This window comes from Vibrio sp. 1-2 (7-a), assembly GCF_013048515.1.
Lineage (GTDB): Bacteria > Pseudomonadota > Gammaproteobacteria > Enterobacterales > Vibrionaceae > Vibrio > Vibrio diabolicus.
In genome coordinates this window covers 1-56,714 of sequence record NZ_VHSQ01000013.1, presented here as the reverse complement: position 1 = coordinate 56,714, position 56,714 = coordinate 1, and the positions used below count along the sequence as shown (strand labels likewise).

Genomic DNA, 56,714 nt, shown 5'->3' with positions numbered 1-56,714 from the left:
AGTATTCCTGTAGTAAACGAGTAATATTGTTCAGATACTTATCACGCACCCAGTCCAACACAAAGCGGTTTGGCGCGAATAGAGTGAGAGTATTGTCATTGAGCTCCGCTTGTAGCGGACGAACCCACATGCTGAATTCTGTAGCTGGTAGCTCTTCTTGAAGCTGCTGCAAACATTGCAGCCAAAGCGAAGATGACACGGTGCCCCCACTGAGTAATTGAATTATCGGAAAAGACTGGCAATTTTACCTGTTGATAACCAAGATCGCCAGCGATTGATCGACGATCCAGTGAATAAGATCCAAGTTATTCACAATTATTTCTGCAAACTTGATGAGATCAACACACCTTGCCCCAAATTTGCCCACACAACGATCCACAATTGGGCAAAATTCACAAGATCGAGTGATTGGTGATAAGTCTGTGTATTATTTTATTCCCAATGCTGATTTTGTCGATCATTTCCCCTGGTTCAGTTCGCATTTTCGTCACATTTAACATTCTTCTTCTATTATCTAATAACTCACAGGTCTAGGTTATTGCTCTTGGTTATTTATTTAATTGAGCTAACTAACAGTAGTATTTCCAACCATAAAATTATGGAGATGTATTATGAAAAACTGGATTAAGGTTGCCGTTGCAGCCATTGCACTGTCGGCAGCAACCGTACAAGCCGCTACTGAAGTCAAAGTTGGTATGTCAGGTCGCTACTTCCCGTTTACTTTTGTAAAGCAAGATAAGCTACAAGGCTTTGAAGTCGACATGTGGGATGAAATCAGCAAACGCAACGATTACAAAATCGAATACGTAACAGCCAACTTCTCTGGTTTATTTGGTCTGCTAGAAACCGGTCGCATCGATACGATCTCCAACCAAATCACCATGACTGATGAGCGTAAAGCCAAATACCTATTCGCAGACCCTTACGTTGTAGATGGCGCACAAATTACCGTGCGTAAAGGCAACGACAGCATCAAAGGTGTTGACGATCTCGCGGGTAAAACCGTTGCTGTGAACCTAGGATCTAACTTCGAGCAACTGCTTCGTCAGTACGACAAAGATGGCAAGATCAACATCAAAACGTACGACACTGGTATCGAACATGATGTGGCACTCGGTCGTGCAGATGCATTTGTAATGGATCGTCTTTCTGCATTAGAGCTGATTAAGAAAACCGGTCTTCCTCTGGAATTGGCGGGCGAACCGTTTGAGACCATTCAAAACGCATGGCCTTTCGTGGACAACGAGAAAGGTCGTAAGCTGCAAGAAGAAGTAAACAAAGCACTGGCTGAGATGCGCGCAGATGGTACAGTAGAGAAAATTTCCGTGAAGTGGTTTGGCGCTGACATCACGAAATAAGAACTCTTTGTACTTTAGGCCGCAAAGTGGTATCACTCTCGGACTAAAATAAACTTACGTAAAGGTGGAACTTGTTTTCCACCTTTTCTTTTCTCTAGCCTTTAGGTAAGCCGTATGGGATTTGACTTTAATTACATGTTGGAACTGCTGCCGATATTGCTGAAATATCTTGGCACTACCATGGAAATGGCGACGTGGGGATTGGTGTTTTCACTGATTTTATCCGTCATTTTAGCCAATATTCGCGTATTTAAACTGCCAGTTCTGGATCAATTAAGCCAACTGTACATCAGCTTCTTCCGTGGCACCCCACTCTTAGTTCAGCTTTTCCTGCTTTATTATGGCTTACCACAAATTTTCCCATTAATGGTGGGTATTGATGCCTTCTCAGCAGCGGTGATCGGTTTAACGCTGCACTTTGCCGCTTATATGGCGGAAAGTATTCGTGCCGCCATTATTGGTATTGATCGCAGCCAAATGGAAGCGAGCTTGTCGGTGGGTATGACAACATCTCAGGCGATGCGCCGCGTCATTTTACCTCAAGCAACGCGTGTCGCACTGCCTTCATTGATGAACTATTTCATCGATATGATCAAGTCAACGTCTCTCGCTTTCACGCTTGGTGTGGCCGAAATCATGGCGAAAGCACAGATGGAAGCCTCATCAAGTTTCCGTTTCTTTGAAGCTTTCCTTGCGGTTGCTCTTATTTACTGGGGTGTGGTGGTGATTTTGACTCGCGTACAAATCTGGGCAGAAGCAAAACTGAATAAGGCGTACGTACGATGATTAAATTAGAAAATATTCACAAACGTTTTGGTGAGACTGAAGTGCTGAAAGGCATTGATCTCGATATTCAGCAAGGTGAGATCATTGTGATTATCGGTTCAAGTGGCACGGGTAAATCAACCTTGCTGCGTACAGTGAACTTTCTAGAACAGGCAGATGAAGGTCGTATCACGATAGATGACGTCTCTGTTGATACTCAAAAACACACAAAAGCCGAAGTATTAGCGCTGCGTCGTCGAACTGGCTTTGTGTTCCAAAACTATGCCCTGTTTGCCCATATGAATGCGCGCCAGAATATTGCCGAAGGTCTAGTGACCGTTCGAGGATGGAAAAAAGCCGATGCTCTCAAACGAGCGCAACAAATTCTGGATGACATAGGCCTTGGGGATAAAGGCGATAGTTATCCAGCGGCATTGTCTGGCGGCCAACAACAACGTGTGGGTATCGGCCGAGCGATGGCGCTGCAACCAGAACTGCTGTTATTTGACGAACCAACTTCTGCGTTGGATCCGGAATGGGTTGGAGAAGTTCTCTCATTAATGAAGAAGTTAGCTAATCAGCATCAAACCATGCTGGTGGTGACGCACGAGATGCAATTCGCGAAAGAAGTCGCTGATAGAGTGATCTTCATGGCGGAAGGCAATATCGTAGAGCAAGGTTCTCCACAGGATATCTTCGATAATCCACAAGATCCTCGTTTGAAAAAATTCCTTAACCAAGTAGGAATAGAGTAACGATCAAGCATCAGGATCGATTGATCCTTGAGATTTTACTCACACTACGTATAATCGCCCGGCCGGAATTTCGTACTCATTGAGTCATTGACACATTATGTGAGTGTGATTACAATTCCGCCTCTTTGTTGAGAGGCGTCGGTTGTCCTTCTCTATATAAAGAGCTTCTTTATATAAGAAAGCAAATACCCACGCCGGGTTTAACAAGAACCTAAAACTACTGATCAGTAAAGGTAATTATCATGAAACGCACTTTTCAACCTACAGTTCTAAAGCGCAAGCGTACTCACGGCTTCCGTGCTCGCATGGCAACTAAGAACGGTCGTAAAGTTATCAACGCACGTCGTGCAAAAGGCCGTGCGCGCCTATCAAAATAATCGCTAGTTTATTTTGAACACGTACGCGTTTAATCGGGAGTTACGTTTGTTAACTCCCGAGCATTATCAAAACGTCTTCCAGCAAGCTCATCGAGCTGGCTCGCCTCATTTCACCATCATTGCTCGCAAGAACAAACTTTCTCACCCACGATTAGGTTTAGCGGTTCCAAAAAAGCAAATCAAAACGGCTGTCGGTCGTAACCGATTTAAGCGTTTGGCTCGTGAAAGCTTTCGTAACAATCAACATCAGCTTCCAAACAAAGATTTTGTTGTGATTGCGAAGAAAAGCGCGCAAGATTTAAGCAATGAGGAAATTTTTAAGTTGTTTGATAAGCTATGGCAACGCCTGTCTCGCCCTTCACGTGGATAGCCATTGGGCTCGTTTATCTGTATCGCTGGTTTATCAGCCCTTTGATTGGTCCTCGTTGCCGGTTCACACCAACCTGTTCCACTTACGCGCTAGAAGCTTTGAGAGCTCACGGTTTTGTAAAAGGATGTTGGTTATCAGGCAAACGTCTATTAAAATGCCACCCTTTGAATGAAGGGGGGTATGACCCCGTTCCACCAGTCCAAAAACAAGACAGAGATAACTAACGATGGATTCTCAACGTAATATCCTGCTCATCGGTTTGGCCCTGGTTTCTTTTTTGCTGTTTCAACAATGGCAAGTTGCAAAGAATCCAGAACCTCAAGCAGTTGAACAGGCTCAATCAAGCAGCACTCTACCTGCACCATCTTTTGCTGATGAACTTGACCCAGTTCCTGGTCAACAGCAAGCTTCTGCAAAAACTATCACAGTAACGACTGATGTTTTAACTCTGTCGATCGACACCGTTGGTGGCGATGTGGTACATGCCAACCTTAACGAATACTCTGCTGAGTTAGATTCATCAGATTCCTTTGTTCTGCTTAAAGACGCTCAAGGTCACCAATTTATCGCTCAAAGCGGTCTAGTGGGTCCTCAAGGTATCGACTTGAGCAGCACAAATCGCCCTCACTACAACGTAAGTGCAGACAGCTTCACTCTAGCTGACGGTCAAGATGAACTTCGCGTTCCGATGACATTCACTGCAAACGGCATCGAATACACCAAAACTTACATCTTTAAACGCGGCAGCTACGCGCTTAATGTTGAATACGATGTAGTGAACAACTCAGGCAATAACGCAACATTTGGTATGTACGCTCACCTACGTCAAAACCTAATGGACGATGGTGGTAGCATCACAATGCCTACTTACCGTGGTGGCGCATACTCAACAGAAGATACGCGTTACAAGAAGTACAGCTTTGATGATATGCAGGATCGCAACCTGTCTCTAAACCTAGCCGATGGCCAAGGTTGGGCAGCAATGATTCAGCACTACTTTGCCGCAGCTTGGATCCCACGTAACGAACCAGGTACTAACCTATACACTCGTGTAATTGGCAACCTAGGCGACATCGGCGTTCGTATGCCGAACAAAACTATCGCAACAGGCGATCAGGCTAAGTTTGAAGCAACACTTTGGGTTGGTCCAAAACTGCAAGATGAAATGGCAGAAGTGGCACCTAACCTAGACCTAGTAGTGGACTACGGCTGGTTATGGTTCATTGCGAAGCCTCTTCATATGTTGCTTTCATTCATCCAGAGCTTTGTTGGTAACTGGGGTGTGGCAATCATCTGTCTGACCTTCATCGTTCGTGGTGCAATGTACCCACTAACAAAAGCACAATACACGTCTATGGCGAAAATGCGTATGCTACAGCCTAAGCTGCAAGCAATGCGTGAGCGCATCGGTGATGACCGTCAGCGTATGAGCCAAGAAATGATGGAACTGTACAAGAAAGAGAAAGTAAACCCACTCGGTGGCTGTCTACCTCTTATCCTACAGATGCCTATTTTCATCGCACTATACTGGGCGCTAATGGAATCGGTAGAGCTTCGTCACTCACCATTCTTTGGTTGGATTCACGACTTGTCAGCGCAGGACCCTTACTACATCCTGCCGCTATTGATGGGTGCGTCTATGTTCCTAATCCAGAAGATGAGCCCGACAACAGTAACGGATCCAATGCAGCAGAAGATCATGACCTTTATGCCGGTTATGTTTACCTTCTTCTTCTTGTTCTTCCCATCAGGCCTAGTTCTGTACTGGTTGGTGTCGAACATCGTAACGCTTATCCAGCAAACTCTGATCTACAAAGGGTTAGAGAAAAAAGGCTTACACAGCAAGTAACCTTTTAGGAAATGATTGAGAAAGGCGGCCAAAAGGTCGCCTTTTTGTTTTTGGCTGATTACAATTCAGCTAACTAAAGTTATGGCTCAATTTGAGCCCAGCTCAAAAAGGCAAAATTATGACTACAGATACGATTGTCGCTCAAGCGACCGCGCCTGGTCGTGGCGGTGTCGGTATTATTCGAGTATCAGGCCCTAAAGCCAACCAAGTGGCGTTAGAAGTCACGGGTAAGACACTAAAGCCCCGCTATGCAGAGTACCTGCCGTTTAAGTCAGAAGATGGCACTGTGCTTGATCAGGGCATCGCTCTGTACTTCCCTAACCCGCACTCATTTACAGGTGAAGACGTACTTGAGCTGCAAGGCCATGGCGGCCCCGTCGTGATGGATATGCTGATAAAACGCATTCTAGGTATTAATGGTATTCGAGCTGCTCGCCCTGGTGAGTTCTCTGAACGTGCGTTCCTGAACGATAAACTCGACCTCGCTCAAGCAGAGGCAATTGCAGACCTCATTGATGCAAGTTCTGAAGAAGCAGCAAAATCGGCGCTGCAATCCTTACAGGGCGCCTTTTCAGGGCGCATTAATACCTTAGTTGAGTCGCTGATTCATTTGCGTATCTATGTTGAGGCAGCCATCGACTTCCCAGAAGAAGAGATCGACTTTCTGGCCGACGGCAAAGTGGCTGGTGACCTACAAGCCATCATCGACAACCTAGATGCGGTGCGCAAAGAAGCCAACCAAGGCGCTATTATGCGTGAAGGGATGAAAGTCGTGATTGCTGGTCGTCCAAATGCGGGCAAATCAAGCCTACTGAACGCGCTATCAGGCAAAGAGTCTGCAATCGTAACCGACATCGCAGGTACCACGCGTGACGTCCTGCGTGAGCATATCCACATTGATGGAATGCCACTGCACATCATTGATACAGCAGGTCTGCGTGATGCCTCCGACGAAGTCGAGAAAATCGGTATCGAGCGCGCGTGGGATGAAATAGCTCAAGCAGACCGCGTCTTGTTCATGGTGGATGGCACCACAACCGATGCCACCGATCCGAAAGATATCTGGCCAGACTTTGTAGATCGCCTACCTGACAATATCGGCATAACCGTGATCCGAAACAAAGCGGATCAAACGGGTGAAGAAATGGGGATCTGCCACGTCAATAACCCTACCCTCATCCGCTTGTCAGCGAAAACTGGTGCAGGAGTTGAAGCTCTGCGTGAACACCTCAAAGAATGCATGGGCTTCTCAGGCAACAGTGAGGGTGGCTTTATGGCTCGTCGCCGTCACCTCGATGCGTTGGAGCGCGCCGCACAGCACCTTCAAATAGGCCAGGAACAGCTTGAAGGCTATATGGCTGGCGAGATACTGGCAGAAGAGCTGCGCATCACCCAGCAGCATCTCAACGAGATTACCGGCGAGTTCAGTTCTGACGACTTACTGGGCCGAATCTTCTCTTCATTCTGTATCGGGAAGTAAATAATCGAACGCGCGGTGCTGAGCTTAACTCACACCGCGTTTCTTTTTGTACGGCAAGCCATCCATGAGCTTTAGCCGTCGCATTCAATAAGGAAGAAGTATGATCCACATTATTACAGGCAGCACGCTAGGTGGCGCAGAATACGTAGGGGATCACCTGAGTGATCTACTCAACGAGAATGGATTTGAAACAACGATCCACAACCAGCCGTCCCTCGATGAGATCGAAAATCAAGGAACGTGGTTGGTGATCACCTCAACCCATGGGGCTGGTGAGTACCCTGATAATATTCAACCTTTTATCGCGGCATTACAAAATACCCCGCCGAAAATGACCGACGTAAAGTTCGCAGTGATTGCGATTGGTGATTCAAGCTATGATACGTTCTGCGCCGCTGGTCAACACGCTTATGATTTACTAGAGGACATTGGTGCCACACCGCTCGCTGATTGTCTTAAGATTGATGTACTGAGCCATGCTGTACCCGAAGACGCCGCAGAGGCATGGTTAAAAGAGAATATCGAACGCTTTTAAGCTCCCCGCTTTCCCTTCAACAGAGTCGAAATTCGGCTCTGTTTTCCCCAATGTGAATAACTCCCGTCAAATTATTTTGTTTAACTGCTCAAAAACCAACCAAACGAGCTGTGGATAACTACGATAAGATCCAGTGATTTTCCTTTAGTTATCCCAATAACAACTTTGATCAATTTTACCCCCTGTGTATAACTACCACTTTTGATCCCAGGTAATCCTCGATCTGATCCAATCATGATCACAAGATATGATCCAAAGAAGATCCATGATCTTGTTGATCATTTTTAGGTTATCCACAGAAACGGTCGATCCTAATAGTAGATCTAATAAAAGATCATATATATAGATCTTATATATATTTATCTTGAAGCTTAAAACGGATAAAACGAGAAAACGTTTTTCTCTGTGGCATAAAGCAGGTAAAATACGGCTCCTTTATCTGTCCATTAAATCCCTTTGAATACCTGAGGTCAGTTCATGCTTTATCACGAAAACTTTGACGTCATTGTTGTCGGTGGCGGACACGCAGGAACGGAAGCCGCGCTCGCATCTGCACGCACAGGACAAAAAACGCTTCTCCTTACCCATAACATCGATACATTAGGCCAGATGTCTTGTAACCCGGCGATTGGTGGTATTGGTAAAGGTCACTTAGTAAAAGAAGTGGATGCTATGGGCGGTTTGATGGCTGAAGCCATCGACCATGCAGGTATTCAATTCCGTACACTAAATGCCTCCAAAGGTCCTGCAGTTCGAGCGACTCGAGCTCAAGCGGATCGAGCTCTGTACAAAGCGTACGTCCGTAACGCATTAGAAAATGCCCCCAACTTAACGCTGTTCCAGCAGTCAGTGGATGATCTGATTGTTGAGCAAGACCGCGCGGTTGGCGTGGTGACTCAAATGGGACTTCGCTTCCATGCGAAAGCCGTCGTACTCACGGTAGGTACGTTCCTTGGTGGTAAGATCCACATTGGCATGGAGAGCTCTTCAGGCGGACGTGCAGGGGATCCTCCGTCGATCGCATTAGCGGATCGATTACGTGAACTGCCATTCCGTGTGGATCGTTTAAAAACGGGCACCCCACCGCGCATTGATGCTCGCACTGTTGATTTTTCAGTGCTTGAAGCTCAGCACGGTGATAACCCTACCCCTGTATTTTCATTCATGGGTAAACGCGAACAACACCCGCGTCAGATCCCATGTTTTATTACGCACACCAATGAGCAAACGCACGACGTGATCCGTAGCAACTTGGATCGCAGTCCGATGTACGCGGGTGTGATTGAAGGCATTGGTCCGCGTTACTGCCCGTCGATTGAAGACAAAGTGATGCGTTTTGCGGATAAAAATAGCCACCAAATCTTCATTGAGCCAGAAGGTTTAACGACGCACGAGCTATACCCTAACGGTATCTCGACTAGCTTACCATTTGATGTGCAAGTACAAATCGTTCGCTCAATGAAAGGTTTTGAAAATGCGCATATCGTTCGTCCTGGTTATGCGATTGAATACGATTTCTTCGATCCACGTGATTTGAAGCAAACGTACGAAACCAAGTTTATTCATGGTCTGTTCTTTGCTGGTCAGATTAATGGTACGACTGGCTACGAAGAAGCCGCAGCGCAAGGCTTGATGGCCGGTCTAAACGCAAGCTTGTACAGCCAAGACAAAGAAGGCTGGAGCCCACGTCGTGACCAAGCTTACATGGGCGTATTGATTGATGATTTATCGACCATGGGTACCAAAGAACCGTACCGCATGTTCACTTCTCGTGCGGAATACCGCTTGTTGCTACGTGAAGATAACGCCGATTTACGTTTAACGGAAAAAGCACGCGAGTTAGGCTTGATTGACGATGTTCGTTGGGCTCGCTTTAACGAGAAACTCAATAACATGGAAACGGAACGTCAGCGTTTGAAATCAACGTGGATGAATCCGAAATCAGAAGGCGTGGATGAGCTGAACAAGCTGCTGAAAACCCCAATGGCACGTGAAGCGAGTGGTGAGGATCTTCTGCGTCGTCCAGAGATCACTTATTCGCAACTGACGCAACTTGAAGCGTTTGCTCCTGCACTTGAAGATCAGCAAGCGGCGGAGCAAGTTGAAATTCAAGTAAAATACGATGGTTACATCAAGCGTCAGCAGGAAGAGATCGAAAAATCATTGCGTCACGAAAATACCAAGCTACCTGCTGATTTGGATTACCGTGATGTAAAAGGTTTATCAAACGAAGTCGTTGCTAAACTGAGTGAAGCCAAACCAGAGAGCATCGGTATTGCATCGCGCATTTCTGGTATTACGCCTGCTGCAATTTCTATTCTACTTGTTCACTTGAAAAAGCATGGTTTGCTGAAGAAAGGTGAGGAAGAATAATGAGCGCATTGCGAACAAAGCTGGATTCACTGATCGCGAAAACCGATTTAGAAGTGTCAGAGCAACAAAGAGAGCAATTGGTCGGTTACGTCGAACTGCTCGACAAGTGGAACAAAGCGTACAACTTAACGTCGGTGCGCGATCCGCTTGATATGTTAGTGAAACATATTCTTGATAGCATCGTGGTGAGCACACACCTGCCCGGTGAGCGTTTCATTGATGTTGGTACTGGTCCGGGCTTACCGGGCATACCTTTGGCAATCATGAACCCTGAGAAGACCTTCTTCTTGCTCGACAGTCTTGGCAAACGCATCCGTTTTATCAAGCAAGTCGTGCACACATTAGGGCTGAAAAACGTGACACCAATTCAAAGTCGCGTCGAAGAATTCCAACCTGAAGAAAAATTTGATGGCGTTTTGAGTCGAGCTTTTGCTTCAATGACAGACATGGTGGAATGGTGCCACCATTTGCCGAAACAAGAGCATGGGGTGTTTCTAGCGCTGAAAGGACAGCACCCTAAAGATGAAATGGATCAGCTTCCTGAATGGTGCAGTGTGACAGAGATCATATCTTTAGCTGTTCCTGAGTTGGAAGGTGATCGTCATCTAGTAATCTTATCGCGCAAGGAAAATTAGCGAGGTAATCGTGGGTAAAATTGTAGCAATCGCCAACCAGAAAGGTGGGGTCGGCAAAACAACAACGTGCATTAACTTAGCGGCTTCGATGGCGGCAACAAAGCGCAAGGTTTTGGTGATCGATCTCGACCCGCAAGGCAATGCTACGATGGCCAGTGGCGTGGATAAATATATGGTCGATGCCACCGCATACGATCTTTTGGTCGAAGATACACCGTTCGATCAAGTCGTTTGTACCCAAACCACAGGGAAGTATGATTTGATCGCGGCGAACGGAGACGTAACCGCGGCAGAGATCAAATTGATGGAAGTGTTCGCTCGCGAAGTGCGTTTAAAAAATGCATTGTCGTCAGTTCGCGATAACTATGATTTCATCTTTATTGATTGTCCTCCTTCTCTAAACCTTCTTACAATCAATGCGATGGCGGCAGCTGATTCTGTGCTGGTGCCGATGCAATGTGAATACTTTGCGTTAGAAGGTTTAACTGCTCTTATGGACACAATCAGCAAGTTAGCGGCTGTGGTTAATGAAAACCTCAAAATTGAAGGTTTACTGCGTACTATGTACGACCCGCGCAACCGCCTATCGAATGAAGTGTCCGATCAACTTAAAAAACACTTTGGCAATAAAGTTTACCGTACCGTCATTCCGCGTAATGTGCGTTTGGCCGAAGCGCCAAGTCACGGTAAACCAGCGATGTACTACGATAAGTACTCTGCAGGGGCCAAAGCGTATCTTGCTCTAGCGGGCGAAATGCTCCGCCGCGAAGAAATCCCAGTTTAACTCTAACCTAAGGAATTCAATCCCATGTCTAAGCGTGGTCTCGGAAAAGGACTGGATGCGTTATTGTCGACCAGTTCGTTTGCTCGTGAAAAACAGCATATTGCATCGCATAGCCAAGAATTATCGGCAGACGGTGAGTTAACCGACTTAGCGATTGGTCAATTGCAACCGGGCGTATACCAACCGCGTAAAGATATGGCGCCTGAAGCGCTAGAAGAATTAGCGGCTTCGATTCAGTCACAAGGCATTATTCAGCCAATCGTGGTTCGCCAGGTTGAAAGCGGCCAGTTTGAGATCATCGCTGGTGAGCGCCGCTGGCGTGCGGCAAGGCAAGCTGGTTTAAAACGTGTGCCGTGTTTGGTGAAGAAAGTCGAAGATCGCGCGGCGATTGCCATGGCGTTGATTGAGAACATTCAACGTGAAGACTTGAATGTGATTGAAGAAGCACAAGCGCTTGAGCGCTTACAAGACGAATTTACGCTTACGCATCAACAAGTCGCAGAAGTGATTGGTAAGTCGAGAACGACGGTCAGTAACTTGTTACGTTTAAATCAGCTTGAGTCCAATGTGAAAAGCTTGGTTGCGGATAAATTGCTAGAAATGGGTCATGCGCGAGCGCTATTGGCCTTGCAGGGTGAGCAGCAGGTTGAGGTTGCTCAACAAGTCGCGAAAAAGCAAATGACTGTTCGTCAAACCGAACAGTTAGTAAAAAAGTGCTTAGCCCCACAAAATGAGCAAAAAGGGCAACAAGAAGATACCGAAGCTGAGCAAATGTCGCATAAATTGAGTCAGCTGCTTGATGCAAAAGTTTCTCTGACCCGTTCTGCAAACGGAAAAGCGAAATTGACGATAAGTCTTGATGAGCCTCACAAATTGGACCAACTAATTGCCAAGCTTGAGGCCTAGATGAGATAATTGATTTAGGTCAATTAATCTAATTAATCGAATTTTGTGCGAAAGTTGTCGTTTTGTAAACAAAACTGTAAGTTTTTGATGCAATCGAATTGCTTTACGTTGAACTGAACGTATAATTTTCGCCAATTTCCCAGCACAGAGAGTTTAGTGCGAAGTGGATATTACTAGAGGTACGAATACATGGTAGCTGCGTTAGCTAGACCAGGACGAGAGCTCGCAAGGCAATTGTTAATGATCCAGTCTGGCGCGGTTATTTTTGTGGCAGCAGGAATGGCGGTAGCCATAAATCCTGACTGGGGATTTTCAGCGCTGATTGGCGGAGGCATTTTTGTTGTTGCCAATGCAGTATTCGCGCTGTGTGCTTTCATGTTTAGTGGGGCTCGCGCTGCCAAGCGCATTGCGGCTTCCTTCTATGCGGGTGAAGTACTGAAAATTCTCATCACGGTTGCACTGTTCTATGTTGCCTACATGTATATGCAGGTGGAACTTGTTCCCCTCAAACTAACCTATTTGCTGGTACTAGGTATTAATATCTGTGCACCAGTGCTATTCATTAACAACAAAAAATAGGATGAGTTATGGCTGCGCCAGGTGAAGCGCTAACATCGTCCGGTTACATTGCCCACCACCTTTCTAACCTATCGCTGTATAAGTTGGGTTTAGTAGGGTCGGAGACAAGTTTCTGGAACGTACATATCGATAGCCTGTTTTTTTCTTGGTTTACTGGTTTAATCTTCCTCGGAATTTTTTACAAAGTAGCGAAGAGAACAACAGCGGGTGTACCGGGTAAGCTTCAGTGTGCTGTAGAAATGATCGTTGAATTTGTCGCCGATAACGTCAAAGACACGTTCCATGGACGCAACCCACTGATCGCGCCTTTAGCACTGACTATCTTTTGTTGGGTATTTTTGATGAACGTGATGGACTTAGTTCCTATCGACTTCTTACCGTACCCAGCAGAACATTGGCTAGGTATCCCTTACCTTAAGGTTGTACCGTCTGCTGATGTGAATATCACCATGGCTATGGCTCTAGGCGTTTTTGCATTGATGATTTACTACAGCATCAAAGTGAAAGGTCTAGGTGGATTCGCAAAAGAACTTGCACTACATCCATTCAATCACCCACTTATGATTCCGTTTAACCTACTGATTGAAGTGGTATCGCTACTGGCGAAACCTCTATCACTTGGTATGCGTTTATTCGGTAACATGTTCGCGGGTGAGGTTGTATTCATTCTTTGTGCGGCAATGCTACCATGGTACTTACAATGGATGGGTTCACTACCGTGGGCAATCTTCCATATCTTGGTTATTACGATTCAAGCCTTCGTATTCATGATGTTGACAATTGTTTACCTGTCAATGGCACACGAAGATCCTGATCATTAATTTTTTTAAAGCTTTTTATTTGGGCACTAAGCCAACAACTATAAATTGGAGATAGTAATGGAAACTTTACTGAGCTTTTCTGCAATCGCCGTAGGTATTATCGTCGGTCTTGCTTCTCTTGGTACAGCGATTGGTTTCGCACTGCTAGGTGGTAAATTCCTAGAAGGTGCTGCACGTCAACCAGAAATGGCTCCTATGCTACAAGTTAAGATGTTCATCATCGCGGGTCTACTTGATGCGGTTCCAATGATCGGTATCGTAATCGCGCTACTATTCACTTTCGCAAACCCATTCGTTGGTCAACTAGGTTAATCACCTTTAACTCGGGACGAGCGATTAGCGCTTGTCACTGATTAACACTAAGTCCAAATAGAGGGGTAGCTGTTGTGAACATAAACGCAACTCTGCTAGGTCAAGCAATCTCGTTTGCACTATTTGTGTGGTTCTGCATGAAGTATGTATGGCCACCATTGATGAAAGCGATCGAAGAGCGTCAGAAGAAAATTGCTGATGGCCTTCAAGCAGCAGAACGTGCTGCGAAAGACTTGGATCTAGCACAAGCCAACGCTTCTGATCAATTGAAAGAAGCGAAGCGCACAGCAACTGAGATCATCGAACAAGCGAACAAGCGCAAGTCTCAAATTCTTGATGAAGCTCGCGAGGAAGCTCAGGCAGAACGCCAGAAAATCCTAGCGCAAGCAGAAGCAGAACTTGAAGCTGAACGCAATCGTGCGCGCGATGACCTGCGCAAACAAGTTGCTACTCTGGCTGTAGCTGGTGCTGAGAAAATCCTTGAGCGTTCTATCGATAAAGATGCGCAAAAAGATATTCTCGACAACATTACTGCAAAACTTTAAGTCTGGGGGCGCATATGTCTGATTTGACTACTATCGCACGCCCCTATGCTAAAGCAGCCTTCGACTTTGCTTTAGAGAAAGACCAGTTGGACCAATGGGGCCAAATGTTATCTTTTGCTGCTGAAGTGGCCAAAAACGAACAAATGAACGAACTTCTAACCGGTTCGGTTTCTGCTGATAAAATGGCAGAGATTTTTGTTGCAGTTTGCGGCGAACAAGTTGATACGCACGGTCAAAACCTTTTGAAGGTGATGGCTGAGAATGGTCGTTTAGCGGCCCTTCCTGATGTTTGCACAGAGTTTTACACTCTGAAGAAAGAGCATGAGAAAGAAATCGATGTTGAAGTCATTTCAGCAACAGAACTTTCTGATGAGCAACTTGCAAACATTGGCAGCAAACTTGAAAAGCGTCTTGAACGCAAAGTGAAGCTGAATTGCAGTGTAGATGAGACCCTACTTGGTGGGGTTATTATTCGAGCCGGAGACCTAGTCATCGATGACTCAGCGCGTGGTCGTTTGAACCGCCTGAGCGATGCATTGCAGTCTTAATGGGGATTGGAGCATGCAACTTAATTCCACGGAAATTAGCGATCTAATCAAACAACGTATCGAATCTTTCGAAGTTGTTAGTGAAGCTCGCAACGAGGGTACTATCGTATCGGTAAGCGATGGTATCATCCGCATCCACGGCCTAGCGGACGTGATGCAAGGTGAAATGATTGAATTACCGGGTGGCCGTTATGCACTGGCACTTAACCTTGAGCGTGACTCGGTTGGTGCGGTTGTAATGGGCCCATATGCTGACCTTAAGGAAGGCATGAAAGTTACAGGTACTGGCCGCATTCTTGAAGTGCCAGTTGGTCCAGAACTACTAGGCCGCGTAGTAAACACGCTAGGTGAGCCTATCGATGGTAAAGGTCCAATCGAAGCGAAAATGACTTCGCCTGTAGAAGTGATCGCACCAGGTGTAATCGACCGTAAATCGGTAGACCAACCTGTGCAAACTGGTTATAAGTCAGTTGACTCAATGATCCCTATCGGTCGTGGTCAGCGTGAGCTTATCATCGGTGACCGTCAGATTGGTAAAACAGCACTGGCGATCGACGCGATCATCAACCAGAAAGACTCTGGTATTTTCTCTATCTACGTAGCAATTGGTCAGAAAGCATCGACTATCGCTAACGTAGTTCGCAAACTAGAAGAGCACGGCGCACTACAAAACACGATCGTTGTAGTTGCATCAGCTTCTGAATCTGCAGCGCTGCAATACCTAGCGCCATACGCAGGTTGTGCGATGGGTGAATACTTCCGCGATCGCGGTGAAGACGCACTGATTGTTTACGATGACCTATCTAAGCAAGCGGTAGCTTACCGTCAGATCTCTCTACTACTTAAACGTCCACCAGGCCGTGAGGCATTCCCAGGTGACGTATTCTACTTACACTCGCGTCTACTAGAGCGTGCAGCTCGTGTAAACGAAGAGTACGTAGAACGTTTCACTAACGGTGAAGTGAAAGGTAAGACTGGTTCATTGACTGCTCTTCCTATCATCGAAACTCAAGCAGGTGACGTTTCAGCATTCGTACCGACTAACGTAATCTCGATTACCGATGGTCAGATCTTCCTACAAACTGAGCTATTCAACGCCGGTGTTCGTCCAGCGGTTGACCCAGGTATCTCAGTATCTCGTGTAGGTGGTTCAGCTCAGACGAAAATCATCAAGAAACTATCAGGTGGTATCCGTACAGCACTAGCTGCATACCGCGAACTAGCAGCATTTGCTCAGTTCTCTTCTGACCTTGATGAAGCAACGAAGAAACAGCTAGACCATGGTCAAAAAGTAACAGAACTAATGAAGCAGAAGCAGTACGCTCCAATGTCTGTATTTGACCAAGCTCTAACTATCTTCGCGGCAGAGCGCGGTTACCTTGATGATGTAGAACTTAACAAAGTTCTAGATTTCGAGGCGGCTCTACTATCGTACGCTCGCGGTCAATACGCTGAACTAGCAGCTGAGATCGACAAGTCTGGCGCTTACAACGATGAAATCGAAGCTCAGTTGAAGAAACTGACTGACGACTTCAAAGCAACCCAAACTTGGTAATTAGGTCGGTGGCAGTTTCTGCCACCAACTAACGGAGAGTAACGATGGCCGGCGCAAAAGAGATACGTAATAAAATCGGTAGTGTTAAAAGCACGCAGAAAATTACGAAAGCGATGGAAATGGTAGCAGCTTCAAAAATGCGTCGTTCTCAAGATGCAATGGAAGCTTCTCGTCCATACGCTGAAACAATGCGTAAAGTGATCGGTCATGTGGCGAACGCAAACCTAGAGTACCGTCATCCGTACCTAGAAGAGCGTGAAGCTAAACGTGTTGGTTACATCATCGTTTCGACAGACCGTGGTCTGTGTGGTGGTTTGAACATTAACGTGTTCAAAAAAGCCGTTACAGACATACAAGCATGGAGAGAGAAAGGTGCTGAGATTGAGCTTGCCGTTGTTGGCTCAAAAGCAACAGCTTTCTTTAAACATGGTGGCGCAAAAGTTGCGGCACAGGTTTCTGGCCTGGGTGATAACCCAAGCTTAGAAGACCTAATCGGTTCTGTTGGCGTAATGCTGAAGAAATACGATGAAGGTGAACTGGACCGTCTATATGTAGTATTCAACAAGTTTGTGAATACTATGGTTCAGCAACCAACGATCGATCAATTGCTACCTTTGCCTAAATCGGACAGCGAAGAGATGCAGCGTGAGCACTCATGGGACTACATCTATGAGCCTGAGCCAAAACCTCTACTGGATACGCTACTAGTGCGTTACGTAGAGTCTCAGGTATACCAAGGTGTGGTTGAGAACCTTGCTTGTGAACAAGCGGCTCGAATGATTGCGATGAAGGCTGCAACGGATAACGCAACCAACTTGATTGACGATTTGGAACTTGTGTACAACAAAGCCCGTCAGGCTGCGATCACACAAGAACTATCGGAAATCGTTGGTGGTGCAGCTGCGGTTTAAGCTTAGGTAAAACGAAATAGTTTAGAGGATTAACGATGGCTACAGGTAAGATCGTACAGATCATCGGTGCGGTAGTCGACGTAGAGTTCCCACAGAGCAATGTACCTAGTGTATATGACGCTCTAAACGTAACGGACTCAAAAGAGCGTCTAGTTCTTGAAGTTCAACAACAGCTAGGCGGTGGCGTAGTTCGTTGTATCGTAATGGGTAGCTCTGATGGTTTACGTCGTGGAGTTGAAGTGGTTAACACTGGCGCTCCAATTTCAGTACCAGTCGGTACTAAAACTCTAGGTCGTATCATGAACGTCCTAGGTGACGCGATTGATGAGCGTGGTGAAGTGGGCGCGGAAGAGGTTTACTCTATCCACCGCAGCGCACCAAGCTACGAAGAACAATCAAACGAGATCGCACTTCTAGAAACGGGCGTTAAAGTAATCGACCTAATTTGTCCATTCGCTAAGGGTGGTAAAATCGGTCTATTCGGTGGTGCTGGTGTAGGTAAGACCGTTAACATGATGGAACTTATCAACAACATCGCACTACAGCACTCAGGTCTATCCGTATTTGCGGGTGTTGGTGAGCGTACTCGTGAAGGTAACGATTTCTACTACGAGATGCAGGAAGCGGGCGTTGTAAACGTTGAGAAGCCTGAAGAATCTAAAGTAGCAATGGTTTACGGTCAGATGAACGAGCCACCAGGTAACCGTCTACGTGTTGCACTGACTGGTCTAACAATGGCAGAACGTTTCCGTGACGAAGGTCGTGACGTACTACTGTTCATTGATAACATCTACCGTTACACACTTGCAGGTACAGAGGTATCGGCACTGCTAGGTCGTATGCCTTCTGCGGTAGGTTACCAGCCAACTCTTGCAGAAGAGATGGGTGTACTTCAGGAGCGTATCACGTCAACGAAATCAGGTTCTATCACGTCTGTACAGGCGGTATACGTACCTGCGGATGACTTGACTGACCCGTCTCCAGCAACAACGTTCGCGCACTTGGATGCAACGGTTGTACTTAACCGTAACATCGCTGCAATGGGTCTATACCCTGCGATCGACCCACTAGATTCAACATCTCGTATGCTTGATCCACTAGTAGTTGGTCAAGATCACTACGAAGTTGCTCGTGGCGTTCAGCAGACACTTCAGCGCTACAAAGAGCTGAAAGACATCATTGCTATCCTAGGTATGGACGAGCTATCTGAAGAAGATAAGCAAGTTGTATCTCGTGCACGTAAGATTGAGCGTTTCCTAACTCAGCCTTACCACGTAGCAGAAGTATTTACAGGTGACCCTGGTATTTACGTACCTCTAAAAGAGACTCTACGTGGCTTTAAAGGTCTACTAGCTGGTGAATACGACGACATTCCTGAGCAGGCATTCATGTACTGCGGTAGCATCGACGATGCTATTGAGAATGCGAAGAAGCTATAAGGCTAACTAGGAGGCGATATGGCAGCAATAACCTTTCACCTAGACGTAGTAAGCGCTGAGAAGAAAATCTTCTCTGGTCGTGTTGAAACGTTTCAGGTGACCGGTAGCGAAGGTGAACTTGGTATTTTCCATGGTCACACACCGCTGCTGACCGCTATCAAGCCTGGTATGGTGCGTATTGTGAAACAGCACGGCCACGAAGAAATCATTTATGTTTCTGGTGGTATGGTAGAGATTCAGCCTGGTACAGCGACTGTACTGGCTGATACCGCTATCCGTGGTGAAGAGCTAGACGCAGCTAAGGCAGAAGAAGCCAAGCGCCGCGCTGAGGAGCAAATCCAGAATCAGCATGGTGACATGGACTTCGCACAAGCGGCCAGTGAACTGGCTAAAGCCATTGCTCAGCTACGAGTTATCGAGCTGACAAAAAAGCGTCGCTAAGCTCAATTAGCAACGTTGCATGACAAAAGGCGGCCAAATGGTCGCCTTTTTGATTAATTTTAGTTGGAAATTTACCTTACTCCATTAACTATTTTAAAAGAGCTGTTTAAAATAACGGCCAATTAACATAAAACGTCAATAGGTTCTCAATGAAATTCAGTGCTGTGATTCTTGCTGCGGGTAAAGGTACCCGTATGCATTCGAACATGCCTAAAGTGCTACACACTTTGGCAGGGAAGCCAATGGCAAAACATGTGATTGATACATGTACTGGTCTTGGTGCACAAAATATTCACTTAGTATTTGGTCACGGTGGTGATCAAATGCAAACCACTCTTGCTGAAGAGCCAGTAAACTGGGTGCTGCAAGCGGATCAGTTGGGAACTGGCCATGCGGTTGACCAAGCATCTCCTCGCTTTGAAGACGATGAGAAAATCCTCGTGCTTTATGGTGATGTGCCATTAATCTCAGCCGAAACCATCGAGAGCTTGTTGGATGCTCAACCAACGGGTGGTATTGCACTGCTTACAGTGATGCTTGATAACCCAACAGGTTATGGTCGTATTATTCGTAAAAATGGTCCTGTTGTTGCGATTGTTGAGCAAAAAGACGCAACGGAAGAACAAAAGCAAATTAAAGAGATCAACACTGGCGTGATGGTTGCGACTGGTGGGGATCTTAAGCGTTGGTTGTCTGGCTTAAACAATAACAACGCGCAAGGCGAGTACTACCTAACTGACGTTATTGCAGCCGCACACGATGAAGGTCGCGCCGTCGAGGCAGTACACCCAGTAAACGCGATTGAAGTGGAAGGGGTCAACGACCGTGCTCAACTGGCTCGTCTAGAGCGTGCCTTCCAATCAATGCAAGCTCAGAAGCTACTAGAGCAAGGTGTGATGCTACGCGATCCAGCACGCTTTGATTTGCGTGGTGAGTTGCAGTGCGGTATGGACTGTGAAATTGACGTGAATGTTATCATTGAAGGTAAAGTATCACTCGGTGATAACGTGGTTATCGGTGCTGGCTGTGTACTGAAAGATTGCGAAATCGACGACAACACCATCGTTCGCCCTTACAGTGTGATTGAAGGTGCAACGGTTGGTGAAGAATGTACCGTTGGTCCATTTACTCGCCTTCGTCCTGGTGCTGAGATGCGTAACGATTCCCATGTGGGTAACTTCGTAGAAGTTAAAAATGCGCGTATCGGAGAAGGCTCAAAAGCGAACCACCTAACTTACCTTGGTGATGCTGAAATCGGTCAACGTACGAACATCGGTGCCGGTACGATTACTTGTAACTACGATGGTGCGAACAAGTTTAAAACCATCATCGGTAATGATGTATTTGTTGGTTCTGATAGTCAGCTGGTGGCGCCTGTCACTATCGCTGATGGCGCAACCATCGGTGCAGGCACGACGCTGACAAAAGATGTTGAAGAAGGCGAGTTAGTGATTACTCGCGTCAAAGAGCGCAAAATTAATGGCTGGCAACGCCCTGTAAAACAGAAATAAGCAGTACCTGCACTCTGTCGCTATATTGTCAAAGCCGCTCAACAAGAGCGGCTTTGTTGTTTCTAGCTAAAGGCTTCATCGTTAGTAACTGGGAATGGCGATGCGTTTTTCGAGCCAACGAACGGCTTGGGATACGAATAGAATGAGCAACAAGTACTCCAAAACGAGGAAGGTATAAATCTCTAGGGGTAAGTATTCATTCACCACCAGCTCATTGGCACGGCGAGTGAGATCGCTTAAACCAATAACACTGACTAAAGAGCTCATCTTGAGGATGTAGACAAATTGATTGCCCAGTGGCGGGAGAATTTGCCGAAACGCTTGAGGAAGAATTACCAAGCGCATCTTTTGCCAATAGCTTAAGCCCAAAGCTTCAGCCGCTTCATGCTGGCCACGACTGATGGCTTGGATTCCGCCGCGAAACACCTCCGCCATAAACGCACTCTCAGCAATGGTCAGTGCAATAACACCCGCCCAAAAGTGATTGAGTGAGACATCCAACAGCGTTGGCATGCCGTAATACACCCAAAGTAGTAAGACTAAAACAGGCACTGAACGGACTACCTCGACATAAATGCGGTTGATCCACTTCAAGTAGGGAGAGTTCGACAGAGCCGGTAGGGCGATGATTAAACCTAAGGTCATCGCAAATAACATACTGAGGAGTGATACTTGGATGGTGTCACTAAATCCGGCGATTAAAAACTTCAGATTGGTGAGTCCTTGCTCCGTGGAGGGATCGAGCACATACCAGCCCCATTGATAATCTGAGCAACCTGTGAGCAACAGCAGCGAAATCAGCCATAGAGTTCGAAAGGTCACATTTACTCCCTGAATTAACTAAAAAACTTCCATTGTTGCTGCTATGTTATCAATAGAGCTTTAATAAAGGTTAATCATTAAACCGTATAAGGTCATTATTTTTAAGGGAATAAAAATGAAAAAGATTTTACTAGCGCTAGGAATGTGTTTACTTGCTGCAACTCAAATTGCTCATGCTGAAAGCCGTCTTCAATCCATTTTAGACAGTGGTGTACTCCGTGTTGGAACGACGGGAGATTGGAATCCGATGACGATGAAAGACCCTGCAACCAACAGTTATCGTGGCTTTGATATCGACGTAACGACCGAGCTTGCTAAAGATCTCGGTGTAAAAGTAGAGTATGTAGCCACGGATTGGAAGACACTAGTCAATGGCATTACCGCCAACAAATACGATATTACTGGCAGCGCGTCCCTGAATATGTCGCGCGCGAAAGTCGCTGGATACAGCCAACCGTATTTCTACCTTGCCTTTGTACCCGTTGTGCAAAAGAAAGATCTCGCCAAATTCTCTGATTGGGCAGATTTTAATACGCCTGATGTGAAAGTCGCGGCGACACTAGGAACGGTGCAAGAAAAAATGGTGAAAGAGTTTTTCCCGCTGGCTCAACACATTGTGATTGAAGCGCCAGCGCGCGACTTCCAAGAATTACTAGCTCGCAGGGCCGATGTATCGGTGACGTCCAATGTGGAAGCAGCGACGTTGGTGGACAAGTTTAAACAACTGGCGATAGTACCAGTGACCGCTCCGCGTAAACCGACACCAATTGCGATGCTGTTGCCTCAAGACGATCAAGTATGGATTAATTACATCAACCATTGGGTTGAGCTGAAAAAGACCCAAGGCTTTTTCAAGCTGACTGCCAAGAAGTGGGGGTTGAAAAGCTTATAAACAAAAAGAGCCGCATTACGCAGCTCTTTTTTATTATCTGAACAATTAAAGTTCGTCTTCACTCACTACACGAGCATTGTCTGGAGTCGTGAAGTGCTGAGCCAATTCACGGTTAGATAATATGTAACCCATCCAAAGACCACCCATACAGATGATGATTGCAACGCCCGTTACCATTTGGGCTTGGCTTGCCATTGCAGCAACTAATGCGCTTGATAGACTGCTCACAGTAATTTGTAAGCTGTTTTGCAGGCCTGCAGCTGTTGCAGGGCTTTGCTTAGCACTTGCCAACGCGCGGTTTACTACGATTGGGTATAGCGCACCATTGGCTACCGCAATTAAACAGAAAGGCGCTAGAATTGGCCAGATAGAAGACAGTTCCCATTGTGAGGCAATGAATATCATTATTGCCGCGACACTAAATAGTCCAATCAATTGACGTAGAACTTTTTCATCACCAAATTTACGAACGCCGACTTTACCCAAGTAACCACCAGCCATAAACGCGATAGTTTGTGGGATAAAGCTCAAACCAATATCTTTTGCTTCATAGCCTAGTTGCGCCATGATTTCTGGCATACCAGTTAGGTAAGCAAAGAATGCAGCCGAAGCCGTCGCAAACATAAATACGTTGCCAAGGTATTTTTTAGAACTCAGCAGCGCTTTGATGTCGGCAGAAATACTGGTTTGTTTGATTTCTGCTTTCTCGTCTTTTTGGGCCATTGTCGCAAAGACCAAGAAGACACCAACTAGTGTTAGCGTAATAAAGATACTGTGCCAGCCGAAGTTATCTGCCAATACTACCCCTAATTGAGGTGCTAGCGCTGGTGATAGCGCGACTAACGGCATGATCGTTGCGAAAATTTGCTGACTGCTGCTTGAGTAGCGTTTAATGACCATGGCTTGCCAGATCACTGCTGGTGCACATACACCGATAGCTTGGATAAAGCGCAGTGTCAGTAGTTGCCATACTTGGTCACAGAAAGCCAAACCGAATGACGCGATAGTAAACAGCACTAACCCGGCCGCGAGTGTATTGCGGTGGCCAAATTTATCGGATGCCAATCCCCACATTAGCTGGCCAACCGCCATACCAACTAGGAATACCGTTAAAGAGAGCGCTATTTGCTCTGGGCCTGTTGCAAAGTCGATTTCCATCGCTTTGAATGCTGGAAGATACATATCGGTAGCAACGAAGCCAAGCATCGATAATGCTGCCAGATAAATGAGCTGTAGTTTTGATATTTTCATGATTCAACCAGTCAAATTATTTAATCATTTTTTAATCAACATCAGTTGGCGCCAACCCTGATTTATTTACCTTATTATTCTATTTTTCGATTTTAAGAAAATAAAACGCTAAAATTGTTGGTTATCAATCAAATTTTTTGAAAGGTTAAATCATGTTCTCTAAAGCGTCTCTGGAAATGCTGGATACGGTTGCCCGTTTAGGCAGTTTCACCGCTGCGGCTGAGGTGCTGCATAAAGTCCCTTCAGCCATCAGTTATGGAGTAAGGCAGGTCGAGCAAGATTTAGATGTGGTGCTGTTTCGACGCTTACCGAGGAAAGTGGAGTTAACTCCAGCAGGTGAACTTTTTATGGCTGAGGCTCGCTCTTTGCTGCGTCAAATGGAAGAGGTGAAAGCACAAACACGCCGAGCAGCTCAAGGATGGAAGAGCACGTTAAAGCTGACCTTAGATAACGTGGTGAAGTTAGAGAAGCTCAAACCTTTGGTGGAAGATTTTTATCGCGAGTTTGAATTTGCTGAATTGCAGATCAATATGGAGGTCTTCAATGGTTCTTGGGAAGCCATAGCACAAGGACGAGCTGATATAGTCGTTGGAGCCACGTCTGCGGTTCCCGTTGGTGGGGATTTTGAAGTCAAAGATATGGGCGTATTGGATTGGGCATTTGTGATGTCTCCCGCTCATCCCTGTGTTCGCCAACAAGTGCTTACTGAAGAGTTTGTGAGTCAATTTCCGGCGATCTGCCTTGATGATACTTCGAACGTGCTGCCAAAGCGCCATACTGGCCATTATCCGCAACAACGCCGATTGTTACTACCCAACTGGTACAGTGCAATTGAATGTTTGAAAAATGGAGTTGGCGTGGGTTATATGCCACGTCATATTGCAACGCCACTGATCAATGATGGTGTGCTGGTGGAGAAGGTGATGCCAGATGATAAGCCGCTCAGTCATTGTTGCTTGGTCTGGCGCAAAGATGATAATCATAAATTGATCCAATGGATGGTGGATTACCTAGGATCGCCTAATCAACTACATCAAGATTGGTTACAGTCATAAAAAACACCTCGCAATAGCGAGGTGTTTTATTTGATATGTTTGGAATGTGGCTTTTTATGACAGGAAGAACTTGTAAGACGGGTTGTCTGTTTCGTCTTTGCATTGATAGCCAAGTTCGCGTAAATGCGCAGAAAACTGAGCTAAATCTCCTTCATCTAACTCGAAACCACATAAAACGCGTCCGTAGTCGGCGCCGTGGTTACGGTAGTTGAACAAACTGATATTCCAGTGTGTGCCGAGTGTACTTAAGAACTTAAGTAGCGCCCCAGGATACTCTGGGAATTCAAAGCTGTAGAGGCGCTCTTTGAGTTGCTTCGATGGCTTCCCGCCGATCATGTAGCGAACGTGTAGCTTCGCCATTTCATCGTCAGAAAGGTCGACCACCGGATAGCCACCTTCACGTAGATCGTGAATGATGTTTTCCAACTCTTCTTGACCACCTTGCAGACGAACACCGACAAAGATATTAGCGAGTTCGTCATCGTTATAACGATAGTTAAACTCCGTAACTGCACGGCCGCCAATGAGGTTACAGAATTCAAAGAATGCTCCTTGGCGTTCAGGAATCGTCACTGCCAACAAACCTTCACGTTTTTCACCAAGCTCACAGCGCTCAGAAACATAGCGTAACCCGTGGAAGTTGGTGTTTGCACCAGACAGTACCGTACCTAGGTTTTTGTCTTTCAGCTTGTTCTGTTCAGCAAACTTTTTCAGCCCCGCCAGAGCAAGCGCACCCGAAGGCTCAGCAATCGCACGGGTATCTTCAAAGATGTCTTTTACGGCTGCGCAGATTTCATCACTAGAGACCGCAATGTGGCCATCAATGTACTTTTGGCACAGACGAAACGTCTCTTCACCAATGCGTTTTACAGCGACGCCATCGGCAAACATGCTGACCTGGTCTAGTACGACAGGTTCACCAGCATCCAGCGCGGCTTTTAGACAAGATGAGTCTTCCGGCTCTACGGCAATGACTTTGATTTCTGGCATTAACTGCTTCACGAGTACCGCAACACCAGCGGCCAAACCGCCGCCACCGACAGGAACAAAGATGTAATCAAGGTGACCATTTTGCTGCAGCATTTCCATACCGATGGTGCCTTGACCTGCGATCACCAGTGGGTGATCAAAGGGGGGCACAAAAGTATAGCCATATTGCTCTGACAAACGTTCGGCTTCTGCTTTTGCTTCATCAAAGTTGCTGCCGTGCAGCACCACATTGCCACCAAAGCTGCGTACGGCGTCGACTTTGATATCCGGCGTGGTCTTTGGCATCACGATGGTGGTTTTGATGCCCAGCTTAGTGCCAGACAGCGCCATGCCTTGAGCGTGGTTACCTGCCGATGCTGCGATGACACCAGCGGCTTTCTGTGCTTCAGTTAGGCTTGCCACCATGTTGTACGCACCGCGTAATTTAAATGAGTGCACAGGTTGGCGATCTTCGCGCTTGATCTGCACATTGTTACCAATACGTGCAGATAAACGAGGCATTTCTTGCAGTGGCGTCACTGTTGCTACTTCATAAACAGGTGCGCGAAGGATTTGGCGCAGATAGTCTGCGCCAGTTTGATTTACTTTCTTTTCGGGTTGAGATTCCATCATTGCTAGTCCTCTAGCTTCGACTTGTCTCGTACTGCACCCTTGTCAGCACTGGTGGCCATGCTCGCATACGCTTTAAGTGCAAAGGAAACTTCTCTTTGACGATCAACAGGTTTCCAGCCAAGTTCATCTTGTTTTGCACGGCGCTCAGCAAGTTCTTGTTCAGACACTTGGAGTGAAATTGAACGGTTCGGAATATCAATCGCGATCATATCGCCTGGTTTCACCAGTCCAATAGCACCGCCGTTAGCGGCTTCAGGAGAAGCATGGCCGATGGAGAGTCCTGATGTACCACCAGAGAAACGACCGTCAGTCAGCAGTGCACATTCTTTACCAAGGCCCATCGATTTTAGGTAAGTGGTTGGATAAAGCATTTCTTGCATGCCCGGGCCACCTTTTGGACCTTCATAGCGGATAACAACCACGTCGCCTGCTTTGACTTTGCCACCCAAGATGCCTTCCACCGCATCTTCTTGGCTTTCAAATACCACGGCTGGGCCAGTGAACTTATGAATGCTCTCATCCACACCAGCAGTCTTAACGATACAACCATCTAATGCGATGTTGCCTGATAGAACGGCTAGGCCACCTTCTTGGCTGAAGGCGTTGTCTTTCGCGCGAATACAACCTTCTGCACGGTCGTCATCAAGGCGATCCCAACGACAATCTTGCGAAAACGCTTGGGTGGTACGAATACCCGCTGGGCCTGCGCGGTAGAACTTAAGTACCTCTTCGTCTTCCGTTTGGATGATGTCGTATTTTGCCAACTGCTCTTTCATTGAAAGACCCAGTACGGTGCGAGCATCATTGTGCAGTAGACCAGCACGATCCAATTCACCAAGAATCGCCATGACGCCACCAGCGCGGTGTACGTCTTCCATGTGATATTTCTGGGTAGATGGTGCCACTTTACATAGGTGTGGTACTTGACGTGATAGGCGATCGATATCTTCCATATCGAAATCCACTTCACCTTCTTGCGCTGCAGCTAACAGGTGCAAAATGGTGTTGGTTGAACCACCCATGGCAATGTCCAGTGCCATTGCATTTTCGAAGGCATCATAAGTTGCGATGTTGCGTGGCAACGCGGATTCGTCATCTTGCTCGTAGTAACGACGAGTCAGTTCAACAATGCGTCTGCCCGCGTTAAGGAATAGCTGTTCACGATCAGCGTGCGTCGCCAGCATAGAACCGTTGCCCGGCTGAGAAAGACCCAGCGCTTCTGTTAGGCAGTTCATCGAGTTTGCCGTGAACATGCCTGAACACGATCCACAGGTTGGACATGCGCTGCGTTCGATCTGCTCGCTTTGCTCATCAGATACTTTTGGATCCGCGCCTTGGATCATTGCATCAACAAGGTCTAGTTTGATGATCTGATCAGAAAGCTTGGTTTTACCCGCTTCCATTGGGCCACCAGAAACAAAGATAACCGGGATGTTGAGACGCATGGATGCCATCAACATTCCCGGAGTGATTTTGTCACAGTTAGAGATACATACCATGGCATCGGCACAGTGCGCATTGACCATGTACTCTACAGAGTCTGCGATAAGTTCGCGTGAAGGCAGTGAGTACAGCATGCCGCCGTGACCCATTGCGATACCATCATCAACCGCGATGGTGTTGAATTCTTTTGCGATGCCGCCGGCTTTTTCGATTTCACGTGCGACAAGCTGACCCATGTCTTTAAGATGTACGTGACCCGGAACAAATTGAGTAAACGAGTTTACGACGGCAATGATTGGTTTACCGAAGTCTTCTTCTTTCACACCCGTTGCACGCCACAGCGCGCGTGCACCCGCCATGTTACGACCATGTGTGGTGGTAGCTGATCTATATTTTGGCATTTCTTAAATCCTTCTTACTTCTGTTCTGGGTACACATAGTCTAACCAGCCCCACTTATCTTCCGTGGTGCCGTCAAATAGGCCAAAGTAGGCTGCTTGTAGTTCTTTAGTGATTGGGCCGCGTTTACCTGTGCCCACTTCAATTTTGTCGATGGTTGCCACTGGCACAATTTCAGCTGCCGTACCTGTCATGAAGACTTCATCAGCAAGGTAAAGCGCTTCACGTGCAATATTGGCTTCACGCACTTCATAACCTTTATCGCGTGCAATCGTCATTATCGAATCACGAGTAATGCCCGGCAGAATCGCGCTGGTTGCTGGTGGTGTGGTGATCACGCCATCTTTGATAACGAAGATGTTTTCGCCAGCCCCTTCTGATAGGTAACCATCAACGCTCAGTGCGATACCTTCGTCGTAACCGTGACGACGCGCTTCACCACCAACCAGTAGTGAAGATAGGTAGTTACCGCCTGCTTTAGCCGCAGTTGGGATGGTGTTTGGCGCAGCGCGGTTCCAGCTTGAAATCATCGCATCGACACCTTTTTCTAGCGCTTCTTCGCCTAAGTAAGAGCCCCAAGGAAATGCTGCAATGATTAGATCCATCTCAGTGCCAACTGGTGGACATACGCCTAAGCCAACATTACCGACAAAACCCAATGGACGAATGTAAGCGCTATCGAGTTTGTTTTGGCGCAGTGTTTCGCGGGTCGCTTCCATGATTTCTTCTACAGAAAAAGGGATCGGAAAGCGGTAAATCTTGGCAGAATCTTTTAGACGTTGTGCATGCTCACGGTGACGGAAGACAATTGGGCCTTTTGGTGTGTTGTAACAGCGCACGCCTTCAAACACGGATGTACCATAGTGCATTGCGTGAGTCAGAACGTGAACGTTCGCCTCTGCCCATGGAACCATCTCACCATTAAACCAAATGAAATCTGCAGTTTTCGTTGCCATTTGTTGCCTTCCTTATGCACTTACGTGTTGTTGTAAGTTGTGATTTGGCAGTTCATCGTTGCGGATTTTTAGCACCTCAACCTTACGAACGTCCCACAACTTCTCTATTTGATTGATCAAAAACGAGATTGGTCGATCGCTGTCGACGATGATCTCGACGCTGGCTACTTTGCTTTCGTGGTTTTGCGTAGCAGCGACTTGTTTGATCACGAAGCCTCGGTGACGAATCACACGTAGAACGCGCTCCAACAGTACCGGTTTGTCATCGGCTTTGATGTCGAGTAAATATCTGTCCATGCGATTGTCTCCTATGTATTTTCCAACATATCACTGTTTGATGCGCCAGGTGGCACCAATGGCCACACGTTTTCTTCTTCATCAATCAAAACGTGAAGCATGTAAGAAGTTTCACTCGCTAGCATCTCTTTGAGAGCAGGTTCGACTTCTTCTTTCTTGGTGATGGTTTTGCCCGGGATATCGAACGCTTTGGCAAGCATCACGAAGTCTGGGTTGTCATCAAGAATGGTTTCACTGTGGCGACCGTCGAAAAACAGCGACTGCCATTGGCGAACCATGCCAAGACGTTGGTTATTAAGAAGGACAATCTTCACTGGAATCTGACGACGCTTCAGCGTGCCCAATTCCTGCACGTTCATCATAAATGAACCGTCACCTGTAATAAGGATAGACTGATCATCAGGACGTGCGACTGCTGCACCCATCGCTGCTGGCAAGCCAAAGCCCATGGTGCCAAGGCCAGCAGAAGTGATGAAATTTTGTGGTTCGCGTGGCTGGATATGTTGCGCTGCCCACATCTGGTGCTGACCGACATCAGTCGAGACAATTGAGCTGTCTGGCATCATGTCTGACAGTTGTTTAAGCAATAGCGGTGCGTAGATTAACTCGCCCGGGTGGTCGTAACGCCACTTAAAGCCGCTACGCAGACTTTCACTGTGATGTACCCACGGTGAGATATCTTGAGTCAGCTCTAGCTGAGGAAGAATGGTGTTGATGTCGCCACGCAATGGTGCGTTGGCGTGGCGCAGTTTATGAATCTCCGCAGCATCAATGTCGATGTGAATCACTTTCGCATTTGGTGCAAACGTGTCGAGCTTACCCGTCACACGGTCATCAAAGCGTGCGCCAACCACGATCAATAGATCGGCTTCTTGAACCACTAGGTTAGCGGCTTTGGTGCCGTGCATGCCCAACATACCAAGATAGTGAGGGTCATGGCGTTCAATGGTACCGAGGCCTTTTAGTGTGCTAACTGCTGGCATTGGGTTTAAGCGAAGGAATTCGCGTACTGCATCGGTTGCTTTAGCGAGTTGCACGCCACCACCAACATACAACACTGGGCGAGTTGAGGCTGCCAGTACATCTTGTGCGCGCTTAATGTCTTCAGCGCTGACATCTTCGATTGCAGGCGCTACGTATGGAGGCAGTAGATCTGTTGGGGTTTGAGCCAGTTGAACGTCTTTGGCGATATCGACAATGACTGGACCCGGACGACCCGTTTTGGCCACTTCAAACGCTTCGGCTAGCGTTGGCGCTAGGTCTTCAATTTCGGTCACGAGATAGCTGTGCTTAGTACAGGCTAGGGACATTCCGATCACATCCATTTCTTGGAATGCATCGGTACCGATATGAGAGCTAGCAACCTGGCCTGTGATGGCAACTAGAGGTACGGAGTCAAGGAAAGCGTCGGCAAGGCCGGTAACAAGGTTAGTGGCCCCTGGGCCGGAAGTTGCCATGCATACGGCAACGTCTTGTGTGGAACGAGCCATACCGATGGCGGCCATGGCGGCCCCTTGCTCATGACGGCATAGGATGTGTTCCACCCCTCCGTCATACAAAGCATCGTAGATTGGCATGATGGCCCCGCCAGGGTAGCCAAAAACGGTTTCGATGCCTTGCTGTCTTAAAGCGGCTACGACAAGTTGTGCACCAGTCATCGTAAACCTCCTTTGCTACGTTGTGGCTCGTAGCGATTGCCATATTTATTGCACTTCATGTGCACTCCCATTCTTCCCGTTAAACTGTCCGAGGGTTAGACAGATGACAACTTGTAGTTGTAAAAAAACCCCCGGACTTTTCAGTGCGGGGGTTTTTTGTAATTTGTGGTTACCTTTCGCCCACAATACCCCGCGCGGTGCCAATAATGACCACGATAATCAGGGCTAGCAGTGCGTTGATATGAGCGAAAAGGTTCATCTGTCTGTCGTTCTTTTTTCGTTAAAAAATGTTGTGTAATGTTCTACGAAATTGTTTGCGTCATTAGTGGTATCACACAATTCCGCTGCATGACAAGCAAAAAGTCATTCTTTTTTCACATTAACTCTCAATTGGGACGCGGTATATAACATAACCAACTAGATAAAACATTTGTTTACAGAGTGTTCAATAAATTGAGGAACGTATGGGGCTGGCAATCATTCATAGTCGAGCAAGCGTCGGGGTGCAAGCGCCATCGGTTAGTGTAGAAGTTCATATTAGCAATGGTATGCCCGGGTTTACCTTGGTAGGGCTACCAGAGACGACGGTAAAAGAGTCCAAAGATCGCGTTCGTAGCGCGATCATTAATTCTAATTTTCAGTTTCCAGCTAAGCGGATCACCGTTAATTTAGCTCCAGCAGATTTGCCCAAAGAGGGAGGGCGTTTTGATCTTCCTATTGCATTGGGAATTTTGGCCGCTTCGGAGCAAATCGCGACAGATAAGCTTAAAAACTACGAATTTGTTGGCGAGTTAGCGCTATCTGGTGGTCTAAGACCTGTAAAAGGTGTGCTGCCCGCTGCGCTGGAAGCTAGTAAGATTCAACGTCATTTAGTGGTCCCACATGTGAATGGCGATCAGGCGGCGCTGGTGGGGAAGGAACAACATAAATCGGCCCAATCATTACTGGAAGTATGTGCCGAGCTTTGTGGTCAACATCGACTGAATCTTTTTCAAACGCCTAAGCGCAAAATAGTCGAAAAACATGGTCGAGACTTACAAGATATTATTGGCCAACAACAAGGTAAGCGCGCATTGGAGATAGCTGCCGCTGGAAACCACAACTTACTTTTCCTTGGCCCGCCAGGTACTGGAAAAACCATGTTGGCTTCGCGTTTGTGTGACTTACTACCGGAGATGAGTGACGAAGAAGCAATGGAAACCGCGTCGGTGGCATCGCTGACACAAAGTGAAATTAATGAGCACAATTGGAAGTCGCGTCCGTTTCGTTCTCCACATCATTCAAGTTCAATGGCGGCATTAGTTGGCGGTGGCTCGGTACCCAGACCCGGGGAGATTTCTTTAGCCCACAACGGCTTGTTGTTTCTCGACGAAATGCCCGAATTTGACCGAAAGGTGCTGGACTCGTTACGCGAACCGCTCGAATCTGGTGAGATCATTATCTCTCGGGCGCAAGGTAAAACACGTTTTCCGGCTCGCTTCCAATTAGTTGGTGCATTGAACCCAAGTCCGACAGGATATTACGAAGGTAATCAAGCTCGTACCAACCCACAAGCTATTTTGCGCTACCTTGGTCGATTATCTGGACCACTGTTAGATCGCTTTGATATGTCTTTAGAAATCCCAGCTTTGCCCAAAGGGACATTAGCAGAAGGTGGTGATCGCGGTGAGCCGACCGCTATCGTTAAAGAACGTGTGAATCATGCGCGTACCAATATGTTGAACCGCAGCGGTAAGGTCAATGCGCTGTTAGGCAGTCGAGAAATCGAGGCGTTTTGCCCCTTACACAAAAGTGATGCGGAGTTTCTTGAAACCGCTTTGCATCGTTTGGGGCTTTCGATTCGCGCGTATCATCGCATTATCAAAGTAGCACGAACGATAGCAGATCTTGATGGGGCGGAGCAGATTGAACGAGCGCACTTAGCCGAGGCGCTTGGGTATCGAGCGATGGATCGCTTACTGAAACAACTCACGGCGCAAGCGGTATAGAGACGTGCAAATATCACCGCAACAAGTGTTGTAAGTGTCTTGTTGCGATGAAGGACGTTAGAAGGTGTAGTTGAGACCAAGAGACAACAGGTACTCTTTCTCATCATAGAACGTGATATTGGATTCCGTTTGGCTGTAGCCAGCTAAAGAGATGAACGACCAGTTTTGCCAGTCAAATACGTTTTGATATTCATAGGCTGCAAATAGGCTGACGGTGTCGTCATTTCGTGTTTTAGCAAAAGTTTGGCTAGCGGCTTGATAGTCTTTCCATGCATAACCTGCGGTGAGGGCCAACCGATGGCGGTTGATAAATTTAAACCAACTGATGTCAAACCCGTACGAATCAAATGATTCCGCCTTACCGTCGGCATCTTGATTAATGTAGGTAAACGCCGGTTGCAACATGGATGTTTGATTAAGTGAAATCCGATAGTCACCTTTAACGTAGTAAAGGCTCGCATCGCGAGCGAGTGAACGGTCCGTTACTTCTTCTTGCTCAATGTCTTTATCAGCATAAGCGAGATCAAGGTTGAAGTTTTTATCAATTAATCCCTTGATTTGAAAGCGATAGGCATTGCCGTCCACATCCGTTTCTTGACGGGCGATTCCGACTTGATATGGGTTACGCCAAGTTTCGCTTTTGAGCACGGTCGGTAGATAGGAAATATCGAGCACGGTGCCGGATGGCAACTCGTGTTGATAGCCCAGCTGAAAAGCGAGTGTACCAACCGCGACATCGGAACGTGTGGTACCCGCGTACACTTGGTGATTGAGTCGGTTACCAAAAGTGTAAGTAATGCTTCCTAGCGGCGCAGCGATAACGGAGCTGTCACTATCGGCGCGCTTATCGAGAGAATCGATGGTGTTACTATTTTCCGTATTGAAGTTGGATTCTGATGATACAAATCCGGCATTCAGCGAAATTTCACCGCCAAAACCTGCGGTTTCAGCGAGTTGAGCCTGAGCAGAACTGACGACAAAGGCCAAAGGCAAGAGAATTAGCCTTGGTTTCATTCGTTATCTCCTTATTGTCGAATGAGTGGTGCAAATATTGGTTGAGGTAACAAATCTGACCATTCCCACGCATATTCCAATGTGGCAAAGGCGCAGTATAATTACACGCTGTTTTATTCTTCACACATTATCACTGTTGTTTGACTATCATGTTGGCATATTTGTTATTTTTTTTTAACGCTTCTTTTGTGATTCTCAATTCTGCGCTGTGTTCAATCGCAATTTGTATTATCGCTGTGTTTAAAGTATTGCTTCCAAGCGTGGAGCTAAAAGCGAAAGCGACCGCTTGTGCCAACAAGGTGATGTGGTTATGGGCTACCGTTAATGCGGGCATTCTGGCGGTTTCTAACCGTGTTGACTGGGATGTTCAGGGCGGTGAGGCGCTGAAAAAAGACGGGTGGTATCTGTTGATCAGTAATCATCTCAGTTGGACCGATATTGTGGTGCTTTGCTGCGTGTTTAAAGACCGCATTCCTATGCCGAAGTTTTTCCTCAAACAACAACTGTTGTATGTGCCTTTCATTGGGATGGCGTGTTGGGCGCTCGACATGCCATTTATGCGTCGTTATTCGCGAGAGTATCTGATCCGCAACCCGCACAAACGAGGTCAAGATTTAGAGACGACACGTCGCTCGTGCGCCAAGTTCAAAAATGCCCCAACCACAGTGGTTAATTATGTCGAAGGCACTCGATTTACCGAAGAAAAACAGCGTAAGAGCAAGGCGAGCTACCAATATTTGCTGCAACCAAAATCGGGCGGGATCGCATACACGTTAGCGGCAATGGGGGAGCAGTTCGAGAACATTATCGATGTGACTCTGGCGTACCCAGAAAATACAAATAAGCCATTCAAGGATTTATTAATGGGCCGAATGGGCAAGGTTGTTGTGCGTGTGAATGTGTTGCCCGTCGATGAACGAGTGCTTGGTGATTACTTTAACGATAAGCCCTATAAGCGACAATTTCAGCAATGGTTGGGTGATGTGTGGCAAGAAAAAGATCGGTTGCTACAAGAGATTTACAAATAAACAAAAGGGGAGCGATGGGCTCCCCTTTTGATTGATATCGATGCGCTTATTTTAGTGTCAGCAAGTAGTTCACCAGAGAGAAGTACTCATCCATTGTCTTGATGCTTTGTGCTTGAACTAGGTATTTGTTGTTAACGATAACCGCAGGAACGCCGGTTAGACCGCTGTTTTCAAATTGCTTGTCCATACGGCGAACCATGGAATCAACCGCAAAGCCTTTGAATGCAGAGTCGAATTTCTTCGCGTCTACACCTTCATCAAGGAAGATTTGGCGAAGCTCTTCATCGTTACGTGGCGCCTTCTTTAGATTGTGGATGCGGTTAAACATCACTGGCACCATTTTGTCTTCCACTTTTAGTGCAACCATGGTCGCGTAGGCTTTGCTCATTGATGGGCCCATGTTGCCACCCATGAAAGAAACGTGGTTTTTTAGTAGTTTAGTGCCTTCTGGCAACTGCTTTTTCAGTTGCTGGATAACAGGTTCAAAGCTATTACAGTGCGGGCAGTAGAAAGAGAAAAACTCCGTCACAAGAGGTTTTTTTGATGCCTCAAGATCCAATACTTTGTAATGTTCACCTTCTTTGAATTGCGCTGCATGTGCCGACAGGCTTAGCATCAGCATAGAAAACAGTGCGAACAGTTTTTTCATCGAAATATCTCCATTTTTGAATTTGTGGCCTGACTTACCATTGAGGCATTAAAGACAGCGGTGCTTCTTCTAAAGCGGCGATCTGCTCTTTAAATGCAAGGACCTGACCTTCCCAGTATTTTGGCTCATTAAACCATGGAAAAGCGAGAGGAAACGCAGGGTCATGCCAACGTTTTGCTAGCCATGCCATATAGTGCACCATTCGTAGACCGCGAAGTGGCTCAATTAGTTTCAATTCTGCGGGGTTAAAGTCGCAAAACTCTTGATAAGCTTCTAAAACAATATCCAGCTGCATCAGTTTGTCTTGGCGCTCACCGTTCAGTAGCATCCATAAGTCCTGCACAGCAGGGCCGTTACGAGCGTCATCCAAATCAACAAACATAGGGCCATCTCGCCACAAAATGTTGCCTGGGTGGCAATCGCCATGCAGCCGAATGGTATTGAAGCCTTCTTGCCAGTGGCTTTCAATCGATTTGATCAGCATATCCAAGTCATTGAAGAAGCTGTTCTCCAAGTGCATTGGAATCATGTTGGCGTTTTGCAGAATCTCTCTTGGTTGATACAGGTATTCTTGCAAGCCAATCGTTGGTCGATGTTGGAAGGCTTGGTGGCTACCCACTTTGTGGATGCGCCCAAGGAAACGCCCTACACCTTCGAGCTGATCTAAGTTGTCAACCTCGTACTGGCGACCACCCACGCTCTCAAACAGCGCAAAGGCATAGCCTTGATAGTGATGCAGGGTTTTACCGTTGATGCGCACAGGTGGTGCGACGGGGATTTCGTTGCCAATTAGTTCTAAAGTGAAGTCGTGCTCCTCTTGGATCTGTTCGTTGCTCCAACGTTCAGGGCGGTAGAACTTGACGACATAACGACGACGCTCTTCGTCAGTGAATTGATAAACACGGTTTTCGTAGCTATTGAGGGGAAGAAAGCCTGATTCTGCGCGAACGCCGATGCTTTCTAACGCGTACCACATAAAATCTGGGGTAAGGGCGTCAAAGTTAAACATACTTTGGGACATATAAACAAAAAGGCTCATTGCTGAGCCTTTTTCCATTAGTCACTGAAGTAGACGCTATAGTTTTTTTATAAAGCGGCTTTCCACTTCAATGGTGAATTCGTTGCTCTTATCGGTGAGTATAAACTGAATTGTCGTAATCGCAGAGTTTAGCTTGTCAGGATCGGCGCCAAGACTCATTGGTAAGTTCAATACTTCACCTGGCTGTACCTGAATTGTCTGCTTACCGTACCAGCTTACATCGGATAGCCCTTCAACATCCAACGAGTATTCTTGCACTTGCTGAGTTTTGTTGATCACTTTGAGGGTGTAGGTGTTTTCTACTTCGCCTGAGCTATTTACCCGGAACAGTTGGTTACGGTCGCGAATAACACTCATGCCTGCTGGGTCTACCGCTGCGATTTGGGCAAAGAACAGACCAATCATGACCAGTAGCACAGCTCCATAGCCCAGCAGCTTCGGACGCATGACTTTGGTACTCTTACCCGATAAGCGATGCTCGGTGGTGTAGCTGATTAGGCCTTTTTCGTAACCCATGCGGTCCATGGTGTTGTCACACGCATCAATACAGGCGCCACAGTTAATACATTCATATTGTAAGCCGTCACGAATATCGATACCTGTTGGGCACACCTGCACACACAAATCACAATCAATACAATCCCCCAAACCAAGTTGCTTTGGTTCGGCTTTGCGCGGACGTGGACCACGTTTTTCACCACGTTTGGCATCATAGCCAACGATGAAGGTGTCTTTATCAAACATGGCAGACTGGAAGCGCGCATAAGGACACATGTGGATACACATGATGGAACGCATCCAACCAGCATTACCATAAGTACAAATGGCAAAGAACATGATCCAAAAGACGGGCCAGAAGGTGGCGTTAAAGGTGAAAAAGTCGATAACCAATTGCTTCATTGGTACGAAGTAGCCAACAAAAGTAAAACCAGTGGCGAGCGCAATGGCAAACCAAGCTATATGTTTGACGGTTTTACGCATCGCTAAATTCGCCGTCAGCTTATTGGAGTCCTGCTTACGACGCTTATTGGCACTACCTTCCAGTTTCTCTTCAAACCAGATATACATGAAGGTCCAGACGGTTTGTGGGCAGAGATAGCCACACCAAACTCGACCTAAGAAGGTGGTAATAAAGAACAACCCAAACGCTGCGATCACAAATAGCAAGGCGAGTAGGGTAAGATCTTGCGGATACAACGTGGTACCGAAAAAGTTGAACTGCTGGTTGCCAATATCGAGCAAGATCGCTTGACGTTCACCGTAAGGAATCCACGGTATCAAAGCGAAGAGAAGCAGTAAGAACCAACCACCGTAACGACGCAGTTTCTGGTAAGTCCCTTTGCTTTCGCGTACATAGATGCGATTACTTGGGTTGAACCGATCCCCATTCCCTTTATGAGTCTTAGGGTTGTAGGTTTTAGGAGTCACATCTTTGATATCGATCTTATCCTGACTCATGCACTCATCCTTCTTAGGCTTTTATAATGTACGGCGTCATTTCTATTGATGTCGCTCGATGACATTGCTACTTCGTCCTTATCATAAATAATGACCGGACATAATTATTTTAGTAAATACTGATGAACGGCGATTATACAATCAATAACAATTCCTTTTCTTTAACGCAGTCAACGTTTAACAACAAAAGTCAGTACAGTTAACCTGATAATTGGTTGAACAGTTATAACCAACTGTGGGACTAAAAATTTTAGTTATAAAAAAGCGACTCATTTGAGGGAGTCGCTTAAAGAATACTGGGTTGTTGAGCCGGTTATTTGATGATGCCACGAGCGCGCAGAATCGCAGTTTTAAAATCATCTTCTTGGTCTTTCTTAAGACCTGGGATCATTTCGTCTTTGCTGCTGTTACGCATTTTAAGGTGGTAGATCAGCACGTCGTCGGTCAGATCTTCTAGCTTACCTTCGTAGCCTGCTTCTTTCGCTAGCTTCACGATGAACTGCAGTAGGTTCATTTCTTGGTCTTTATGCCATTCAGGCTCTAGTAGCTCAAGCAGCTCTTCAATGCGATGACACTTCATTTCTTTCTCCACAGAATTTATAGGTGTAATTAGCTGTAAAGGTACCAAATTGCTTTGCGAAGACCAAATAGGAAAAACTATCTATTTCACTGTGTTTTGTTCTAAGTCGTTGAGGTGGTTTGAGTCGTGTGCAAAGAAAAAAGCGCAGCTGGCGCCGCGCTTTTGATTAAGCTGCTTTGATAACTTTGGCCGGAACACTCGACATCATTGCTGTCTTCTCAACCAATGTCATTGCTGGCGCAACTTGCTTTGCCTTTGGTGCAGTAGTAAAGCCACTGCGGCGGCGCATTGCACTAGTATTAGTGTGTGCGAACCTGACTGTTGTTGGGCGCATTAATTTACCTAACTGTCAGGCATATCCATTGCCGATGTAATGGCCTGAATCATTATGAGCTAGGCTCCAACAAGATTGAAGAATCACTCTTCTGGCTCTCGCCAATCCAGTTAATGAATCAGGAATACCGATATGCATGCATATCACGTATAAGATTAGCATCCTTGTAATAATTGGTCGATAGTTGAGCAATTGAATTGTTTAGATTTTGTCATTTTGTCGCGATGATCGAGGCAATTTTTGTTTGATCCCTCGATCAGCAGTAGTAGTATGAGATCTCGACGAAGGAGGTGCCTATGTCATTTTTGAAGAAGACACTTGCCAGTTTTGGGATTGGGAGCGCTAAGGTTGACTCAATCCTAAATCAAGACGTGCTATATCCTGGTCAAAGTGTGGATGTGTCTATCCATGTTTATGGTGGTGCTACTGAACAAGCGATCGACAACATCGATTTAAAACTGTGTTGCCGCTATATCGCGGAAGCTCCTGATGATCGTGGTGCGCGAGAAGGACACAGCATGCGCCGAGTACCTCAGACTCATGTGCTTGCTAAGTGGAGCCTCCCTTATGCGTTTACCATCCATTCCGGCGAAGAGCGTACCTTCGATGTTCAGCTCGATGTGCCTTGGAATACGCCTGTCACCATTGGTGACGCCAAAGTGTGGCTCGAAACCGGCTTGGACGTTGCCGCTGCTTTAGACCCGACCGATAAAGACATCCTCACCGTTCGACCTGATCCACTAATGGATGCGGTGTTATCCGCATTTGAAGCGCAAGGTTTGCGTATTCGCCAAGTGGAGTGTGAGGAAGTGAAAGGGTTCGACCTGCCATTTGTGCAAGAATTTGAGATGGTGCCGACTGACGGGCCATACCATGGCGTGTGGCGTGAGTTAGAATTTGTCGCTCATCGTAGCGAGCAAGAACTCAAATTATGGTTTGAAGTTGACCGCACACGCAAGGGCGAGGGTGGCATGCTCGCAAGCTTACTGGGTAGCGGAAAACTCAAACGAGAGTTGACCATTCCAGCCACGACTAAACTTGATCAAGTGGGCGAACTTGTACTTAATTATCTCGATCAAACCACGGCCGTTCATGAGTCTTAATTTAAGCTTACACGTGTAAGCCTAATGTGCCATACTAGAGCAAATTTCAAACTCTAGTATAGGCGCATTGATGTCTGAACTGCAGAAACCTCAATACAGTCAACGCGAAGAACTGGCTAATACCATCACTCATGGCATTGGGATGATTTTTGGTATTGTTGGCCTGATACTGCTGCTAATCAAAGCCATAGACCAGCAAGCTGATACGCTGACGCTGGCCAGTATGGCTGTCTACGGTGCGAGTATTATCGTGCTATTTTTGGCTTCGACGCTGTATCACGCAATTCCGCACCCCAACGCTAAACGATGGCTAAAAACCTTCGATCACTGTGCCATTTATCTGCTCATTGCTGGCAGTTACACGCCTTTTTTGTTGGTGAGTTTACGTACGCCGCTCGCGTTTGGTTTGATGATTGTTATCTGGACCATCGCTCTACTCGGCATCATAATGAAAGTCGCGTTTGTTTACCGATTTAAAAAGCTTTCCTTAATGACGTATTTGGTCATGGGCTGGCTGTCGTTGATTGTGATTTATCAGTTGGCGATCAACTTGGATATTGGCGGACTGACATTACTCGCAGCTGGTGGGATAGTGTATTCACTGGGGGTGATTTTCTACGTTGCGAAGCGTATCCCATTCAATCATGCGATTTGGCACGGCTTCGTTTTAGCGGGTTGTGTGTGTCACTTCTTCGCAATTTATTATTTTGTCGAGCCTATCTAACGGATAGATATGAGCTCGACAAAACATGTGTTATCACATTAACGAGTTTTCACTTCTAACACTTTGGCTGAAAACTGGTATTGCTGAGACTGCGGCACTGCCAGTTTGATGCTTTTACCCTGTTCTGCTTGTTTTGGTCGCAGGTAAGTATCCGCCATTCGCTTGATGGATTGCCAAACTGTGACTTTTTCTTTCGCCAGTTGCTGGCCAGACATATCAAATACCTGAACTTCCACTTCAACTTGAATCACCGATTGTGAGCTTTGATTGGTAATGGACGTTGGCAGTACGAGCTCACCATCTTGATAGCTCGCGGAGTCAATCAGTACGTCGACACCAGAGTCAGACAGCTGCATGGTTGGCTTTTTGGCGTTTACTACCACGGTAGTGCCAACAGTTTTCGTCACTACTGGAATTGTCGCAATTGCGGGAGCTGCGATCGTTTCAACCGCACCTGTTGTCGCTTGCGTCTCTGTTGCTTGCTGCGCAGGTTTTTTCATGACGTATTCCCAAGTAAAGTCATCGTTTAACTTCACTTCTCGACCATCGGCTAAAGTGATGACTTCAGCGGCGTAGGCGGATGAGGCGGCAAGTAGGGTCGCCAGAGTGATCCATGTTTTCATTGTTATACCTTTTATTTGTGTCTGCTTAACGGCGCCAAAACGCAGGGAAGAACAGTACAAGAATAGTCAGAATTTCCAAGCGGCCCATCAACATGCCAAAGCTCAGAAGCCACTTGGCGGTATCTGGCAGAGGCGCGAAGTTACCCGTCGGTCCAATCACGCTTCCCATACCCGGGCCGACGTTGGCTACCGCAGTAATGGCACCAGAGATGCTAGTGATGGGGTCTAAACCCAGCGCACTCAAGCAACCCGCGATGAAGATTATGGTGATAAAGAACATCAAGCCAAACGCGACCACCGAGCGAACAATGTCATCATTCACTGGGCGTTGGTTGTAGCGCTGTACAAACACACCTGAAGGGTGAATCAATTTCATCATCTGTTTGTTCAGCAGTGTCATTGCGATTTGGAAACGGAAGATTTTGATCCCACCAGACGTTGACCCCGAACATGCGCCCGCCATCATTAAGAAGGCAAAAAGAGTTGTGGGTAATGCGCCCCACGCGGTGAAGTCCTCTAAGCCAAAGCCGGTTGTGGTGACGACAGAGACGATATTAAACATCGACACTCGTAGCGCATCCAAAATGGTGTATCCGTCTCGAATCACTAACCAGGCTGAAATCACTAAGCTTGAGAACACGAACAGGTACGCGAATCCTCGAACTTGAGCGTCGTTAACTAACACATCAATACGGCGTTTACGTAACGCGGCGATGAAGAGCAAAAATGGCAAGCCACCTAAGAACATAAAGGTAGTGGCCACCCAGTGTGCGCCATTAGAGAAGTGGTTCATCGACCCGTCGGATGTAGAGTATCCGCCCGTTGATAGCGTGGTAAAGGCGTGATTGATCGCTTCAAACAGGTTCATGCCGGTGACCAAGTAGCCCACAATGCATAAGCCAGTAAGCATCAAATAAACCGCTACGATGTTTTTGGCGACCGTTTTTGCTCTCGGGCTACTTTTATCCGACCAATCGGATGATTCGGTTTGGAATAGCTTCATACCACCGACATTGAGCATAGGTAGCACCGCCACCGCCATTACGATAAAACCAATCCCCCCAAGCCACTGCAAAATAGAGCGCCACAGCAAGATGCTCGGCGCCATGTTGTCTAGGCCACTGAGCACCGTTGAGCCCGTCGTGGTGATACCCGACATCGTTTCGAAGTAGGCGTCGGTGAAGCTGATGTGGTTGATGAACACAAACGGCAAGGCGGCAAACGCACTCGCGATGGTCCAAACCAAACTGGTGATGAGGAACATATCGCGTACGCTGAGTTTGAACTTAGCGGTTCGACCGATCGTCAAACAAATGAAAGCGGCAAGGTGCGTGATCACAACGGCTTGGGCGAAATCGAGGAATCCCCCCGTACCGGTAAAGAAAGCGACCAAAGTCGGCACGTACATAAACAGGGCCAGTTTGGATAAAACCAGCCCGATAACAAACAGTACGGGACGTAAGTTGACCATAGGAAAATCCTAGAGGAAGAATGGACTCGGCTGGAATAGCGCTTCGACGTCTGATACGTATTTTTTGTTGACCAGGAACATCACCACATGGTCATCCTGCTCGATGACCGTACGGTCGTGGGCAATAAGGACTTCTTCGCCACGAACGATAGCACCAATGGTGGTCCCAGGTGGGAGTTTGATGTCGCCAATCGCGCGCCCAACCACTTTCGATGTACTTTCATCACCGTGAGCGACGGCTTCAATGGCTTCTGCAGCGCCGCGGCGAAGTGAGGATACGTTCACGATGTCGGCACGACGAACGTGTGTCAGCAAGGCTGAAATAGTGGCTTGTTGTGGTGAGATGGCCACATCAATTACGCCGCCTTGTACCAGTTCTACATAAGCGCCACGTTGGATCAGCACCATTACTTTTTTCGCACCCATGCGTTTTGCCAACATCGCAGACATGATGTTGGTTTCATCTTCGTTGGTCAGCGCGATGAAGACGTCGACTTGGTCGATGTTCTCTTCCGAGAGAAGCTCTTGGTCTGCCGCGTCGCCGCAGAACACGATGGTGTTTTCTAGCTCTTCTGACAGTTTTTCTGCACGTTGGTAGTTACGTTCAATCAGCTTCACGCTGTAGTTTTGTTCTAAGCGCTTTGCGAGACTGGCACCAATGTTACCCCCGCCAACAATCATGATACGGCGGTACGGTTTTTCTAGGCGCTGAAGTTCACTCATCACTGAGCGAATATGATTACTTGCTGCAACGAAGAACACTTCATCGTCGGCTTCAATGATGGTAGTGCCTTGCGGGCGAATCGGACGGCCTTGACGGAAAATCGCTGCCACACGGGTATCGATGTGTGGCATGTGCTCACGCAAAGCAGACAGCGCGTTACCCACCAACGGTCCACCGTAGTAGGCTTTTACCGCCACTAGGCTGACTTTCTGTTCAGCAAAGCTCACCACTTGCAGCGCGCCCGGGTATTGGATCAGACGTTCGATGTAGCTCGTAACGAGTTCTTCTGGGGCGATAAGGTGATCGACAGGAATGGCGCCAGATTTAAACAGGGCTTCTTTTTCTGCCAAGTATTCTGGAGAGCGAATACGTGCAACGCGGTTTGGGGTGTTGAATAGAGTGAACGCGACCTGACAGGCGGCCATGTTGGTTTCATCAGTGTTGGTTACTGCGACGAGCATATCGGCGTCTTGCGCACCAGCTTCGTGCAGCACGTCTGGGTGGCTCGCATGGCCATTGACCACACGCAGGTCGTATTTGTCCTGCAATTCACGCAGTCGATCGGCATTGTTATCGACGATGGTGATGTCGTTGTTTTCACCCACTAGGTTTTCTGCCAGTGTGCCGCCAACCTGACCTGCACCAAGAATAATGATCTTCATACTCTTTTCTCGTTATCTGAAAAAGGCGATTGAAATCACTCCAATCGCCCTATTTAGCATGCTGTTACGCGTGTGTTTTAGTTAGCACTGCGTAGTAGAAACCATCCATGTCTTCTTCGCCTGGTAGAATTTGACGACCAGGCTGGTCGGGATCAGAATCCAGCAGTTGCGCATCCGCGGTACGTGCTAAAAACGCTTTTACTTGCTCCACGTTTTCTTGCGGTGTGATTGAACAAGTCGCGTAAACCATTGTGCCGCCGGGTTTCAGTTGCGTCCACATGGCATCAAAAATTTCACTTTGTAGCTCTGCTAATGCGGCGATGTCGTCTGCACGACGTAGCCATTTGATGTCTGGGTGACGACGAATCACGCCAGTCGCAGAACATGGGGCATCCAGCAAAATGCGATCAAATTGCTCGCCTTGCCACCATTCTTGTGGATTACGCGCATCACCGCAAACCACTTTTGCCTGAAGGTTGAGACGCTTCAGGTTTTCATGCACACGTTTCAAGCGTGTGTCGTCGCAGTCAATCGCGACCACTTCACTGCCCGACGTGCGCTCTAGAATGTGCGCCGTCTTGCCACCTGGCGCAGCACAGCAATCTAAAATCAGTTCGCCGTCTTGTGGTTTTAGGTAGTTGATCGAAAGCTGCGCTGCCGCATCTTGTACCGAAACCCAACCTTTATCAAAACCAGGTAGCTTCATCACATCACATGGCGCGGCCAATTTTATGGCGTCCATTGCTTCTGTGTGTGGCGTGCTATCAATGTTTTCATTTTTGAGTAGCGCAAGGTATTCATCACGAGTGTGGTGCTGATGGTTCACACGCAGCCACATTGGTGCTTTTTGGTTGTTCGCTTCAACAATGCTGTCCCATTGCTGTGGGTAGGCCTCTTGCAGCAGTTTTAGTAACCAGCTTGGGTGACCGTACTTGCCAGCGTTGTTGCTGACGGCCATTTGGTCGAGTTCTTCTTGGTTGCGCTGGTAGTTACGCAATACAGCGTTAATCAAACCACGCAGACGAGGGCCTTTCAGCTCTTTAGTGCCTTCAACCGTTTCTCCGACTGCTGCGTGCGCAGGAATACGCATGAAGCTCAGTTGGTAAATACCAACCAGAATTAGGTGATGGAATACACGTTGTTTGCCTTTGAGCGGCTTATCCATCAACTGGTTTGCGATCATTTCTAGGCGAGGTAGGTAACGTAGCGCACCGTAACAGATCTCTTGTAGCAGAGCGTGGTCACGAGGTCGTACCGTTTGTTGAGCCGCTGGAAGAGCGCTTGAAAGTGAGTGGCCCTTGTCGACGACAAGATACAGGACGTTAGCAGCCGCAGCGCGAACATTCATGATGAGTACCTTAAAGTAAAGGAGGGCATCTCTGCCCTCTAAAAGTTCGTATTATTGGGGATGATAACCCCTAGTATGGCTTAAACCAGCAGAGTGCCGACTTCAAACCAAGCTGCACGTGAGTTTAGAATATCCTGAACTGACATGGCTTTTTTGCCAGGAACTTGCAGTTGCTCTAGCACCAGTACACCGTTGCCTGTCGCAACATAAATACCGGTTTTATCTGCTTGCACGATGGTGCCCGCTGGCTTGTCACTGGTTTGCTCTGCCACACGGCTTTGCCATACTTTGATGCTGTTTTCTGCCGCCTCAAAGTGGCTCATTGGCCATGGGTTAAATGCACGAACGCAGCGCTCAATGTGCGCCGCATCGTCGTTCCAGTTGATGCGTGCTTCTTCTTTGCTGAGTTTTTTCGCATAGTTCGCTAGCTCATCATCTTGCTTCACTGGCACTGCTTTACCCGCAGCAATGTCTGCTAGGCAGTCAATCAGGGCTTCTGGACCAAGCTCCGCCAATTTTTCGTACATTGAAGCGCTGGTATCTGTCGCTTCGATTGGCAGAGTTGCAATCTTCAGCATATCACCAGTGTCGAGACCGATGTCCATCTGCATGATGGTCACGCCAGTTTCTGCATCGCCCGCCCAAATAGAGCGTTGGATTGGAGCCGCACCACGCCAACGAGGTAGGATAGAACCATGTACGTTGATACAACCCAGTTTAGGGGTATCAAGAACCGCTTGTGGCAGTAGCATACCGTATGCCACGACAACCATGAGATCGGCGTTCAGATCGGCAAGTTCTTGTTTCGCTTCGTCGGACTTAAAGCTTTCAGGTTGGTAAACCGGGATGTTGTGTTCCAGCGCCAGTTGTTTTACCGGTGGCGCAGCCAATTTCTTGCCACGACCCGCTGGACGATCTGGGTTTGTGTAAACCGCGATGACTTCATGCTCCGAAGACAACAACGCCGCCAAGTGACGGGCGGCGAAATCCGGAGTACCTGCAAAGACAATACGTAAAGACTGACTCAAGGTAGGCTTCCTTCTAATTGGTATGGTTCGAGATTAAGCGTTTTGCTGCTTCTCGTTAAAGCGTTTGATTTTCGCTAGCTTGTCCTGAATGCGTTTGCGTTTCAGTGGCGATAGGTAATCCACGAATAGCTTACCTTGTAGGTGATCAAGCTCGTGTTGAACACAAATTGCTAGCAGGTCGTCGGCTTCAAAGGTGAACTCTTTGCCATCACGATCCAGTGCTTTAACGGTAACTTCTGCAGCGCGAGGCACAAGTGCGCGTGCACCTGGTACCGACAGACAGCCTTCTTCGATGCCATCTTCGCCACGCTTTTCCAGAATCTCAGGGTTGATTAGCACCATCGGCTCATCGCGAGTTTCTGAAATATCAATCACTACGATACGTTTGTGGATATCAACCTGCGTTGCAGCAAGGCCAATACCTTCTTCGTCGTACATGGTTTCAATCATGTCATCGACGATTTTTTGAATCTCAGGCGTCACCGCTTCAACAGGCTTTGCGACTGTGCGCAGGCGATCATCCGGGAATGTTAATACTTGTAATACAGACATATTCACTCGAAATATTGAACTGTGCCGAAACAGCACAAACCTTGTTGGCTCAATTCTAGACATTTTATAGCCTAAATGACAGCATCCTTGCACCAATTTCCATTCTGGTTCCTGCTTAACAGACCAAGGACGAGGGTCATGAATCGAATTTTCCGCAACGTTGCCAGTGTTACGTTGCCGTTACTTTTCTCTTTCAACGCTGTAGCAAGTGTGGATGCGAAACCACTGACTGTTAAAGATGATGCGCCACAAACATATGTAGTCGTGAAGGGCGATACACTATGGGATATTTCGGCCATGTACTTGGATAGCCCGTGGTTGTGGCCTCGTTTATGGCAAGTAAACCCGGAAATCGACAACCCTCATTTAATTTATCCCGGAGACAAGCTGTCTTTGGTGTGGATTAACGGTCAGCCCGTGTTGAGCCTAAAACCGGTTAAGAAGCTGAGCCCGAAAGCTCGCATCACAGAAAAGAAAGCCGTACCAACGGTCGCGGAAGGTTTGGTGATGCCGTACCTCAAATCGGATCGGTTGCTGGATCAAGATGCGTTGAACAATGCTGCAAAAGTGATGGGCAGCAGCAAAGGCAGTAAGTATCTGACGGCAGAAGATGTGCTGTACATCGATGGCAAGCAGACCGCTACAGGCTGGGCTATTTACCGACCGGTAGAAACCTTTTCGCGTGACGATGTGTCCGAAGAGATCACTGCGCTGCGTTTGATTGCCAAAGGCGAACTCATTGAGGCTTCGAGTGATTATTCAGGTTTGAAGCTTACATCGCAGATGCAAGAAATTCTACGTAACGATATCGCGTTGCCAAATCAATCGGTTGAGAATACTGACTTCACGACTACGTTCTACCCGCTGCCGTCGCCACAAGGCAGTTCGGCAAAGTTGCTAGGTAATATCGAAGGTATTCGCTTTAGTTCAACTAACCAAGTCGTGGTGATTGATAAAGGCACGTCAGACAATCTGAAGCAAGGCAGTGTGTTTGATTTAAAAGAAGACGCGCACCCAGTTTACAAAGACGGCGATGAGTTCAAGAAAGAGTTTGGCGTGCTTGATAAGAAAATTACTTTGCCTCAAAGCAAAGTTGGTGAGTTGCTGGTCATTCGTCCTTATGAGTACTTTAGCTTGGCACTGATCACTAACAGTACTAAACCCATTAACCAAGATATTTCGGTGGTGTCACCGTTGGCGGACGAATTAACCATCGATGAATCGACGAAATAACGATGATCTCGCTGCCTGGTTAAAACTGAGTTGTTTACCAGGCATTGGCGGCGTCAAAATGAATAAGCTACTGGCAAGAGACACGCCACGTAACATCGTAAACTTCTCTCCTGAACAGCTACAACAACTTGGGTTAACAACTAAGCAAATTCAAGCTTGGGCTTCAACAGATAAAGATGTCGATGCTTGTTTAAGCTGGCTTGAGGCTTCTACAAATCATCATATCCTGACACTGACTGACCCGCGTTATCCACCTCAACTCAAACAAATCGTTGCACCGCCACCTCTACTTTTTGTTCAAGGAAACCCTACTTGTCTCTCTCAGCCACAAATCGCGATGGTTGGCAGTCGAAATGCGAGTATTGATGGATTACAGCATGCACGTCAGTTTGCTGCAGAGTTTGTTCAGCACGATTTTATTGTCACCAGTGGTCTCGCTTTAGGCATTGATGGTCATGCGCATGATGGTGCGTTGCAAGCGGGTGGTAAGACGATTGCGGTGCTGGGATCTGGCTTAGAAAATATTTATCCGGCACGTCATCGTGGTTTAGCGCAACGTGTTATTGAACATGGGGCTTTGGTGTCTGAGTTTCGCCCCAACGCCAAGCCGCGCCCGGAAAACTTCCCGCGTCGAAATCGCATTATTAGCGGATTATCGCTAGGTGTGTTAGTTGTGGAAGCGGCGGAAAGGAGTGGCTCGTTAATTACTGCTCGTTACGCGCTTGAGCAAGGTCGAGAAGTGTTTGCGCTGCCAGCTTCGATAAATGCCCCTAATGCCAGCGGTGGCAACCAGTTGATACGTCATGGTGCTTGCCTCGTAGAAAAGACGAAAGATGTCTTAGATGAAATACAGTCTTTGCTTGATTGGTCTATTAATCAGAGTACCGATTTATTTTCTACGTTAAATGATGAAGAAGAATTGCCATTTCCTCAGCTGTTAGCTAACGTAGGAAGTGAAGCTACACCGGTTGATATTCTTGCAAACAGGACCAATATACCTGTCCAGGAAGTCATGATGCAGCTCTTAGAGTTAGAACTCTCTGGGCATGTCGTTGCGGTTTCAGGTGGCTATATTCGAAAGGGGAGGGGCTAGCTATGATGATGGATATACTGATGTATCTATTCGAAACCTACATCCATAGCGATGCAGAGTTACAGGTCGAACAAGACGAGTTGGAAGAAGAGCTGCTCCGTGCAGGCTTCCAACAAAAAGATATCTACAAAGCCCTTGTCTGGTTAGAAGAGCTTGCCGCATTGCAGCAAAGTGACACCTCTTCTGCAATCTCGACTTGCATGGCTTCGTCATCAACTCGTATCTACACAGAGAAAGAGATGCAGCGTTTAGATTTGGAATGCCGAGGGTTTTTATTGTTTCTCGAGCAAATCAATGTTTTAACCACAGAAACTCGCGAAATGGTGATTGACCGAGTGATGGGGCTAGAAACGAGTGAGTTTGAGCTTGAAGACCTCAAATGGATCATTTTGATGGTGCTGTTTAATGTGCCTGGTAATGAAAACGCTTATACGCTAATGGAAGAGCTGTTGTACACCAAGGAACAAGGGATTCTTCACTAACCCAATCTAGGCAAGTTCGAGTTTAGCTAGCAAGAACGCGAGCTTGTCTTTTGGTGTGTTTTTCACGAAACGGTAAGTATGAGTAGTAAAATCGACAACACCCTTTTCTCTGCCCATGAACACGCATTGGAACACGAGCCGTGTCCTAAATGTGGCAGCGAGTTGACCCTCAAACATGGCAAACACGGTCCCTTTCTTGGCTGTAGCCACTATCCAAGCTGTGATTACATCAAAGCCCTGCACAACAATGATGGACACATCGTCAAAGAGCTTGGCGTTCCTTGTCCAGATTGTGGTAACGAGTTGGTATTACGCCAAGGGCGTTATGGGATGTTTGTTGGTTGCAGTAACTATCCGGCGTGCCATCATATTGAGTCGATTAATCAACCAGAGCCAGAAAAGCAGTCGCAAGAGCACCACGCGTGTCCTGAATGCGGTAAAGGTCATTTAGTTGAACGTAAGACGCGTTTTGGTAAAACTTTCTACGCATGTGATAACTACCCTAAATGTAAATTTGCAGTGAATCTCCCTCCGGTAAAGGGGAGGTGCGAAGAATGTGGTTTTACTCTGTTGGTGGAGAAGAAACTCGCCAGTGGTGTGAAATTGCAATGTGCCAACCGTAAGTGCCAGCACACTCAGCAAGGGTAAATACATCAAAGGAATTAAAAAGGGTCGCATCGTGCGACCCTTTGTGGTTTTTGGGGCTAGATTTTAGAGTTATGCTTGTTTCGCAAACTCGTGCACGGCTGGGAATGCCATTGGATCTAAGGCATCCGCGAGAGCGCACAACCTACGGTGCAATTCTCCTGGGTAGTCACCACATACGTTGATGTGACCCATTTTTCGCCCTTCACGCTTCTCTTTGCCGTACCAATGGATGTGACAACCATCCATGGCGAGAAGCGCTTCTGGCAACGTATCTTCACCAAGAATATTCACCATCGAGGTTTCGCGAATCAGTTTGGTGCTGCCTAACGGCAAGCCGCATACGGCGCGCAGGTGGTTCTCGAACTGACAGGTTTCTGCACCTTGCTGTGTCCAGTGACCGGAGTTGTGCACTCGTGGGGCAATCTCATTCACTAACAGTGTGCCATCGACATCAAAGAATTCGAGCGCCAATACACCAACGTAATCTAGGCTATCTGCGACGGCCGTGAGCATCTGCTTGGCTTGGGCTTGCAGTTCTGGCGCATCAATTGCGGTGGATAAGCTCAGTACGCCATTGATGTGAACGTTTTCTGCTAGAGGGTACACTTCAACGCTGCCATCTTTACCGCGAGCACCTACAAGTGATACTTCGCGGTTAAAAGGAACAAACTCTTCAGCCACAATCGCTTGAGTAGGTGTTGCCGCGATGCACTCTGCCATCTCAGTCCAAATGTCGTCGACTTGAGAAGCGTCTTTTAAGCGCCATTGACCTTTACCATCGTAACCACCCAATGCACTTTTCAGAACCATTGGCATACCAACGTGTTCAATTGCGCGCTCAAAGTCTTCACGAGTTTCAATCACGTAGTATTTCGCGTTGCGCACGCTAGCATCATCAAGCAGTGCTTTTTCAATACGGCGATCACCACCTGCTTTGATGGCTTGCGTACTTGGTAGGAACTTGCCGCTCGCTTCGCAAACCTTGAGCACGTCATGTGGAATATGCTCGAACTCGGCAGTAATCACATCAACTTGCGTAATCGCATTTTCCAAGCCATGGCCAAGTACCTGTTGAGTTAAAGGATGAACGACATCACCGCTGCTGACATCGTAAGCTGAAATTTGAATATTCAATGGCGCACCAGCCAGAGACATCATGCGAGCCAACTGACCCGCACCAAGAACCAGTACATGCATCTGATTAATCCTCAGCTGGATTTGGGTTAGCCAGTACGGTTTCCGTCTGTTCATTGCGGAACGCTTCTACCTTCGCCAGGATGTTTTCGTCATGAGTGCCTAGTATTTGCGCCGCTAGGATACCGGCGTTTGCTGCGCCCGCTTCGCCAATCGCTAACGTACCGACGGCAATGCCTTTTGGCATTTGTACAATAGATAGCAGAGAGTCCATGCCTTTTAGTGCGCGAGACTGAACTGGAACACCGAGTACAGGTATGCTAGTAAATGCAGCTGCCATACCCGGTAGGTGAGCTGCACCACCGGCACCTGCGATGATCACTTTGATGCCGCGTTCTTTCGCGCTGCTAGCGTAATCGGCTAATAGTTGAGGAGTACGGTGAGCTGACACCACCTTTGTTTCGTAAGACACGCCAAATTGATCCAGCATGTCTGCTGCTAGTTTCATGGTTGGCCAATCGGATTTAGAACCCATGATGATACCGACTTTCATCTCAAACTCCTTCAAGCTGCAAAATTAGGTGAGCTGATAAATTTGTGCGCATTATACGGGGATTTTTATCTCAAGCAAACGTTTGCTTCTTGTTGTTGACGCTATTGATACATTTTATAAAAAAATTGCTTTAGTGTCTGAGAATGAATATTTGTACACTTAGTGAAAATAATACAGTCAGACAATCAGGAAGTAATCGGTGGATAACTTTGAACAAGTGCTCAACGCACTACAACAAGGCGAAGTGATTGCCTACCCAACAGAAGGGGTTTTTGGTGTCGGATGCGATCCAGATAACCCAGAAGCAATTCAAAAACTGCTGGAGCTCAAGCAGCGCCCGGTGGAAAAAGGGCTGATTCTGATCGCTGCAAGTTATGAGCAGCTCTTGCCGTATATTGATGAATCTCAGTTGACTGAAGAACAATTACAGACTGTTCATGCTACTTGGCCAGGTCCATACACTTGGATCATGCCAGCGAGCGATAAAGTCTCCAACTGGGTTTCAGGGCAGTTTGATTCAATTGCGGTTCGTGTGACTGATCATCCTTTGGTTCAAAAAATGTGTAATGCATTCGGAAAGCCGTTAACCTCTACCAGCGCGAATCTTTCCGGCTTGCCACCGTGTATGACCACGGAAGAAGTCGAAGAGCAATTGGGTGACAAGCTGGTGGCCATTCTTCGTGGTGAAACCAGCGGTCGTGATAAACCCAGCGAGATTCGTGACGCCAAGACTTCACAAATATTAAGACAGGGCTAACCCTGCTTGCCAGTCATCAACCGGTATCACGTAATAGGTAATAACGTATGTCAGCAATCGATAAGCACGCCGTAAAGCAGTTCCTGATGTCACTTCAGGACTCCATTTGTCAGCAGTTAGAACAAGAAGATGGAGAGGCCGTCTTTGTCGAGGATGCATGGCATCGTGAACCGGGCGAACGTCTTGGTGGCGGTGGGCGCTCACGTGTTATGCGTGATGGCCTTGTTTTCGAGCAAGGTGGGGTGAACTTCTCGCATGTAGAAGGGAAAGAAATGCCAGCATCTGCGACGGCACATCGTCCGGAGCTAGCTGGTCGCCGCTTTGAAGCGATGGGGGTCTCTTTGGTTATCCATCCCAAAAACCCTTACGTCCCAACTTCTCATGCGAATGTACGTTTCTTTATCGCCGAGAAAGAGGGCGAAGAACCAATTTGGTGGTTTGGTGGTGGTTTCGACCTGACTCCTTTCTATCCTTTCGAAGAAGATTGTCAGTCATGGCACGATACAGCTAAGGCCATCTGTGCCCCATTTGGTGAAGAAGTATATGCCGAGCACAAAGCGTGGTGTGATAAGTACTTCTTCTTGCCACATCGAAACGAAACTCGTGGTGTCGGTGGTTTGTTCTTTGATGATTTGAATCACTGGGAGTTCGATAAGTGTTTCGATTACATCAAAGCGGTGGGTGAAGGCTATTGCCAAGCTTACTTGCCGATCGTGTCTCGTCGTAAAGACATCGAATATGGCGAGCGTGAACGTGAATTCCAACTTTACCGTCGTGGTCGTTATGTTGAGTTCAACTTAGTCTACGACCGTGGCACCTTATTTGGTTTACAAAGTGGTGGGCGTACCGAGTCGATTCTGATGTCGATGCCGCCGTTAGCGCGATGGGAGTACCGCTACGAACCAGAAGCAGGGACGCCTGAAGCCGAACTTTACGATCGATACCTGAAACCACGCGAATGGTAAGCACGGAATCTCCTTTTCTATATAGATAGATAGTGATAGGGTCATCTGTAATCAGATGGCCCTGTTTTCTCTATATCTAAGTAAGGAATAAAGGTAAGGACATGACCCCGCAAATCGATCGTTACGCCGTGTTTGGTAACCCTATCGGGCACAGCAAGTCGCCATTTATCCATACACTCTTTGCTCGTCAAACGAATCAGTCCCTTACATACACCGCAGAGTGTGCGCCTGTGGGTGGATTTATCGAGGCGGCGAAAGCATTTTTTGCTGACGGCGGCAAAGGCTGTAACGTGACCTTGCCTTTTAAAGAAGATGCCTATCAATTTGCCAGCCGTTTGACCGAGCGTGCTCAGCTTGCTGGAGCAGTGAATACACTTAAGAAGCTTGATGATGGTGAAATCATTGGTGATAACACTGATGGTGCAGGCTTAGTGCAGGACTTGTTGCAACATCAAGTCGTTTTAGAAGGCGCACGCATCCTGATCATAGGAGCTGGTGGTGCCGCTCGAGGAGTGATTAAACCATTGCTCGATCAAAAACCAACATCTCTAACGATAACTAATCGTACATTTTCTAAAGCCGAAGAATTGGCAGAATTGTTTTCTGCATATGGTCCTGTTACAGCAAAAGAGATGAATACCATTGCTGAAGAGTACGACGTCGTAATCAACTCCACGTCTGCATCATTGAGTGGTGAGTTACCTGCGATCTCTTCCTCGGTGTTCGCCGCCAATAGTACAAGCTACGACATGATGTATGGCAAAGGTGATACCGCATTTAACCAATGGGCTAAGCAACACGGTGCGGCACATGCTTATGATGGTTTAGGTATGTTAGTTGGCCAAGCTGCTGAGAGTTTTATGTTATGGCGCGGTCTTCGTCCTGGAGCTAAACAGATTTTGCGTGAATTAAGAAAGAACCTTGAAGGTCAATAAGCGATGAATCAATCCATCTTATTCCCAGACATGCAATCATGGGATGAAGTGTCACAATCAGTAAACTTTGCGGCGCAACAATCTGGTGCGCTAATAGAATGCTTTGTGACGAAACAAAAGTTAGAAAAGTTATCTGGCTCAGAGTTAGATACAGAGCAGGCCGTGCTCTCTGCTTTTATTGACTACCGATTTGATCTGGAAGAAATAGCAGAAGAGTTAATAGAAGATGAAGCCTTCAACGAAGAAGGCCATATTATCATCGGCTAACAGACCTTTAGTTCAAGTCTTCTACTTCATGTAAGTAGTCGTTTTTGTTTTGAACATAGTTATTGGCAGACTTTTGCAAAAAAGCTCGTTCTGTCTCTGATAGAGGACGAGCTTGTTTAACTGGACTACCGACATAAAGATAACCGCTTTCTAATCTCTTTCCTGGCGGTACTAAACTGCCCGCTCCAATCATCACCTCTGATTCAATAACGACAGCATCTAAAACAATCGCCCCCATACCAACCAATACACGATCGTGTATCTCACAACCGTGCAGCATCACTTTGTGGCCAATCGTAACGTCATTGCCAATTATAAGTGGGTAGCCGTTTGGGTTTTCGGGGTTCTTATGGGTGACATGCAAAACACTACCATCTTGAATATTCGTTCGATCACCAATGTGAATGTGGTTCACATCGCCTCGTGCCGCTACTAATGGCCAAATGCTAGAATCGTCCCCAATACGGATATCTCCGACTAACACTGAGGTTGAGTCAACGTAAACACGCTCACCAAGTTGAGGCTTTATACCTTTGTAGCTTCTAATTGAGCTCATCTTTTCTCCTTATTAGGGGCGAGTACAGGGGACATGGAGGTAGAATAGTAGTGAAAACTCGCCTTTTAGAATAAAAAACACCCAAACGATAAAAAAATCAAAAAAAACGAGAAAAAGGGCTTGCCAATGTGATCGCAATCTCTATAATGCCACCTCGCTGACACGGCAACGCTTCGAAAGAAACGCAAGCCAAGTTAGCAAGCCAAGTTAGCAAGCCAAATTAGCCAAGCGGAAACGCTTGAAGAAAGTTTGAAAAAAGTGATTGACACTAAACTTTAACTCGCTAAAATGGCCGTCCTGTTTTGAGCAAAGCTCAACAGGAAAGCTCTTTAACAATATAGACCTATCAATCTGTGTGGGCACTCGTTGATGATAATCCAATTAGAAATTTCGGTTTCAAATTAGGTTTCAATGATACGAAGTGACCATTGAATCTTCGGATTCAGCACAGTCAATTCAAACATTACTTTATGTAATGTTCAGTATTCATTGAGCCGAACAAAATCTTAAATTGAAGAGTTTGATCATGGCTCAGATTGAACG

Annotated in this window: 60 protein-coding genes (1 of these 60 running past the window's edge); 37 read left to right on the top strand and 23 right to left on the bottom strand. The window is 47.0% G+C overall.

Translation table 11 applies throughout. The annotated features are described in order from the left end of the window. Window positions 1-199, bottom strand: partial view of a chromosomal replication initiator protein DnaA gene (gene dnaA, locus FKN08_RS20605; RefSeq protein ID WP_005378835.1) — the beginning only. Its footprint begins 1,208 nt before the window's first position; only the first 199 of its 1,407 coding nucleotides appear in the window; the start codon lies at window positions 197-199; the stop codon falls past the left edge of the window. A gap of 412 nt (window positions 200-611) precedes the next feature. Between dnaA and FKN08_RS20600 the strand changes: the two genes are divergently transcribed. The 23 genes from FKN08_RS20600 to glmU all read left to right on the top strand — a co-directional run bounded on the left by FKN08_RS20600 (window position 612) and on the right by glmU (window position 20,849). Beyond that, window positions 612-1,358, top strand: a complete 747-nt coding sequence (locus FKN08_RS20600; protein WP_170892812.1) for an amino acid ABC transporter substrate-binding protein — start codon at window positions 612-614, stop codon at window positions 1,356-1,358. Window positions 1,359-1,472: 114 nt separating this feature from the next. Continuing rightward, complete coding sequence (locus tag FKN08_RS20595) at window positions 1,473-2,144, top strand: amino acid ABC transporter permease (protein WP_005378829.1); 672 nt, start codon at window positions 1,473-1,475, stop codon at window positions 2,142-2,144. Beyond that, entirely contained in the window at window positions 2,141-2,878 is a 738-nt protein-coding gene (locus FKN08_RS20590; protein WP_114324060.1) for an amino acid ABC transporter ATP-binding protein, read from the top strand. The genes FKN08_RS20595 and FKN08_RS20590 overlap by 4 nt, the downstream gene beginning before the upstream one ends. A gap of 242 nt (window positions 2,879-3,120) precedes the next feature. Further along, entirely contained in the window at window positions 3,121-3,255 is a 135-nt protein-coding gene (gene rpmH / locus FKN08_RS20585) for a 50S ribosomal protein L34 (RefSeq protein WP_005378825.1), read from the top strand. Window positions 3,256-3,301: 46 nt separating this feature from the next. Then, window positions 3,302-3,625 carry a ribonuclease P protein component gene (rnpA, locus tag FKN08_RS20580; RefSeq protein WP_012841263.1) on the top strand — a complete coding sequence of 108 codons (324 nt, stop codon included), beginning with the start codon at window positions 3,302-3,304 and terminating at the stop codon, window positions 3,623-3,625. Further along, entirely contained in the window at window positions 3,592-3,849 is a 258-nt protein-coding gene (yidD, locus tag FKN08_RS20575) for a membrane protein insertion efficiency factor YidD (RefSeq protein WP_005378822.1), read from the top strand. Before rnpA ends, yidD begins: the two co-directional genes overlap by 34 nt. Window positions 3,850-3,851: 2 nt before the next feature. Further along, a complete protein-coding gene (gene yidC, locus FKN08_RS20570) occupies window positions 3,852-5,474 on the top strand; it encodes a membrane protein insertase YidC (RefSeq protein WP_005394100.1) in 1,623 nt (540 codons plus the stop codon). A gap of 118 nt (window positions 5,475-5,592) precedes the next feature. Then, window positions 5,593-6,954 (top strand): tRNA uridine-5-carboxymethylaminomethyl(34) synthesis GTPase MnmE, encoded by a 1,362-nt coding sequence (mnmE, locus tag FKN08_RS20565; protein WP_104969982.1) that lies wholly within the window; start codon window positions 5,593-5,595, stop codon window positions 6,952-6,954. Window positions 6,955-7,054: 100 nt separating this feature from the next. Continuing rightward, window positions 7,055-7,489 (top strand): FMN-binding protein MioC, encoded by a 435-nt coding sequence (mioC, locus tag FKN08_RS20560; RefSeq protein ID WP_005394096.1) that lies wholly within the window; start codon window positions 7,055-7,057, stop codon window positions 7,487-7,489. A gap of 477 nt (window positions 7,490-7,966) precedes the next feature. Continuing rightward, window positions 7,967-9,862 (top strand): tRNA uridine-5-carboxymethylaminomethyl(34) synthesis enzyme MnmG, encoded by a 1,896-nt coding sequence (gene mnmG / locus FKN08_RS20555; RefSeq protein WP_047010278.1) that lies wholly within the window; start codon window positions 7,967-7,969, stop codon window positions 9,860-9,862. After that, complete coding sequence (rsmG, locus tag FKN08_RS20550; RefSeq protein WP_005394093.1) at window positions 9,862-10,497, top strand: 16S rRNA (guanine(527)-N(7))-methyltransferase RsmG; 636 nt, start codon at window positions 9,862-9,864, stop codon at window positions 10,495-10,497. The genes mnmG and rsmG overlap by 1 nt, the downstream gene beginning before the upstream one ends. 10 nt (window positions 10,498-10,507) lie before the next feature. Next, window positions 10,508-11,281 (top strand): ParA family protein, encoded by a 774-nt coding sequence (locus FKN08_RS20545; RefSeq protein WP_005383838.1) that lies wholly within the window; start codon window positions 10,508-10,510, stop codon window positions 11,279-11,281. Window positions 11,282-11,305: 24 nt separating this feature from the next. Further along, window positions 11,306-12,187 carry a ParB/RepB/Spo0J family partition protein gene (locus FKN08_RS20540; protein WP_085344405.1) on the top strand — a complete coding sequence of 294 codons (882 nt, stop codon included), beginning with the start codon at window positions 11,306-11,308 and terminating at the stop codon, window positions 12,185-12,187. Between the two features lie 189 nt (window positions 12,188-12,376). Next, entirely contained in the window at window positions 12,377-12,766 is a 390-nt protein-coding gene (locus FKN08_RS20535) for a F0F1 ATP synthase subunit I (protein ID WP_139060356.1), read from the top strand. 8 nt (window positions 12,767-12,774) lie between these two features. Then, window positions 12,775-13,587: a F0F1 ATP synthase subunit A gene (gene atpB, locus FKN08_RS20530; RefSeq protein ID WP_005378922.1), complete on the top strand. Its 813-nt coding sequence runs from the start codon at window positions 12,775-12,777 to the stop codon at window positions 13,585-13,587. A gap of 57 nt (window positions 13,588-13,644) precedes the next feature. Then, the gene (gene atpE, locus FKN08_RS20525; protein WP_002540812.1) at window positions 13,645-13,899 is read left to right on the top strand and encodes a F0F1 ATP synthase subunit C; all 255 of its coding nucleotides are present in this window, start codon (window positions 13,645-13,647) and stop codon (window positions 13,897-13,899) included. Between the two features lie 74 nt (window positions 13,900-13,973). Further along, a complete protein-coding gene (atpF, locus tag FKN08_RS20520; protein WP_031780375.1) occupies window positions 13,974-14,444 on the top strand; it encodes a F0F1 ATP synthase subunit B in 471 nt (156 codons plus the stop codon). A 14-nt stretch (window positions 14,445-14,458) separates the two neighbouring features. After that, window positions 14,459-14,992: a F0F1 ATP synthase subunit delta gene (atpH, locus tag FKN08_RS20515; protein ID WP_005394085.1), complete on the top strand. Its 534-nt coding sequence runs from the start codon at window positions 14,459-14,461 to the stop codon at window positions 14,990-14,992. Between the two features lie 13 nt (window positions 14,993-15,005). After that, window positions 15,006-16,547 carry a F0F1 ATP synthase subunit alpha gene (gene atpA / locus FKN08_RS20510; protein WP_005394084.1) on the top strand — a complete coding sequence of 514 codons (1,542 nt, stop codon included), beginning with the start codon at window positions 15,006-15,008 and terminating at the stop codon, window positions 16,545-16,547. Between the two features lie 44 nt (window positions 16,548-16,591). Then, a complete protein-coding gene (atpG, locus tag FKN08_RS20505) occupies window positions 16,592-17,458 on the top strand; it encodes a F0F1 ATP synthase subunit gamma (RefSeq protein ID WP_170892811.1) in 867 nt (288 codons plus the stop codon). 35 nt (window positions 17,459-17,493) lie between these two features. Then, window positions 17,494-18,897, top strand: coding sequence for a F0F1 ATP synthase subunit beta (gene atpD, locus FKN08_RS20500; RefSeq protein WP_005383849.1), 1,404 nt, complete (start codon window positions 17,494-17,496; stop codon window positions 18,895-18,897). A gap of 18 nt (window positions 18,898-18,915) precedes the next feature. Beyond that, the gene (locus FKN08_RS20495) at window positions 18,916-19,338 is read left to right on the top strand and encodes a F0F1 ATP synthase subunit epsilon (protein WP_005378937.1); all 423 of its coding nucleotides are present in this window, start codon (window positions 18,916-18,918) and stop codon (window positions 19,336-19,338) included. A 149-nt stretch (window positions 19,339-19,487) separates the two neighbouring features. Next, window positions 19,488-20,849, top strand: a complete 1,362-nt coding sequence (glmU, locus tag FKN08_RS20490; protein WP_170892810.1) for a bifunctional UDP-N-acetylglucosamine diphosphorylase/glucosamine-1-phosphate N-acetyltransferase GlmU — start codon at window positions 19,488-19,490, stop codon at window positions 20,847-20,849. A gap of 81 nt (window positions 20,850-20,930) precedes the next feature. Here glmU and FKN08_RS20485 read toward each other — a convergent pair whose 3' ends face one another. Next, window positions 20,931-21,671: an amino acid ABC transporter permease gene (locus tag FKN08_RS20485; RefSeq protein WP_170892809.1), complete on the bottom strand. Its 741-nt coding sequence runs from the start codon at window positions 21,669-21,671 to the stop codon at window positions 20,931-20,933. Between the two features lie 115 nt (window positions 21,672-21,786). Here FKN08_RS20485 and FKN08_RS20480 point away from each other — a divergent pair, with 115 nt between their 5' ends. Then, window positions 21,787-22,563, top strand: coding sequence for a transporter substrate-binding domain-containing protein (locus tag FKN08_RS20480; protein ID WP_005394073.1), 777 nt, complete (start codon window positions 21,787-21,789; stop codon window positions 22,561-22,563). 45 nt (window positions 22,564-22,608) lie between these two features. Here FKN08_RS20480 and punC read toward each other — a convergent pair whose 3' ends face one another. Beyond that, a complete protein-coding gene (gene punC / locus FKN08_RS20475) occupies window positions 22,609-23,814 on the bottom strand; it encodes a purine nucleoside transporter PunC (RefSeq protein WP_170892808.1) in 1,206 nt (401 codons plus the stop codon). 152 nt (window positions 23,815-23,966) lie between these two features. Here punC and punR point away from each other — a divergent pair, with 152 nt between their 5' ends. Then, window positions 23,967-24,869: a DNA-binding transcriptional activator PunR gene (punR, locus tag FKN08_RS20470; protein ID WP_005394068.1), complete on the top strand. Its 903-nt coding sequence runs from the start codon at window positions 23,967-23,969 to the stop codon at window positions 24,867-24,869. Between the two features lie 54 nt (window positions 24,870-24,923). On the opposite strand, the gene ilvA is transcribed toward punR, so the two are convergent. The 5 genes from ilvA to ilvG are packed head-to-tail and all read right to left on the bottom strand — an operon-like array spanning window position 24,924 to window position 31,223. After that, window positions 24,924-26,471 carry a threonine ammonia-lyase, biosynthetic gene (ilvA, locus tag FKN08_RS20465; RefSeq protein WP_104971093.1) on the bottom strand — a complete coding sequence of 516 codons (1,548 nt, stop codon included), beginning with the start codon at window positions 26,469-26,471 and terminating at the stop codon, window positions 24,924-24,926. A 2-nt stretch (window positions 26,472-26,473) separates the two neighbouring features. Next, window positions 26,474-28,315 (bottom strand): dihydroxy-acid dehydratase, encoded by a 1,842-nt coding sequence (gene ilvD / locus FKN08_RS20460; protein WP_170892807.1) that lies wholly within the window; start codon window positions 28,313-28,315, stop codon window positions 26,474-26,476. Between the two features lie 14 nt (window positions 28,316-28,329). Next, window positions 28,330-29,268 (bottom strand): branched-chain-amino-acid transaminase, encoded by a 939-nt coding sequence (ilvE, locus tag FKN08_RS20455; RefSeq protein ID WP_005378953.1) that lies wholly within the window; start codon window positions 29,266-29,268, stop codon window positions 28,330-28,332. A 12-nt stretch (window positions 29,269-29,280) separates the two neighbouring features. Further along, a complete protein-coding gene (gene ilvM, locus FKN08_RS20450) occupies window positions 29,281-29,565 on the bottom strand; it encodes an acetolactate synthase 2 small subunit (RefSeq protein ID WP_005378958.1) in 285 nt (94 codons plus the stop codon). An 11-nt stretch (window positions 29,566-29,576) separates the two neighbouring features. Next, window positions 29,577-31,223: an acetolactate synthase 2 catalytic subunit gene (ilvG, locus tag FKN08_RS20445; protein ID WP_005394061.1), complete on the bottom strand. Its 1,647-nt coding sequence runs from the start codon at window positions 31,221-31,223 to the stop codon at window positions 29,577-29,579. Window positions 31,224-31,687: 464 nt separating this feature from the next. On the opposite strand from ilvG, the gene FKN08_RS20440 reads away from it, so the two are divergent. Beyond that, a complete protein-coding gene (locus FKN08_RS20440; protein WP_006742918.1) occupies window positions 31,688-33,211 on the top strand; it encodes a YifB family Mg chelatase-like AAA ATPase in 1,524 nt (507 codons plus the stop codon). A 57-nt stretch (window positions 33,212-33,268) separates the two neighbouring features. On the opposite strand, the gene FKN08_RS20435 is transcribed toward FKN08_RS20440, so the two are convergent. After that, window positions 33,269-34,225, bottom strand: a complete 957-nt coding sequence (locus FKN08_RS20435) for a DUF2860 domain-containing protein (protein ID WP_170892806.1) — start codon at window positions 34,223-34,225, stop codon at window positions 33,269-33,271. A gap of 149 nt (window positions 34,226-34,374) precedes the next feature. Between FKN08_RS20435 and FKN08_RS20430 the strand changes: the two genes are divergently transcribed. After that, window positions 34,375-35,253, top strand: a complete 879-nt coding sequence (locus tag FKN08_RS20430) for an acyltransferase (RefSeq protein ID WP_048625603.1) — start codon at window positions 34,375-34,377, stop codon at window positions 35,251-35,253. A 46-nt stretch (window positions 35,254-35,299) separates the two neighbouring features. Here FKN08_RS20430 and FKN08_RS20425 read toward each other — a convergent pair whose 3' ends face one another. The 5 genes from FKN08_RS20425 to FKN08_RS20405 all read right to left on the bottom strand — a co-directional run bounded on the left by FKN08_RS20425 (window position 35,300) and on the right by FKN08_RS20405 (window position 39,313). Continuing rightward, complete coding sequence (locus FKN08_RS20425; protein ID WP_005379036.1) at window positions 35,300-35,902, bottom strand: thiol:disulfide interchange protein DsbA/DsbL; 603 nt, start codon at window positions 35,900-35,902, stop codon at window positions 35,300-35,302. 34 nt (window positions 35,903-35,936) lie between these two features. Beyond that, window positions 35,937-36,923, bottom strand: coding sequence for a serine/threonine protein kinase (locus FKN08_RS20420; RefSeq protein ID WP_170892828.1), 987 nt, complete (start codon window positions 36,921-36,923; stop codon window positions 35,937-35,939). A 54-nt stretch (window positions 36,924-36,977) separates the two neighbouring features. After that, a complete protein-coding gene (gene ccoG, locus FKN08_RS20415; RefSeq protein WP_170892805.1) occupies window positions 36,978-38,399 on the bottom strand; it encodes a cytochrome c oxidase accessory protein CcoG in 1,422 nt (473 codons plus the stop codon). Between the two features lie 313 nt (window positions 38,400-38,712). Beyond that, entirely contained in the window at window positions 38,713-38,979 is a 267-nt protein-coding gene (locus FKN08_RS20410; RefSeq protein WP_048625604.1) for a YihD family protein, read from the bottom strand. A 166-nt stretch (window positions 38,980-39,145) separates the two neighbouring features. Next, window positions 39,146-39,313, bottom strand: coding sequence for a hypothetical protein (locus tag FKN08_RS20405; protein WP_005379043.1), 168 nt, complete (start codon window positions 39,311-39,313; stop codon window positions 39,146-39,148). Between the two features lie 296 nt (window positions 39,314-39,609). On the opposite strand from FKN08_RS20405, the gene FKN08_RS20400 reads away from it, so the two are divergent. After that, entirely contained in the window at window positions 39,610-40,416 is an 807-nt protein-coding gene (locus FKN08_RS20400; RefSeq protein ID WP_005394045.1) for a sporulation protein, read from the top strand. Window positions 40,417-40,486: 70 nt separating this feature from the next. Continuing rightward, the gene (locus FKN08_RS20395; protein ID WP_005394044.1) at window positions 40,487-41,140 is read left to right on the top strand and encodes a hemolysin III family protein; all 654 of its coding nucleotides are present in this window, start codon (window positions 40,487-40,489) and stop codon (window positions 41,138-41,140) included. A gap of 38 nt (window positions 41,141-41,178) precedes the next feature. Here FKN08_RS20395 and FKN08_RS20390 read toward each other — a convergent pair whose 3' ends face one another. From FKN08_RS20390 to def, 6 genes are all read right to left on the bottom strand, one after another. Continuing rightward, entirely contained in the window at window positions 41,179-41,763 is a 585-nt protein-coding gene (locus tag FKN08_RS20390) for a DUF3157 family protein (protein ID WP_170892804.1), read from the bottom strand. Window positions 41,764-41,788: 25 nt separating this feature from the next. Then, the gene (locus tag FKN08_RS20385) at window positions 41,789-43,234 is read right to left on the bottom strand and encodes a TrkH family potassium uptake protein (protein ID WP_006742925.1); all 1,446 of its coding nucleotides are present in this window, start codon (window positions 43,232-43,234) and stop codon (window positions 41,789-41,791) included. Window positions 43,235-43,243: 9 nt separating this feature from the next. Beyond that, the gene (gene trkA / locus FKN08_RS20380) at window positions 43,244-44,620 is read right to left on the bottom strand and encodes a Trk system potassium transporter TrkA (RefSeq protein WP_170892803.1); all 1,377 of its coding nucleotides are present in this window, start codon (window positions 44,618-44,620) and stop codon (window positions 43,244-43,246) included. Window positions 44,621-44,684: 64 nt separating this feature from the next. Then, window positions 44,685-45,968, bottom strand: a complete 1,284-nt coding sequence (rsmB, locus tag FKN08_RS20375; RefSeq protein ID WP_170892802.1) for a 16S rRNA (cytosine(967)-C(5))-methyltransferase RsmB — start codon at window positions 45,966-45,968, stop codon at window positions 44,685-44,687. Window positions 45,969-46,048: 80 nt separating this feature from the next. Then, entirely contained in the window at window positions 46,049-46,996 is a 948-nt protein-coding gene (gene fmt, locus FKN08_RS20370) for a methionyl-tRNA formyltransferase (protein ID WP_005461453.1), read from the bottom strand. A gap of 33 nt (window positions 46,997-47,029) precedes the next feature. Further along, on the bottom strand, window positions 47,030-47,548 hold the full coding sequence (gene def / locus FKN08_RS20365) for a peptide deformylase (RefSeq protein ID WP_005379068.1): 519 nt from the start codon (window positions 47,546-47,548) through the stop codon (window positions 47,030-47,032). 138 nt (window positions 47,549-47,686) lie between these two features. On the opposite strand from def, the gene FKN08_RS20360 reads away from it, so the two are divergent. The 4 genes from FKN08_RS20360 to FKN08_RS20345 all read left to right on the top strand — a co-directional run bounded on the left by FKN08_RS20360 (window position 47,687) and on the right by FKN08_RS20345 (window position 51,004). After that, entirely contained in the window at window positions 47,687-48,781 is a 1,095-nt protein-coding gene (locus FKN08_RS20360) for a LysM peptidoglycan-binding domain-containing protein (protein WP_170892801.1), read from the top strand. Continuing rightward, window positions 48,765-49,874, top strand: coding sequence for a DNA-processing protein DprA (gene dprA / locus FKN08_RS20355; protein WP_145473391.1), 1,110 nt, complete (start codon window positions 48,765-48,767; stop codon window positions 49,872-49,874). Before FKN08_RS20360 ends, dprA begins: the two co-directional genes overlap by 17 nt. Window positions 49,875-49,876: 2 nt before the next feature. Then, window positions 49,877-50,356 carry a DUF494 family protein gene (locus FKN08_RS20350; protein WP_170892800.1) on the top strand — a complete coding sequence of 160 codons (480 nt, stop codon included), beginning with the start codon at window positions 49,877-49,879 and terminating at the stop codon, window positions 50,354-50,356. Between the two features lie 78 nt (window positions 50,357-50,434). Then, window positions 50,435-51,004, top strand: coding sequence for a topoisomerase DNA-binding C4 zinc finger domain-containing protein (locus FKN08_RS20345; RefSeq protein WP_005386647.1), 570 nt, complete (start codon window positions 50,435-50,437; stop codon window positions 51,002-51,004). 69 nt (window positions 51,005-51,073) lie between these two features. Here the strand turns inward: FKN08_RS20345 and FKN08_RS20340 are convergent, their stop codons facing one another. Together FKN08_RS20340 and purE are read right to left on the bottom strand one after the other, a co-directional pair. Further along, window positions 51,074-52,201, bottom strand: coding sequence for a 5-(carboxyamino)imidazole ribonucleotide synthase (locus FKN08_RS20340; RefSeq protein ID WP_104971081.1), 1,128 nt, complete (start codon window positions 52,199-52,201; stop codon window positions 51,074-51,076). Window positions 52,202-52,205: 4 nt separating this feature from the next. Continuing rightward, complete coding sequence (purE, locus tag FKN08_RS20335; RefSeq protein WP_170892799.1) at window positions 52,206-52,691, bottom strand: 5-(carboxyamino)imidazole ribonucleotide mutase; 486 nt, start codon at window positions 52,689-52,691, stop codon at window positions 52,206-52,208. A 199-nt stretch (window positions 52,692-52,890) separates the two neighbouring features. Between purE and FKN08_RS20330 the strand changes: the two genes are divergently transcribed. From FKN08_RS20330 to FKN08_RS20315, 4 genes are all read left to right on the top strand, one after another. Continuing rightward, window positions 52,891-53,448, top strand: coding sequence for an L-threonylcarbamoyladenylate synthase (locus FKN08_RS20330; protein WP_005394015.1), 558 nt, complete (start codon window positions 52,891-52,893; stop codon window positions 53,446-53,448). 47 nt (window positions 53,449-53,495) lie between these two features. Further along, complete coding sequence (gene hemF / locus FKN08_RS20325) at window positions 53,496-54,413, top strand: oxygen-dependent coproporphyrinogen oxidase (protein WP_065645011.1); 918 nt, start codon at window positions 53,496-53,498, stop codon at window positions 54,411-54,413. 101 nt (window positions 54,414-54,514) lie between these two features. Next, window positions 54,515-55,348 carry a shikimate dehydrogenase gene (aroE, locus tag FKN08_RS20320; RefSeq protein ID WP_145473388.1) on the top strand — a complete coding sequence of 278 codons (834 nt, stop codon included), beginning with the start codon at window positions 54,515-54,517 and terminating at the stop codon, window positions 55,346-55,348. A 3-nt stretch (window positions 55,349-55,351) separates the two neighbouring features. Then, window positions 55,352-55,615, top strand: a complete 264-nt coding sequence (locus tag FKN08_RS20315) for a DUF1488 domain-containing protein (RefSeq protein WP_012841273.1) — start codon at window positions 55,352-55,354, stop codon at window positions 55,613-55,615. A 7-nt stretch (window positions 55,616-55,622) separates the two neighbouring features. On the opposite strand, the gene FKN08_RS20310 is transcribed toward FKN08_RS20315, so the two are convergent. After that, on the bottom strand, window positions 55,623-56,171 hold the full coding sequence (locus FKN08_RS20310; protein WP_170892798.1) for a gamma carbonic anhydrase family protein: 549 nt from the start codon (window positions 56,169-56,171) through the stop codon (window positions 55,623-55,625). Window positions 56,172-56,714: the final 543 nt, after the last annotated feature.

What these genes read in the sequence shown, in the direction of transcription:
- FKN08_RS20600 (WP_170892812.1), top strand. Translation starts at nt 612, where the DNA reads ATGAAAAACTGGATTAAGGTTGCCGTTGCAGCCATTGCACTGTCGGCA.
- FKN08_RS20595 (WP_005378829.1), top strand. Translation starts at nt 1,473, where the DNA reads ATGGGATTTGACTTTAATTACATGTTGGAACTGCTGCCGATATTGCTG.
- FKN08_RS20590 (WP_114324060.1), top strand. Translation starts at nt 2,141, where the DNA reads ATGATTAAATTAGAAAATATTCACAAACGTTTTGGTGAGACTGAAGTG.
- rpmH (WP_005378825.1), top strand. Translation starts at nt 3,121, where the DNA reads ATGAAACGCACTTTTCAACCTACAGTTCTAAAGCGCAAGCGTACTCAC.
- yidD (WP_005378822.1), top strand. Translation starts at nt 3,592, where the DNA reads ATGGCAACGCCTGTCTCGCCCTTCACGTGGATAGCCATTGGGCTCGTT.
- yidC (WP_005394100.1), top strand. Translation starts at nt 3,852, where the DNA reads ATGGATTCTCAACGTAATATCCTGCTCATCGGTTTGGCCCTGGTTTCT.
- mnmE (WP_104969982.1), top strand. Translation starts at nt 5,593, where the DNA reads ATGACTACAGATACGATTGTCGCTCAAGCGACCGCGCCTGGTCGTGGC.
- mioC (WP_005394096.1), top strand. Translation starts at nt 7,055, where the DNA reads ATGATCCACATTATTACAGGCAGCACGCTAGGTGGCGCAGAATACGTA.
- mnmG (WP_047010278.1), top strand. Translation starts at nt 7,967, where the DNA reads ATGCTTTATCACGAAAACTTTGACGTCATTGTTGTCGGTGGCGGACAC.
- rsmG (WP_005394093.1), top strand. Translation starts at nt 9,862, where the DNA reads ATGAGCGCATTGCGAACAAAGCTGGATTCACTGATCGCGAAAACCGAT.
- FKN08_RS20540 (WP_085344405.1), top strand. Translation starts at nt 11,306, where the DNA reads ATGTCTAAGCGTGGTCTCGGAAAAGGACTGGATGCGTTATTGTCGACC.
- FKN08_RS20535 (WP_139060356.1), top strand. Translation starts at nt 12,377, where the DNA reads ATGGTAGCTGCGTTAGCTAGACCAGGACGAGAGCTCGCAAGGCAATTG.
- atpB (WP_005378922.1), top strand. Translation starts at nt 12,775, where the DNA reads ATGGCTGCGCCAGGTGAAGCGCTAACATCGTCCGGTTACATTGCCCAC.
- atpE (WP_002540812.1), top strand. Translation starts at nt 13,645, where the DNA reads ATGGAAACTTTACTGAGCTTTTCTGCAATCGCCGTAGGTATTATCGTC.
- atpH (WP_005394085.1), top strand. Translation starts at nt 14,459, where the DNA reads ATGTCTGATTTGACTACTATCGCACGCCCCTATGCTAAAGCAGCCTTC.
- atpA (WP_005394084.1), top strand. Translation starts at nt 15,006, where the DNA reads ATGCAACTTAATTCCACGGAAATTAGCGATCTAATCAAACAACGTATC.
- atpG (WP_170892811.1), top strand. Translation starts at nt 16,592, where the DNA reads ATGGCCGGCGCAAAAGAGATACGTAATAAAATCGGTAGTGTTAAAAGC.
- atpD (WP_005383849.1), top strand. Translation starts at nt 17,494, where the DNA reads ATGGCTACAGGTAAGATCGTACAGATCATCGGTGCGGTAGTCGACGTA.
- FKN08_RS20495 (WP_005378937.1), top strand. Translation starts at nt 18,916, where the DNA reads ATGGCAGCAATAACCTTTCACCTAGACGTAGTAAGCGCTGAGAAGAAA.
- glmU (WP_170892810.1), top strand. Translation starts at nt 19,488, where the DNA reads ATGAAATTCAGTGCTGTGATTCTTGCTGCGGGTAAAGGTACCCGTATG.
- FKN08_RS20480 (WP_005394073.1), top strand. Translation starts at nt 21,787, where the DNA reads ATGAAAAAGATTTTACTAGCGCTAGGAATGTGTTTACTTGCTGCAACT.
- punC (WP_170892808.1), bottom strand. Translation starts at nt 23,814, where the DNA reads ATGAAAATATCAAAACTACAGCTCATTTATCTGGCAGCATTATCGATG.
- punR (WP_005394068.1), top strand. Translation starts at nt 23,967, where the DNA reads ATGTTCTCTAAAGCGTCTCTGGAAATGCTGGATACGGTTGCCCGTTTA.
- ilvA (WP_104971093.1), bottom strand. Translation starts at nt 26,471, where the DNA reads ATGATGGAATCTCAACCCGAAAAGAAAGTAAATCAAACTGGCGCAGAC.
- ilvD (WP_170892807.1), bottom strand. Translation starts at nt 28,315, where the DNA reads ATGCCAAAATATAGATCAGCTACCACCACACATGGTCGTAACATGGCG.
- ilvE (WP_005378953.1), bottom strand. Translation starts at nt 29,268, where the DNA reads ATGGCAACGAAAACTGCAGATTTCATTTGGTTTAATGGTGAGATGGTT.
- ilvM (WP_005378958.1), bottom strand. Translation starts at nt 29,565, where the DNA reads ATGGACAGATATTTACTCGACATCAAAGCCGATGACAAACCGGTACTG.
- ilvG (WP_005394061.1), bottom strand. Translation starts at nt 31,223, where the DNA reads ATGACTGGTGCACAACTTGTCGTAGCCGCTTTAAGACAGCAAGGCATC.
- FKN08_RS20440 (WP_006742918.1), top strand. Translation starts at nt 31,688, where the DNA reads ATGGGGCTGGCAATCATTCATAGTCGAGCAAGCGTCGGGGTGCAAGCG.
- FKN08_RS20435 (WP_170892806.1), bottom strand. Translation starts at nt 34,225, where the DNA reads ATGAAACCAAGGCTAATTCTCTTGCCTTTGGCCTTTGTCGTCAGTTCT.
- FKN08_RS20430 (WP_048625603.1), top strand. Translation starts at nt 34,375, where the DNA reads ATGTTGGCATATTTGTTATTTTTTTTTAACGCTTCTTTTGTGATTCTC.
- FKN08_RS20425 (WP_005379036.1), bottom strand. Translation starts at nt 35,902, where the DNA reads ATGAAAAAACTGTTCGCACTGTTTTCTATGCTGATGCTAAGCCTGTCG.
- FKN08_RS20420 (WP_170892828.1), bottom strand. Translation starts at nt 36,923, where the DNA reads ATGTCCCAAAGTATGTTTAACTTTGACGCCCTTACCCCAGATTTTATG.
- ccoG (WP_170892805.1), bottom strand. Translation starts at nt 38,399, where the DNA reads ATGAGTCAGGATAAGATCGATATCAAAGATGTGACTCCTAAAACCTAC.
- FKN08_RS20410 (WP_048625604.1), bottom strand. Translation starts at nt 38,979, where the DNA reads ATGAAGTGTCATCGCATTGAAGAGCTGCTTGAGCTACTAGAGCCTGAA.
- FKN08_RS20405 (WP_005379043.1), bottom strand. Translation starts at nt 39,313, where the DNA reads ATGCGCCCAACAACAGTCAGGTTCGCACACACTAATACTAGTGCAATG.
- FKN08_RS20400 (WP_005394045.1), top strand. Translation starts at nt 39,610, where the DNA reads ATGTCATTTTTGAAGAAGACACTTGCCAGTTTTGGGATTGGGAGCGCT.
- FKN08_RS20395 (WP_005394044.1), top strand. Translation starts at nt 40,487, where the DNA reads ATGTCTGAACTGCAGAAACCTCAATACAGTCAACGCGAAGAACTGGCT.
- FKN08_RS20390 (WP_170892804.1), bottom strand. Translation starts at nt 41,763, where the DNA reads ATGAAAACATGGATCACTCTGGCGACCCTACTTGCCGCCTCATCCGCC.
- FKN08_RS20385 (WP_006742925.1), bottom strand. Translation starts at nt 43,234, where the DNA reads ATGGTCAACTTACGTCCCGTACTGTTTGTTATCGGGCTGGTTTTATCC.
- trkA (WP_170892803.1), bottom strand. Translation starts at nt 44,620, where the DNA reads ATGAAGATCATTATTCTTGGTGCAGGTCAGGTTGGCGGCACACTGGCA.
- rsmB (WP_170892802.1), bottom strand. Translation starts at nt 45,968, where the DNA reads ATGAATGTTCGCGCTGCGGCTGCTAACGTCCTGTATCTTGTCGTCGAC.
- def (WP_005379068.1), bottom strand. Translation starts at nt 47,548, where the DNA reads ATGTCTGTATTACAAGTATTAACATTCCCGGATGATCGCCTGCGCACA.
- FKN08_RS20360 (WP_170892801.1), top strand. Translation starts at nt 47,687, where the DNA reads ATGAATCGAATTTTCCGCAACGTTGCCAGTGTTACGTTGCCGTTACTT.
- dprA (WP_145473391.1), top strand. Translation starts at nt 48,765, where the DNA reads ATGAATCGACGAAATAACGATGATCTCGCTGCCTGGTTAAAACTGAGT.
- FKN08_RS20350 (WP_170892800.1), top strand. Translation starts at nt 49,877, where the DNA reads ATGATGATGGATATACTGATGTATCTATTCGAAACCTACATCCATAGC.
- FKN08_RS20345 (WP_005386647.1), top strand. Translation starts at nt 50,435, where the DNA reads ATGAGTAGTAAAATCGACAACACCCTTTTCTCTGCCCATGAACACGCA.
- FKN08_RS20340 (WP_104971081.1), bottom strand. Translation starts at nt 52,201, where the DNA reads ATGCATGTACTGGTTCTTGGTGCGGGTCAGTTGGCTCGCATGATGTCT.
- purE (WP_170892799.1), bottom strand. Translation starts at nt 52,691, where the DNA reads ATGAAAGTCGGTATCATCATGGGTTCTAAATCCGATTGGCCAACCATG.
- hemF (WP_065645011.1), top strand. Translation starts at nt 53,496, where the DNA reads ATGTCAGCAATCGATAAGCACGCCGTAAAGCAGTTCCTGATGTCACTT.
- aroE (WP_145473388.1), top strand. Translation starts at nt 54,515, where the DNA reads ATGACCCCGCAAATCGATCGTTACGCCGTGTTTGGTAACCCTATCGGG.
- FKN08_RS20315 (WP_012841273.1), top strand. Translation starts at nt 55,352, where the DNA reads ATGAATCAATCCATCTTATTCCCAGACATGCAATCATGGGATGAAGTG.
- FKN08_RS20310 (WP_170892798.1), bottom strand. Translation starts at nt 56,171, where the DNA reads ATGAGCTCAATTAGAAGCTACAAAGGTATAAAGCCTCAACTTGGTGAG.